Annotated in this window: 57 protein-coding genes (1 of these 57 running past the window's edge); 23 read left to right on the top strand and 34 right to left on the bottom strand. The window is 70.9% G+C overall.

The genetic code is table 11. The features are described from left to right. A protein-coding gene (locus tag MZC64_RS33815) for a mechanosensitive ion channel family protein (protein ID WP_247763622.1) crosses the window boundary here: on the bottom strand, positions 1-155 show its 5' end (the start). It extends 994 nt beyond the left edge of the window; the window shows 155 of its 1,149 coding nt (coding positions 1-155); its start codon is at positions 153-155; its stop codon lies off the left edge, out of view. A gap of 181 nt (positions 156-336) precedes the next feature. Between MZC64_RS33815 and MZC64_RS33810 the strand changes: the two genes are divergently transcribed. Beyond that, the gene (locus MZC64_RS33810; RefSeq protein ID WP_247763621.1) at positions 337-1,305 is read left to right on the top strand and encodes a hypothetical protein; all 969 of its coding nucleotides are present in this window, start codon (positions 337-339) and stop codon (positions 1,303-1,305) included. A 146-nt stretch (positions 1,306-1,451) separates the two neighbouring features. Further along, a complete protein-coding gene (locus MZC64_RS33805) occupies positions 1,452-1,727 on the top strand; it encodes a nuclear transport factor 2 family protein (protein ID WP_247763620.1) in 276 nt (91 codons plus the stop codon). Here the strand turns inward: MZC64_RS33805 and MZC64_RS33800 are convergent. Next, entirely contained in the window at positions 1,714-2,352 is a 639-nt protein-coding gene (locus tag MZC64_RS33800; RefSeq protein ID WP_247763619.1) for a maleylpyruvate isomerase N-terminal domain-containing protein, read from the bottom strand. The two genes, MZC64_RS33805 and MZC64_RS33800, sit on opposite strands and share 14 nt — an antisense overlap. A 74-nt stretch (positions 2,353-2,426) precedes the next feature. On the opposite strand from MZC64_RS33800, the gene MZC64_RS33795 reads away from it, so the two are divergent. From MZC64_RS33795 to MZC64_RS33780, 4 genes are read left to right on the top strand one after another with little or no spacing between them, the layout of a single operon-like run. Then, a complete protein-coding gene (locus MZC64_RS33795; RefSeq protein WP_247797771.1) occupies positions 2,427-3,641 on the top strand; it encodes an efflux RND transporter periplasmic adaptor subunit in 1,215 nt (404 codons plus the stop codon). Then, complete coding sequence (locus MZC64_RS33790; RefSeq protein ID WP_247763617.1) at positions 3,638-4,342, top strand: ABC transporter ATP-binding protein; 705 nt, start codon at positions 3,638-3,640, stop codon at positions 4,340-4,342. Before MZC64_RS33795 ends, MZC64_RS33790 begins: the two co-directional genes overlap by 4 nt. Continuing rightward, positions 4,339-5,526: an ABC transporter permease gene (locus MZC64_RS33785; RefSeq protein ID WP_247763616.1), complete on the top strand. Its 1,188-nt coding sequence runs from the start codon at positions 4,339-4,341 to the stop codon at positions 5,524-5,526. Before MZC64_RS33790 ends, MZC64_RS33785 begins: the two co-directional genes overlap by 4 nt. Before the next feature lie 10 nt (positions 5,527-5,536). After that, complete coding sequence (locus MZC64_RS33780) at positions 5,537-6,037, top strand: DUF5666 domain-containing protein (protein ID WP_247763615.1); 501 nt, start codon at positions 5,537-5,539, stop codon at positions 6,035-6,037. On the opposite strand, the gene MZC64_RS33775 is transcribed toward MZC64_RS33780, so the two are convergent. The 6 genes from MZC64_RS33775 to MZC64_RS33750 form a co-directional block, all read right to left on the bottom strand. Further along, entirely contained in the window at positions 6,015-8,126 is a 2,112-nt protein-coding gene (locus MZC64_RS33775; RefSeq protein ID WP_247763614.1) for a bifunctional diguanylate cyclase/phosphodiesterase, read from the bottom strand. The two genes, MZC64_RS33780 and MZC64_RS33775, sit on opposite strands and share 23 nt — an antisense overlap. Positions 8,127-8,279: 153 nt before the next feature. Next, positions 8,280-9,428 (bottom strand): WXG100 family type VII secretion target, encoded by a 1,149-nt coding sequence (locus tag MZC64_RS33770; RefSeq protein ID WP_247763613.1) that lies wholly within the window; start codon positions 9,426-9,428, stop codon positions 8,280-8,282. Next, positions 9,415-9,744 carry a hypothetical protein gene (locus MZC64_RS33765; protein ID WP_247763612.1) on the bottom strand — a complete coding sequence of 110 codons (330 nt, stop codon included), beginning with the start codon at positions 9,742-9,744 and terminating at the stop codon, positions 9,415-9,417. Before MZC64_RS33765 ends, MZC64_RS33770 begins: the two co-directional genes overlap by 14 nt. Then, a complete protein-coding gene (locus MZC64_RS33760) occupies positions 9,741-10,046 on the bottom strand; it encodes a YbaB/EbfC family nucleoid-associated protein (RefSeq protein ID WP_247763611.1) in 306 nt (101 codons plus the stop codon). The genes MZC64_RS33765 and MZC64_RS33760 overlap by 4 nt, the downstream gene beginning before the upstream one ends. A 4-nt stretch (positions 10,047-10,050) precedes the next feature. Next, positions 10,051-10,347 carry a YbaB/EbfC family nucleoid-associated protein gene (locus tag MZC64_RS33755; protein ID WP_247763610.1) on the bottom strand — a complete coding sequence of 99 codons (297 nt, stop codon included), beginning with the start codon at positions 10,345-10,347 and terminating at the stop codon, positions 10,051-10,053. Between the two features lie 54 nt (positions 10,348-10,401). Beyond that, complete coding sequence (locus tag MZC64_RS33750; protein ID WP_247763609.1) at positions 10,402-11,577, bottom strand: DUF1015 family protein; 1,176 nt, start codon at positions 11,575-11,577, stop codon at positions 10,402-10,404. A gap of 99 nt (positions 11,578-11,676) precedes the next feature. Between MZC64_RS33750 and MZC64_RS33745 the strand changes: the two genes are divergently transcribed. From MZC64_RS33745 to MZC64_RS33725, 5 genes are all read left to right on the top strand, one after another. Further along, a complete protein-coding gene (locus MZC64_RS33745; RefSeq protein ID WP_247763608.1) occupies positions 11,677-12,564 on the top strand; it encodes an AraC family transcriptional regulator in 888 nt (295 codons plus the stop codon). Positions 12,565-12,639: 75 nt separating this feature from the next. After that, entirely contained in the window at positions 12,640-13,362 is a 723-nt protein-coding gene (locus MZC64_RS33740; RefSeq protein ID WP_247763607.1) for a hypothetical protein, read from the top strand. A 2-nt stretch (positions 13,363-13,364) separates the two neighbouring features. After that, on the top strand, positions 13,365-13,706 hold the full coding sequence (locus tag MZC64_RS33735) for a hypothetical protein (RefSeq protein ID WP_247763606.1): 342 nt from the start codon (positions 13,365-13,367) through the stop codon (positions 13,704-13,706). 15 nt (positions 13,707-13,721) lie between these two features. Continuing rightward, complete coding sequence (locus MZC64_RS33730; RefSeq protein ID WP_247763605.1) at positions 13,722-14,444, top strand: hypothetical protein; 723 nt, start codon at positions 13,722-13,724, stop codon at positions 14,442-14,444. Positions 14,445-14,467: 23 nt separating this feature from the next. After that, a complete protein-coding gene (locus MZC64_RS33725) occupies positions 14,468-15,094 on the top strand; it encodes a hypothetical protein (RefSeq protein WP_247763604.1) in 627 nt (208 codons plus the stop codon). A gap of 59 nt (positions 15,095-15,153) precedes the next feature. Here MZC64_RS33725 and MZC64_RS33720 read toward each other — a convergent pair whose 3' ends face one another. Beyond that, the gene (locus MZC64_RS33720) at positions 15,154-15,702 is read right to left on the bottom strand and encodes a hypothetical protein (RefSeq protein WP_247763603.1); all 549 of its coding nucleotides are present in this window, start codon (positions 15,700-15,702) and stop codon (positions 15,154-15,156) included. A gap of 351 nt (positions 15,703-16,053) precedes the next feature. Here MZC64_RS33720 and MZC64_RS33715 point away from each other — a divergent pair, with 351 nt between their 5' ends. Next, entirely contained in the window at positions 16,054-16,506 is a 453-nt protein-coding gene (locus tag MZC64_RS33715; RefSeq protein ID WP_247763602.1) for a hypothetical protein, read from the top strand. After that, positions 16,503-18,242 carry a hypothetical protein gene (locus MZC64_RS33710; RefSeq protein ID WP_247763601.1) on the top strand — a complete coding sequence of 580 codons (1,740 nt, stop codon included), beginning with the start codon at positions 16,503-16,505 and terminating at the stop codon, positions 18,240-18,242. The genes MZC64_RS33715 and MZC64_RS33710 overlap by 4 nt, the downstream gene beginning before the upstream one ends. A 50-nt stretch (positions 18,243-18,292) precedes the next feature. Here the strand turns inward: MZC64_RS33710 and MZC64_RS33705 are convergent, their stop codons facing one another. Beyond that, positions 18,293-19,678 (bottom strand): PLP-dependent aminotransferase family protein, encoded by a 1,386-nt coding sequence (locus tag MZC64_RS33705; RefSeq protein ID WP_247763600.1) that lies wholly within the window; start codon positions 19,676-19,678, stop codon positions 18,293-18,295. Between MZC64_RS33705 and MZC64_RS33700 the strand changes: the two genes are divergently transcribed. Beyond that, a complete protein-coding gene (locus MZC64_RS33700) occupies positions 19,677-20,885 on the top strand; it encodes an aminotransferase class V-fold PLP-dependent enzyme (RefSeq protein WP_247763599.1) in 1,209 nt (402 codons plus the stop codon). The genes MZC64_RS33705 and MZC64_RS33700 overlap by 2 nt on opposite strands. Before the next feature lie 53 nt (positions 20,886-20,938). Here the strand turns inward: MZC64_RS33700 and MZC64_RS33695 are convergent, their stop codons facing one another. Further along, a complete protein-coding gene (locus MZC64_RS33695) occupies positions 20,939-21,562 on the bottom strand; it encodes a superoxide dismutase (RefSeq protein ID WP_185003805.1) in 624 nt (207 codons plus the stop codon). Positions 21,563-21,686: 124 nt separating this feature from the next. Between MZC64_RS33695 and MZC64_RS33690 the strand changes: the two genes are divergently transcribed. Beyond that, positions 21,687-22,454, top strand: a complete 768-nt coding sequence (locus tag MZC64_RS33690; protein WP_247763598.1) for an SDR family oxidoreductase — start codon at positions 21,687-21,689, stop codon at positions 22,452-22,454. Between the two features lie 86 nt (positions 22,455-22,540). Here the strand turns inward: MZC64_RS33690 and MZC64_RS33685 are convergent, their stop codons facing one another. From MZC64_RS33685 to MZC64_RS33590, 20 genes are all read right to left on the bottom strand, one after another. Continuing rightward, positions 22,541-23,986, bottom strand: coding sequence for a DUF6519 domain-containing protein (locus MZC64_RS33685; protein WP_247763597.1), 1,446 nt, complete (start codon positions 23,984-23,986; stop codon positions 22,541-22,543). Between the two features lie 11 nt (positions 23,987-23,997). Further along, on the bottom strand, positions 23,998-26,190 hold the full coding sequence (locus MZC64_RS33680; protein ID WP_247763596.1) for a hypothetical protein: 2,193 nt from the start codon (positions 26,188-26,190) through the stop codon (positions 23,998-24,000). Further along, on the bottom strand, positions 26,187-29,384 hold the full coding sequence (locus tag MZC64_RS33675) for a putative baseplate assembly protein (RefSeq protein WP_247763595.1): 3,198 nt from the start codon (positions 29,382-29,384) through the stop codon (positions 26,187-26,189). The genes MZC64_RS33680 and MZC64_RS33675 overlap by 4 nt, the downstream gene beginning before the upstream one ends. After that, positions 29,381-32,098: a putative baseplate assembly protein gene (locus MZC64_RS33670; RefSeq protein WP_247763594.1), complete on the bottom strand. Its 2,718-nt coding sequence runs from the start codon at positions 32,096-32,098 to the stop codon at positions 29,381-29,383. Before MZC64_RS33670 ends, MZC64_RS33675 begins: the two co-directional genes overlap by 4 nt. Then, the gene (locus MZC64_RS33665; RefSeq protein ID WP_247763593.1) at positions 32,095-32,457 is read right to left on the bottom strand and encodes a GPW/gp25 family protein; all 363 of its coding nucleotides are present in this window, start codon (positions 32,455-32,457) and stop codon (positions 32,095-32,097) included. Before MZC64_RS33665 ends, MZC64_RS33670 begins: the two co-directional genes overlap by 4 nt. After that, positions 32,457-32,792 (bottom strand): hypothetical protein, encoded by a 336-nt coding sequence (locus MZC64_RS33660; protein ID WP_247763592.1) that lies wholly within the window; start codon positions 32,790-32,792, stop codon positions 32,457-32,459. The genes MZC64_RS33665 and MZC64_RS33660 overlap by 1 nt, the downstream gene beginning before the upstream one ends. 13 nt (positions 32,793-32,805) lie before the next feature. Further along, positions 32,806-33,318, bottom strand: a complete 513-nt coding sequence (locus tag MZC64_RS33655) for a phage baseplate assembly protein V (protein WP_247763591.1) — start codon at positions 33,316-33,318, stop codon at positions 32,806-32,808. Continuing rightward, entirely contained in the window at positions 33,315-34,442 is a 1,128-nt protein-coding gene (locus MZC64_RS33650; RefSeq protein WP_247763590.1) for a hypothetical protein, read from the bottom strand. Before MZC64_RS33650 ends, MZC64_RS33655 begins: the two co-directional genes overlap by 4 nt. Continuing rightward, entirely contained in the window at positions 34,432-34,737 is a 306-nt protein-coding gene (locus MZC64_RS33645; RefSeq protein WP_247763681.1) for a LysM domain-containing protein, read from the bottom strand. Before MZC64_RS33645 ends, MZC64_RS33650 begins: the two co-directional genes overlap by 11 nt. Positions 34,738-34,749: 12 nt before the next feature. Continuing rightward, positions 34,750-35,406 (bottom strand): hypothetical protein, encoded by a 657-nt coding sequence (locus tag MZC64_RS33640; RefSeq protein WP_247763589.1) that lies wholly within the window; start codon positions 35,404-35,406, stop codon positions 34,750-34,752. After that, positions 35,403-36,482 (bottom strand): hypothetical protein, encoded by a 1,080-nt coding sequence (locus MZC64_RS33635; protein ID WP_247763588.1) that lies wholly within the window; start codon positions 36,480-36,482, stop codon positions 35,403-35,405. Before MZC64_RS33635 ends, MZC64_RS33640 begins: the two co-directional genes overlap by 4 nt. 1 nt (position 36,483) lies before the next feature. Continuing rightward, complete coding sequence (locus tag MZC64_RS33630) at positions 36,484-37,848, bottom strand: DUF4157 domain-containing protein (RefSeq protein WP_247763587.1); 1,365 nt, start codon at positions 37,846-37,848, stop codon at positions 36,484-36,486. Further along, a complete protein-coding gene (locus MZC64_RS33625; RefSeq protein ID WP_247763586.1) occupies positions 37,845-38,099 on the bottom strand; it encodes a hypothetical protein in 255 nt (84 codons plus the stop codon). The genes MZC64_RS33630 and MZC64_RS33625 overlap by 4 nt, the downstream gene beginning before the upstream one ends. Then, positions 38,092-40,194 (bottom strand): ATP-binding protein, encoded by a 2,103-nt coding sequence (locus tag MZC64_RS48925; protein ID WP_247763585.1) that lies wholly within the window; start codon positions 40,192-40,194, stop codon positions 38,092-38,094. Before MZC64_RS48925 ends, MZC64_RS33625 begins: the two co-directional genes overlap by 8 nt. Beyond that, entirely contained in the window at positions 40,191-41,414 is a 1,224-nt protein-coding gene (locus MZC64_RS33615; RefSeq protein ID WP_247763584.1) for a DUF4255 domain-containing protein, read from the bottom strand. Before MZC64_RS33615 ends, MZC64_RS48925 begins: the two co-directional genes overlap by 4 nt. Before the next feature lie 2 nt (positions 41,415-41,416). Then, positions 41,417-41,668 (bottom strand): hypothetical protein, encoded by a 252-nt coding sequence (locus MZC64_RS33610; RefSeq protein WP_247763583.1) that lies wholly within the window; start codon positions 41,666-41,668, stop codon positions 41,417-41,419. 563 nt (positions 41,669-42,231) lie between these two features. Then, positions 42,232-42,849 carry a hypothetical protein gene (locus MZC64_RS33605; protein WP_247763582.1) on the bottom strand — a complete coding sequence of 206 codons (618 nt, stop codon included), beginning with the start codon at positions 42,847-42,849 and terminating at the stop codon, positions 42,232-42,234. A 92-nt stretch (positions 42,850-42,941) separates the two neighbouring features. Then, positions 42,942-43,475, bottom strand: coding sequence for a phage tail protein (locus tag MZC64_RS33600; protein WP_247763581.1), 534 nt, complete (start codon positions 43,473-43,475; stop codon positions 42,942-42,944). 14 nt (positions 43,476-43,489) lie between these two features. Continuing rightward, a complete protein-coding gene (locus MZC64_RS33595) occupies positions 43,490-45,082 on the bottom strand; it encodes a phage tail sheath subtilisin-like domain-containing protein (RefSeq protein WP_247763580.1) in 1,593 nt (530 codons plus the stop codon). 4 nt (positions 45,083-45,086) lie between these two features. Continuing rightward, complete coding sequence (locus MZC64_RS33590; RefSeq protein WP_247763579.1) at positions 45,087-45,902, bottom strand: N-acetylmuramoyl-L-alanine amidase; 816 nt, start codon at positions 45,900-45,902, stop codon at positions 45,087-45,089. Positions 45,903-46,152: 250 nt separating this feature from the next. Between MZC64_RS33590 and MZC64_RS33585 the strand changes: the two genes are divergently transcribed. Together MZC64_RS33585 and MZC64_RS33580 are read left to right on the top strand one after the other, a co-directional pair. After that, positions 46,153-46,833 (top strand): maleylpyruvate isomerase family mycothiol-dependent enzyme, encoded by a 681-nt coding sequence (locus MZC64_RS33585; RefSeq protein ID WP_247763578.1) that lies wholly within the window; start codon positions 46,153-46,155, stop codon positions 46,831-46,833. 84 nt (positions 46,834-46,917) lie between these two features. Beyond that, on the top strand, positions 46,918-47,406 hold the full coding sequence (locus MZC64_RS33580) for a GNAT family N-acetyltransferase (protein WP_247763577.1): 489 nt from the start codon (positions 46,918-46,920) through the stop codon (positions 47,404-47,406). On the opposite strand, the gene MZC64_RS33575 is transcribed toward MZC64_RS33580, so the two are convergent. Both MZC64_RS33575 and MZC64_RS33570 read right to left on the bottom strand, forming a co-directional pair. Next, complete coding sequence (locus MZC64_RS33575; RefSeq protein ID WP_247763576.1) at positions 47,394-47,951, bottom strand: dihydrofolate reductase family protein; 558 nt, start codon at positions 47,949-47,951, stop codon at positions 47,394-47,396. The genes MZC64_RS33580 and MZC64_RS33575 overlap by 13 nt on opposite strands. Continuing rightward, complete coding sequence (locus MZC64_RS33570) at positions 47,948-49,375, bottom strand: amino acid permease (RefSeq protein WP_247763680.1); 1,428 nt, start codon at positions 49,373-49,375, stop codon at positions 47,948-47,950. Before MZC64_RS33570 ends, MZC64_RS33575 begins: the two co-directional genes overlap by 4 nt. A gap of 226 nt (positions 49,376-49,601) precedes the next feature. Here MZC64_RS33570 and MZC64_RS33565 point away from each other — a divergent pair, with 226 nt between their 5' ends. Next, positions 49,602-49,805, top strand: coding sequence for a cold-shock protein (locus tag MZC64_RS33565; protein WP_185003781.1), 204 nt, complete (start codon positions 49,602-49,604; stop codon positions 49,803-49,805). Between the two features lie 139 nt (positions 49,806-49,944). Next, positions 49,945-50,100 (top strand): hypothetical protein, encoded by a 156-nt coding sequence (locus MZC64_RS33560; RefSeq protein ID WP_247763575.1) that lies wholly within the window; start codon positions 49,945-49,947, stop codon positions 50,098-50,100. Between the two features lie 58 nt (positions 50,101-50,158). Here MZC64_RS33560 and MZC64_RS33555 read toward each other — a convergent pair whose 3' ends face one another. Further along, positions 50,159-51,133 carry an ornithine cyclodeaminase family protein gene (locus MZC64_RS33555; protein ID WP_247763574.1) on the bottom strand — a complete coding sequence of 325 codons (975 nt, stop codon included), beginning with the start codon at positions 51,131-51,133 and terminating at the stop codon, positions 50,159-50,161. Between the two features lie 152 nt (positions 51,134-51,285). On the opposite strand from MZC64_RS33555, the gene MZC64_RS33550 reads away from it, so the two are divergent. From MZC64_RS33550 to arsC, 4 genes are read left to right on the top strand one after another with little or no spacing between them, the layout of a single operon-like run. Continuing rightward, positions 51,286-52,863 (top strand): aldehyde dehydrogenase family protein, encoded by a 1,578-nt coding sequence (locus MZC64_RS33550; protein ID WP_247763573.1) that lies wholly within the window; start codon positions 51,286-51,288, stop codon positions 52,861-52,863. Next, positions 52,860-54,020: an FAD-binding oxidoreductase gene (locus MZC64_RS33545; RefSeq protein WP_308301100.1), complete on the top strand. Its 1,161-nt coding sequence runs from the start codon at positions 52,860-52,862 to the stop codon at positions 54,018-54,020. The genes MZC64_RS33550 and MZC64_RS33545 overlap by 4 nt, the downstream gene beginning before the upstream one ends. 12 nt (positions 54,021-54,032) lie before the next feature. Beyond that, complete coding sequence (locus MZC64_RS33540; protein WP_247763572.1) at positions 54,033-55,187, top strand: Glu/Leu/Phe/Val dehydrogenase; 1,155 nt, start codon at positions 54,033-54,035, stop codon at positions 55,185-55,187. Positions 55,188-55,192: 5 nt separating this feature from the next. After that, entirely contained in the window at positions 55,193-55,531 is a 339-nt protein-coding gene (arsC, locus tag MZC64_RS33535; RefSeq protein ID WP_247763571.1) for an arsenate reductase (glutaredoxin), read from the top strand. The last annotated feature ends 69 nt before the right edge of the window (positions 55,532-55,600 follow it).

The following is a 55,600-nucleotide window of genomic DNA, read 5'->3' as shown; positions in this document are numbered from 1 at the left end:
AGCTGGGCAGGCCGGTAGGCGCGGCGGGCCAGGCTGGCCAGTACCCTGGCGCGCCTGCCAAGCCTGCGGATCAGCCGGTGCAGCAGGTACACCCCGAGGATCGCGGCGGCGACCGCGGCCAGTGCGCCCACGCCGAGCAGCAGGTACCAGGGCACGATGCTCCTTTCGTTGTGGGACAACGTCTCCCTGTCCGTTACCCAGACCGGCGGCATCACACACCGTGATCCGCCGCACGACCGCCTGAGCGGGCGGGAACCGGTGCCCCTTGGTACCGGGATGACGATTTCCCGGACTGCGCTGCTGTGCTGGATTCCGGCACGCACAAGGGAGTCCGACATGCGCAGAGCGAGAATCCTGTTGGTGCTACTGGCTTTGCTGGCCACGGTCAGCCCGGCGGCGCAGGCCGCACCCGCCGCGCTGGCCTGGCAACAGCCGTGGCCGGTGGGCGCGGTGGCCGGTCACCGCCCGTCGGTGGCCACCTGCGGCAGCGGCACCTACCTGCTGTGGCGGGAGCCGAGTGGGCGGCTCGGCTTCGCCACCTGGGACCAGGTGCGCCGCTGGCTGCCCAGGGCGCTGACCATCACCACTCCGGACGCGCCCACGCTGGCCTGCGACAACGGGGTGCTCACCGTGCTGTGGCGGGACACCGCGACGCCGCCGAGGATCCAGGCCATCCGCAGCACCACGCACGGCCAGACCTGGTCGGCCCCGCAACCGGTCGGCCCGCCCAGCGCCGGTGTCGGCCTGGCCGCTTCCGGCGGGCCCAGCACCGGCGGCACGCACCCGTTCTACCTGGCCTGGCGGGGTGTGGGCGCGGACACCCAGCTCTACGTGGCGGCCAGGATCGGCCCGAACTGGCTGCCCGCGCGGGCGGTGCCCGGGGTGAGCAGCGAGGCGCCGCCGGACATCGACGCGTTCAGCGACCGGGTGCTGCTGAGCTACCTCGGCGCGCAGGGCTCGGTGCGGATGAGCGCCGCGGGGCTGAACCCGATCGCCTGGGGGCCGGTCCCGAATCCGTGGACCGGGCTCAGCTCGCACACTCCGGCCGCGACGCCTGCCCAGTCCAGCGGCGGTTTCCTGGCGCCGTTCGTGGCGTGGAAGGGCAGCGGCACCGACACCCGGCTGCACTACACGGCCAGGGTCGGCACCGCGTGGCAGCCGCTGACCACGCTCACCGGCGCGGCCACCGACCTGGACCCGGCCGTCGCCCCCGCGGTCTCCGGCGGATCAGCGCTGTGGCGCGGCGTGGTCCTGGTCTGGCGGACCCCGGGCACCGGCCAGCTGATGTCCAGCTTCGGCCACTGAGCACCCACCGCCGCCGAGTTGGCCCAAGTGGTACGCCCGGTTGGGCAAACTGGGCGTACGAGTTGGGCCAACTCGGCGGCGGGCGGGGTGGGGATCAGGCCGCGCCGGCCAGGACGGCGTGGGCGGGTGGCCGGGACCATCCGCACGTGGCGTTGATCCGCCGCTACTACGCCGCCTACGCCAAGGGCGATCTGCAGGCGCTGCGCGAGTTCTTCGCGCCGGAGATCCGCTGGACCATCCCGGGCCGCCATCCCTTGGCGGGCGCCAAGGTTGGCGTCCGCGAGGTGCTGGCCTACCGGATCCAGCGCGGCAAGATCGTCGAGGCGATCAACTTCGCCGCCGACCAGCACGCCGCGGACGCCTTCTTCTGGCAGCGCTACCCCTTGGCGCCACTGCCGGACCGGCTGCTCAGAACGCGGTGACGCTCGCGGGCGCGCGCTCGGCGCGGGTGAGCGCGCGCAGCACCGCGGGCGCGCCATGGCGGCGCAGGGCGAGGCGGCTGAGCAGGTCCACCACCGCCTCGACCGCGGCGGGCGGGAAGTCCGGGGTGGGCACGCCGAGGCTGACCGCCAGGTCGTCGCTGTGCACGGTCAGCTCCATCATGCGGGTGACCAGCATGTCCTCCAGGCTCAGCGACCACGGTCCCCAGAACTGGATGCGCACGGTGCGCTCCGGGAGGTCCGGCAGCGTCTCGGTCAGGGTGGTGAGCGCCGCGTCCACCGAGTCGGCCAGCGCGGCGGGTCCGTTGGCGGCGGCCGCCTCGCCGCTGTCCCGGATGCGCACGTTGAGTTCGTGGTCCAGGTCGGCGTCCACCCACTCGACCCGGTTGTAGTGCTCCGGCAGCGAGATGGGCAGTTCGGGCGGGATGGGCCCGGCCAGGATCGTGGGCAGCGCGGTGACCTGGAAGGCCAGGTGACCGGCCAGTCCGGCCACCGAGAACTCCGGCAGCGCGCTCGGCTTGTCCCAGGACCCGGCCAGCGCCGGGTGCCGCAACAACTGAGCGGCCACGCGCGCGGTGGCGAGGAAGTCGGACCGGGTGTTCAGCAACGGGTTCCCCTCTCCCAGGCATTTCCCAGGGAACGCCCAGCGCGCTCCCACCTCCGGCTTCGAGCATGCCGCCCATGACGAGGTCTCGGCGTGCCCTGGTGTTGAACCTATCGCTGGGCGCGGTGCTGGTGGCGGCCGCGGTGGCCGCGTACTTCGCGTTGCGCCCCGCCCCCGCGGCCACCAGCTCGCCGAGTCGCACCGTGGCCGCGAGCCGGGCGACGGTGACCGCCACGGTGACCGCGGCCGGGTCGGTGCAGAGCGCGAACACGGTGGGCGCGAACTTCGGCGCCGCGGGCACGGTCAAGCAGATCCTGGTCAAGGTCGGCGCGAAGGTGACCAAGGGCCAGGCCCTGGCCAGGCTGGACACCGTGCCGTTGCAGGCCAAGGTGGACGAGGCGAACGCGAGTCTGGAGGCCGCCCAGCAGAGCCTGACCGCGGCCCAGACCACGACCAATCCCACCGGCCCCGACCCGGCCACCGTGGCCCAGCGCCGCAGCCAGCTCACCCAGGCGAAAACCGCGGTGACCGAGGCGAAGACCAACCTGACCGCGGCCACCCTCACCGCGCCCTCCGACGGCACGGTCATCTCGATCTCCGGCACGGTCGGCGCGCAGGCGGGCACTGGTAGTGGCGGCGGTACGAGCAGCGGGTCCAGCGGCACCGGGAGCAGCAGCACGGCCGCGAACACCAGTAGCGCCACCGGGTTCGTGGTGCTGTCGGACCTGAGCGACTTCCAGGTGCGGGCGACCATCGCCGAGATCGACGTGGCCAAGGTGAAGCCCGACCAGTTGGCCAACGTCACGGTGAACGCGTTGCCGGACCAGCAGTTCGCGGCCAAGGTGACCCAGGTCGACCTGACGCCGTCCAGCACCGGGAACGTGGTGCAGTACGGGGCCACCCTGGTGCTGGACGGGGCCCCGGAGGGGTTGAAGCCGGGGCAGTCGGCGAGTGTGCGGATCGTGGTGGCGCGCGCGGAGAACGCGCTGTCGGTGCCCACGTTCACCGTGCAGGGCTCCGGCGCGACCAGCCGGGTGACTGTCCTGGAAAACGGGCAGCCGGTGACCCGGACGGTGCAGGTCGGGATCAAGGGCGAGGCGCTGACCGAGATCACCGGCGGGCTCACCGAGGGCGCGCAGGTGGTGGTGCCGACCGCACAGGGCAGCACGCAACCGGGCGGCGGCACGGGCGGCTTCGGCGGCGGACGAGGCGGCGGAGTGGTACCCGGCGGTGGTGGCGCGGGTGGCGCTGGAACCGGTGGCGGCGCCGGCGCCGGGACGGGTGCCCGGTGACCACTGTGGACAGTCCGCCGGTGATCCAGATCAACCGGCTCACCAAGACCTACGGCGCGGGGGCGACCGCCGTGGCCGCGCTGCGCGGGGTCGACCTGACCGTGCGCCGCGGCGACTACCTGGCCATCATGGGCGCCTCCGGCTCCGGCAAGTCGACCATGCTGAACATCCTGGGCTGCCTGGACATCCCCACCGCCGGGCGCTATCGCCTGGACGGCATCGACATCGGCGCGTTCACCGAGGCCCAGCTGGCGCTGCTGCGCAACCGGCGGATCGGCTTCGTCTTCCAGTCCTTCCACCTGGTCCCCCGGGTCTCCGCACTGTCCAATGTGGAGCTTCCGATGATCTACGCCGGGCTCGGCCGCAAACACCGCCGCGAGCGCGCGCTGGCCGCGCTGGAACTGGTCGGGTTGCAGGACCGCGGGCACCACCTGCCCACCGAACTCTCCGGCGGCCAGCAGCAACGGGTCGCGGTGGCCAGGGCGCTGGTCAACGCGCCCGCCCTGCTGCTGGCCGACGAACCCACCGGCAACCTGGACAGCCAGAGCAGCGCCGAACTGCTCGGCGTGCTGGACCGGCTCAACGCGCTCGGCCGCACCATCGTGATCATCACCCACGAGAACGAGGTGGCCGCGCACGCGAACCGGGTGATCCGCCTGGTGGACGGGCGGATCGTGGCCGACACCGGGAGCCGACGATGAGCCTCTGGGAGATCCTGCGGGTCGCGGTGCGCGGGCTGCTGGCCAACAAACTCCGCTCGGTGCTGACCACGCTGGGCATCACCATCGGGGTGGCCGCGGTGATCCTGCTGACCGCGGTCGGCAACGGGGCCTCGGCCGCGGTGGAGCGCAGCATCGCCGGTCTGGGCACCAACCTGCTCACCGTCTCCCCCGCCCGCGGCACCGCCCGCCCACTCACCACCGAAGACGCGGAAGCCTTGGCGGACAAGCTGATCGCGCCCGATGTCGGCGCGGTGGCGCCGATCGTGACCGCGCAGGCCACCGCGACCTACCGCGGGGTGAGCCAGCAGGTCGGCCAGCTGATCGGCACCCGGCCCGGCTACTTCGAGATCACCAACTCCCCGGTCGGTTCGGGCGCGGCCTTCACCGAGGCCGATGTGACCGAGGCGCGCAAGGTGGTGGTGATCGGCCAGACCGTGGCCCAGGAGGTCTTCGGCGGCACTGATCCGCTCGGCTTGTCCTTGCAGCTCAACAACATCCCGTTCACCGTGGTCGGCGTGCTGGCACCCAAGGGCGCCACCGGGTTGCAGAACGCCGACGACACGGTGATCGCCCCGCTGAGCACCACCCAGTACGCGCTGTCCGGAGTCGGTTCGCTCAACCAGATCGTGGTCCAGGCGTCCTCGGCGGACACCCTGTCCGCGGCGCAGGCGCAGGTGACCGCGGTGCTGAACCAGCGGCACGGCATCACCGGCGAGGCGGTCTCCGACTTCCGGATCGCCAATCAGCAGCAGCTGCTCACCGCGCGCACCCAGACCACCGAGACCTTCACCGTGCTACTGGCCGCGGTGGCCGCGTTGTCCTTGCTGGTGGGCGGGATCGGCATCACCAACATCATGCTGGTCACGGTCACCGAGCGGATCAGGGAGATCGGCATCCGCAAGGCCATCGGCGCGCCCCGGCTGGCCATCTCCGGGCAGTTCGTCATCGAGGCCACCGTGCTGAGCATGGTCGGCGGCGGCCTGGGCGCGCTGATCGGCGTGCTCGCCGCCCAGTTCACCATCGCCGGGATCCAGCCGGTGGTGCAGCCCTCCGCGGTGGCCCTGGCCTTTGGCGTGTCTGTCCTCATTGGACTGTTCTTCGGCAGCTATCCGGCCGCCAGGGCCGCCCGGCTGCGCCCCATCGAAGCACTGCGCCACGAATAGGAGATTTCCCATGACCACACCCGATCCCGAACAGGTGCTGGCCACCCCGGTGGACGAGAAGGACCTGGGCGAGCAGCTCGCCGAGGCGGGCAAGGGCCCGTCGAAGCTGACCATCGGGCTGGCCGCGGCGGCGCTCACCGCGGTCGCCTTCGCCGGTGGCCTGTGGGCCGCAACGGCTTTCGGCTCCGACTTGGCCAACGCCGCCCCCGGCCAGCGCGGCGCGGGCGGCGTCCGGCCCAGCGGCGCACCTCAGGCGCCCGGCGGCGCGGCTCCCGGCGGACGCGGTGGCGCGGTCGGCACGGTGGACCGGATCGAGGGCGACACGCTGTATCTCAAGGGCGCCAACGGAACCGAGGTCAAGGTCAAGCTCGGCACGGACACCACCGTGCACCTCACCCAGCCCGGCAAGGTCAGTGATCTGGCCCCCGGCGACGCGGTCACGGTGACCGGCGAGCGGGCCGCGGACGGGTCGGTCACCGCCCGTCAGGTCACAGAGCAGCCCCCGCGCTGATCCCGCTGAACGCCTCCGCCGGGCGGGGCAGCCCGAGCTGCCTGCCCTGACCGGCGTCCACGCCGATCGCGGTCAGCCAGTCCAGTTTGGCCTTGCTGTCCACCCCGGAGGCGATCACCTTGAACCCGACCTGGTGCGCCAGTTCGGTCAGCGTGGCCACCGCGCGGGCCACCGGTGAACCGGGGTCGGGTTCCTCGCCGAGGCGGTCCACCAGCGCCCGGTCGAACCGCGCGGCGTAGACGGGCAGGTCGGGCAGCCGGACGAAATCGGTGACATCGCGGCCGAACTCGTCCAGCCCGATCACCACGCCCATGTCGGCGAGCACCCGCAGGTTCTCCGCGGCGTCGCTGTCCTCCCTGGCCGCGGTGCGCAGCGGCAGGCGCAACCGCAGCCGTTGCGGCGGCAGTCCGGCCTCGGCGAGGGCCTTGCGCACGGTGTCCACCAGGTCCGGGTCCTGGGACTGGTGCGGGGTCAGGGTGGCCAGCACGATCGGCGGCTCGCCCTCGGACGGCCGCCATTCCGCCGCGTCCCGGCAGGCCCGTTTGAGCACCCAGCGGCCCAGCGCCAGGATCAGCCCGGTGCTCTCGGCCAGCTCCACGCAGCGGTCGTGCGGCAGCGGCCCCAGCTCCGGATGCGCCCACTCCACCAGCACCTCGGTGGCCACCAGCTCACCCCCGGCAAGCCAGCGCACCGGCTCGTAACGCAGGCTGAACTCGCCGTTCTCCACCGCGCCCGGCATCGAGGCGGCCAGCTTGAACCGGGCCCGATCGCGGGCCTCCCGGGCCGGGTCGAACAGGCCCCACTGCGCCTTGCCACTGGCCTTGACCCGGTGCAGGGTCAGGTCAGCCTGGCGCAGCAGCTCGGCGGCCACCATGCCCTTGGCCGGGCGCTGCACGATGCCGATGCTGGCCGAGACCGCCACCCCGTAGCCGTCCAGGTAGGTGGGTTCGGCCAGTTCCTCGCTGATCCGGGCGGCCAGCGCGGCCACATCCGGCGGGGTCGGTGAATCCTCGATCAGGATGGCGAACTCGTCACTGCCGAAACGGGCGACCATCGCGTTGTGCCCGGCCACCGCGGCCCGCAGCCGCTGCGCGGTGGTCTTGAGCAGCTCGTCGCCGATGTGGTGGCCCAGCCCGTCGTTGATCACGGTGAAGCTGTCCAGGTCCAGGTGGCAGAGGGTGATGATCTGGCCGTCCTCGACCCGGCCGAGCACGCTCTGCAATCGGGAATGGAGGTACTGCCGGTTGGGCAGGCCGGTGAGCTGGTCGTGCAGGGTCTGGTGGCTGAACCGGCCCTGCAGCAGGTGCAGGTTGGTCAGGTCCTCGACCATGGTGACGTGCCCGTTGGGCTGGCCGTCGGCGTCGTGCAGCAGGGAGACGGCCAGGTAGGCGAACACGCTGTCCGCCTCCTTGCTGACCAGCCGGGTGCGGCAGCGGAACCGGTCCACCGGCTCGTCCACCAGGTGCCGGTAGAGCACCGCGAGATCGGCGGTCTCCTCCGGCGCGAACAGGTCGGGCACGGTCAGGAAGCCCAGTTCGCCGCCGGTGTAGCCGAGGATCTCGGTGAAGGCCTGGTTGACCTCGATGAAGTTGCCGTCCAGATCGCTGATCGCGATGCCCATCGCGGAGGCGGTGAACAGTTCGCGGAACCGGCTCTCGCTGACCCGCAGTTCCCGTTCGGCATCGCGTTTGGCGTGCAGCAGGGCCTTTTTCAGTTCTTCCTGCTGGTTGAAGGTCAACTGCCGGACCCCTTCGCTGTACCCGGCGGCGAACTCGGCGAGCAGCGCGGTGACCCGCTGCTCATCCGGCGCGCCGCGGTGCTCGCTCAGCTCGCGGCGGCAGGCCGCGCCGAGGATCTCGATGCTGCGACGTAAAGCCAGTCTGCTGGTGATGTTGCCAACGACGAGCTGGGCGCCCGCGCGGCCGGCGGGCCTGGCGTCGAACGGGTCAGCCAGGACCAGGTCGAGGAGTTCATCGACCAGGTCGTGCAGCTGCTGCTCAAGTTGTTCCCTGGACAGCGGGACATAGGCGGCCGTGGCGACCGCCGTAGCCCACTGCCGGGCCAGCTCGGTGCGACCCGTGGCGCTCAATCCCACCTCTCCTGGCAGCGTGCACCAGAGGCCCGGCTGTATCGACCATGGCAATACTCACCAGAGCCAGGCAATTACCGCCCGTAGCATATCGCGTCCGGTCACGATCACGACACGTCAGCACCCGCCGTCCCTCCATCGAGTCTGGGCAGCTCAGCCGCCAGGCCGCCCCACCTGACCTGGGTCCCGGCCCGGCAGCACCCGTTTCTCGTCGGCCAGGCGGTGTTCCCCGTCGCGGACGGTGTCGCTGTAGGCCAGATTTCCGGCCCGGTCGTGCACCACGATCGGCGCGGAGTGGGTGACACCGGCCGCGTCGGTGTAGGAACCGGTCCGCACGGCCTCCCGCACGTACCCGGCCAGCTGGTCGACCGGGGCGTCCGGATGCCGGAGCCCGATGGTCCGGCCGACATCGTTGTTGTGCAGGTCCATCGCCTCCCGGGTGGCCGGGGTGCCGGGTCCGCGCTCGTGCGCGATGCCGAGGTCCCTGGTCCACTCGTCGCCGATCTCCCTGGCCAGCCTGGCGTTGAGGTAGACGTGCCGGAACGCGTCCCGGTGCCCGTCGCCGAGCCCGGTCGGATCGGTGAACTCCGTCTCCGATCGCTTCTCCACCTCCAAGGTGATCGCGCCCGCGCGAATCTGGTCGGCGAGGGTGAGCCGTTCGAGTACCGCCACCTCGCTGGGCAGCAGGTCCCGCGGCTCGACGTGCAGGCTCAGCGGGAAGCCCGGCCACTTCACCTTGGGGTTCGGATCGTCGACCACCTGGTAGTCGCGGAGGACGTCGTCCAGTGGCCTGCGCTCATCCAGCGGCACGATGGGGACGAGTGCGCTCGCGGCGATACTGCTCGCCATCGCGTCCTGGTGGCTGTTGATCGTGCCGGCCAGGGCGCTGACGAAGAACTGTTGCAGCGGCACGCCGAGCCAGCCGGGCAACTGCGCGAGCTGGCCGTACAGCGGGATGTTGGTCTCGATCAGCGCGGCGATGTCGGTCTTGGTCTTGCCGACCGCCTCGGCGAAGTGCGCGGTCTTGGCGGAGAGGCCGCTCATCCCGGCGCTGACCTCTTCGAGTCGCTGGGTCTGACCCAGTTTGGTGCCGAACTGCTCGCCAGCCTGGTCCAGCCAGACCGAGTGCACGTCCTGTCCGGTGGTCTTGAACCCGGTGACGGTCTGGTCCATGCCGGTGCCCGCGCCCGCCCATTCCTCGGCGAGTCGGCCCATGGCCACCTCGTCGGTGTCCGGCCATCCGGTGTGCGCCTTGACCTTCGTCCACAGTCCGTGGGTGTCCGCCGGTTCAGCGATCGCCATCTCGGCCTCCCCCGGCCTGGCTGAATCGGCGCGCGGCGTCCTGGTCCTGCCCGGCGTAGTCCTGCGCTGAGCGCGTTCCGGTGCTCGCGCACGCGGCGCAGATCGCGGACATCACCGCCGCCGACTGCCGCAGTGGTTCGCCTGCTTCCCGGTAGTTCGGCAGGAACGCGGCCGCGAGCCGGTCGCCGCCGATCCCCGATTCGTGCGCGGCGATGTTCCCCTGCTGCCTGCCCCAGCTGTCGGCGAATTCCCGGCCCACCTCGGTGAGCCGGGTCATCACGTCGGTCAGCAGCATGTTCAGGTGCGCTTCGCTCATCCCGTCCTCCTGAGCATCTCGTCGAGTTTGACGGCGACTCTGGCGCGTGCCCGCCGGGCGGCTTCCCGCACCGTGCCGGTGATCTGGACGGCCAGCCGGGCGGAGTCGGACGTCCGGTAGATCCGCTGATCCAGCCACAGATCGAGGAGTTCGCCGCGAGCGCTGACGGTGGCGGTGATCAGGCCGTCGGCGGAGTCGGCCGCGCCGGTGACGGTGTCGGCCAGTTCGCGCAGGGCGAGCAGCACCCGCCGCCACTCCCGGAGGTCCGGGCCCGCGCCGATGACGGGTAAGTGGTGAGCCATGTCCTCACCCCGTGCCCAGGCGGCGGTCGAGTTCGCGCAGCAGCGGTCCGAACAGCGGGTCAGCCAGCGCCGGATCGGCGGCTGGGGGCACCGGCCCGGTGGCCTCCCGGCGGGCCGTGGCGGTGGCGGCGCGCACGGTGGCCAGGATGGTGGCGGCCAGCGCGGCGGCGTCCCTGGTGCGCTGGTGGCGTGGGTCCAGCCACAGCTCGTGCAGGTCGCCGCAGGGCCCGGCGGTGACTTCGACCAGGCCGTCCGGCGACTCGGCGGTCGCGGTCGGACCCGGCGAGTCGGTGCTGTGCATGGCTTCCAGCGTGGAAGCGCCTGCCCCGGTGTGGGGTGGGGTGACAGGAAGCGGTCAGCCGTTCAGCTCCGCCAGCAGCAATCCGCTGCGTGGTTTGGGGGTGAAGTAGGTGCTCTTGCGCGGCATCCGGCGGCCGTCCGCGTGCACGGCCAGGACATCGTCGAGGGGCACCGGCGCGATCAGCAACTCGATGTCCCCGGCCTCGCGCGGCGCGGGACGGCGTCCGCCGGGCACGGCCAGCACCCGCGGTCCTGCCGGGTCCAGGCCGAGCGCGGCGGCGATCAGCGTCTCCTCCACCGCGCTGTGGTCGATGCGCGGCAACGGTTCCCCGGCCGCGGGCGGCGGCAGCTCGACCCGCACGGCGCAGCCCTCGGCCCTGGCCAGCACACTGCCCTGGCACGGTTCCTCGTTCGGCTCGGCCTCGGTCACGGTGAGTCCGTGCGCCCGCCAGGCGTCGGCGACCTGGGTGAGGGTGAGCCCAGTACCCGCGAGCACCCGGTGGATCGGGCCGACCCGCAGCAGCGGCCCCGCGGTGATCAGGGCCAGCAGGCCGCCCAGTCCGGCGGTCTCGGCGGCGGCGACCCGGTGGTTGCCGTCGGCCACCAGCAGCGGATGCCGCCCGGCCAGGGCGAGCAGTTCGTCGCGTTGCGGGCCGGGACCCAGCAGCCACAGGCGATGCCGGTTGCCGAGTACGTCCACAATGGACACCTCCGGCGCGCCGAGCCCGGCGACCGTGGCGCGCAGCAGCGTGGTCAGTTCTTCGCCGCCGGAGACCGGGACGAGCAGCGCGGAGCTGGTGAGGCAGCCCAGTTCGGCCAGCACCGCGGCGCGTTCGGCCACGATGTCCGGGTAGACCTCCTCGGTGCGCCGCACCGAACGGCCGTGCGCCGGGTCCACCGCGGCCGGATCGGCCAGGCAGAGCAGGCCCAGGGTGCTGCCGTCGGGACCGTCCACCTGGTAGGGCGCGACCACATCGGCGACCCGGCGGTAGGACTCGCGTTGCAGCCGGCGCAGCCTGGCGCGGGCGTCCGGGAGCAGCTGGCTCAGGCCGCGGCGGTGCGCCAGCGAGTCGGGGGTGCGGTGCGGGTGCTGCACGGCGAGCAGGGTGACCCGGCCCGCGGACTGCGCCGACAGCGCGGCCCGGATCTGGCGCGGATCGGTGAACTCGTCCACATCGGGTCCTGGCACGGCCTCCCGCACCACCCACGCCGTTTCCAGTGCTCGCAGCATCCCGCCACCGTCCCACCCGGTGAAAAAATGGTCAATCAGACCCAGGTCGTGGTGTCGCGACTGTCACAGTCGTTAGCGGGGAAGGTAATCTAGCTGGGTATGGGGGTTGTTTTCGGACAGCACCGGCCAGGACGGGGAGCCAGCGCGGCGGAGAACCCGCAGCTCCCCGGACTCGGCATGGCCAGCGGTACCCTCGCCGAACTGCGCGCGGGCGCCGACGGCGAGGCTACGCTGCACGCCCCGCAGCGGATCGACTTCCACCTGATCGCCCTGGTCACCGCGGGTTCCGGCACGCACACGGTGGACTTCGTGCCGCACGAATGCCGTCCGGGCACGCTGCTGTGGGTGCGGCCGGGCCAGGTGCAGCAGTTCACCGCGGACACCGGGTTGCAGGCCGCGCTGGTGTTCTTCGCACCCGCCTTCCCGCCCCGGCTGCGCGCCGCGGACTACCTGCTGACCCGGCGCGGCGGTCCGGTGCGCTGGCAGCTGAGCGGGGCCGAGCTGGCCGCGATCACCGCGAACCTGGAGCTGCTGGCCGCGGACTACCAGCGCACCGACACCGGCGACTACACCGCGTGGACCGAACTGCTCCGGCATCTGCTGGCCACCCTGCTGCTGCGGATCGCCCAGTTGCCCCGGCCGAGTGAGACCGAGCGCAACGGGAACAATCCGACCTTCGCCCAGTTCCAGCGCGAACTCGAGCGCTTCTTCGCCCAGACCCGGCAGGTCGAGGACTACGCGGACCGGCTCGGCTGCTCCAGCAAGACCCTCACCAGGGCCTGCCGCTCGGCCACCGGCCAGGCCGCCAAACAGCTGATCGACGCCAGGGTGGCCCTGGAGGCCAAACGTCTGCTCGCCTACACCAACCTGCCGGTGGCCAACATCAGCCGCAGGCTCGGTTTCAGCGAGCCGACCAACTTCGGCAAGTTCTTCCAGCGCGAGACCGGCCAGTCCCCCTCGACCTTCCGGGCCGGGCTGCTGCGTTAGCGCCGCAGCCAGCGACGTTCGCCCGGTCCGGCTAGGGTCGGCCGATGCGCAGCCAGAAGTTCAGGGGGTGGTGTCATGGCGCTTGACGAGGTTGAGCTGGCCACACTGAACGTGCCCGATGATCCGCGGATGCGGGCCCGGCTTGCTGAACTCACCCACCCGGGTGGTGTGGAGCTGCAGCCCGCGGACACCTACGAGGCCCGCGACCCGAGCGGGTTCGTCATCGTCACGGTCACCAGGTCCGCGAAGGTCACGAAGGTCCGGATCCGGCCCAGGTGGACCGACCACATCAGCCCTGAGTCCTTCCCCACCACGCTCTACAACACCTATGTGACCGCGCTCCAGCGGGCGCTCGCGGTGGAGCTGGCCCACCGTCCGCGGACCCCGCCGCGCACCCCGGCCCCGGAGGCCGATCTCCTGGACCCGGCGGAGCTGTCCGTGGATGAGTTCCTGTCCAGGACCCGGGCCCGGCTCGACGCCGTCAATGCGCGGTATGACGAGATCCGCCGCGGGCAGCAGGCCCCGCCCGCGGACTTCCACGAGGTCCGCAGCCCGCTGGGCTACCTCACGCTGCGCATGCGCGGCGGCGGCCCGATAGCGCTCAACGGCGACCCACACGCCCTGGACAACCCGGCCGAGGAGGTGCTGGCCGAGGACGCGCTGCAACTGTTCGTGCGGGCAGGGCTCGGCGTGGCCGGCGAGGCCCGGCCGACCCCGGAGCGGGCGACGCGCGGCAGCTCCACCCAGGCCGATGACGAGTACTTCTCGGAGTTCAACGTGTTGAAGGACGAGGACTGACGATGACCGACAACTACAAGGTGGTCACCGAATCGCTGCGGAGCGAGGCCAAGCTCTGGCAGCAGAAGGCGGACCAGACCCAGCCGATCGTGCAAGCCGTCAAGGAGACCTACCTGGGCTGGACCTCGTTCTTCGTCGGCGACCTCGCCATCTTCCCCGGGATCGCCAACGCCCAGATCCAGGCCAAGCAGTACGCGGAGTTCCGCGACTTCATGGAGAAGGTGCTCCAGGGCGCGGTCACCGAGTTCAACCAGATCGATGTCGCGCTGCGGCGGATCGCCGACGAGTACGACCGCACCGAGAGCATCAACGAGATCGACATCGGCAAGTTCTACAAGGCCTAGGGTGTGGTGATCGACATGTCCGTTTCCGCCGACATGGTCAACGAGTTCAACAATCACTTCAACGGCCTTGAGACCAAGGTGAACGACTGCAGCAAGAAGTACAACGAGGCGGTCGACAACATCAACGACTGGCGGTTCCTGCTCGGTCCGGCGATGCTGCTCATCAAGCCCGCGATGGACGAGATCCGGGAACACCTGGCCAAGGTGCGCCAGCTGGTCCAGACCGCACTCGCGCACCACACGCCCGTGGTGTCGCTGATCGTCCAGTCCTTCAACTGGGTGGAGAAGGTCCAGGGCCCGGTGAACGGGCTCTCCCAGCGCAAGACCGACCTGACGATCCAGTGGAAGGGCGACGCGGCAGACAAGTACCAGATCAAGCGGGACGAGCAGAACGAGGCGATCAAGGCCTACTCGACCAAGTCCGACAGCGTCAGCAAGTGGCTGATGGACATCGCCATGTACAACATCCAGTACATGACCAAGCTCGCCGAGATCGCCACCAACTTCCTGGGTGAACTGGTCGCGGTCGCGATCGAGGCGGCCACGGTGGTCGAGATCCCGTTCGCCGTGGACAAGCTCGCGGGCGCGATCGGCCAGCTCGTCACCGGCGTGCTGAACAACATGGTGGGCATCGTCGAGCGGTTCGTCGCGGCGATGGCCAAGGTCAGGGACATCATGAGCTTGATGACCGACACCGCGCTGCCCGACAAGGCATGGCCGCAGGCCATCGAGGGCTGACCCGCACCGACGGAGAAGGAGCCATGGGCCACAACTCCCACCGCGACTGGTCCCGGCCGGTCCTCGGCCTGGTGGCCGCGGCGACGGCGTTCGTCAGCGGCTGCGTCGGCCCCAGCGGTTCGCCGACGCCGACGCCCACGGCCGGCCCGGCTACCACGTCGGCCACACCGGTCCCGGCGGCGCTGAAGTACACCTTCGCGCGGCTGCCTGGCTGCGTGGCGCTCCAGGAGGCGGTGCGCGGGCTGCCGCGCGGTGAGCGCAAGGAGGACTCGACCGGGGGCAACTCACCCGATCGCAGTTGCACCTTCCGGGGCGCGAACGGCGATCAGTCCTGGGTGGACCTCAACATCCGGGTCTGGGAGTCCTCGGAGAACGCCACCGGGCCCCAGCCTGGGAGCAAGCGCGCCAAGGACGACTTCGTCCGGAACGCCACGCCGCGTGATGAGCAGGCGAGCGGACCCGGGGCGGAGGCCCGCTGGCTGGATCCCGACAGCAGCAAGATCGGCTGCCGGCTGGAGGTCCTGGACGAGAACGCGGTGCTCACCGTGTTCTACGTCTCCGGCCGGAACGATCCGCCGCGTGGCGAGCAGTGCCGGGGGCGGGCGACTGAGCTGGCCGGGCAGCTTTACGCCGCCGTGCAGCCGCGGTGATCCGCTGAGGTGTGTTTCAGCCGGGCCGGGCTACTTCGTTAGGTCGCCCTAATTCGATGTCACCAATGCGACACCGGCAGATACATGACGAAGAATCCGAGGAACAGCCCCAGGATCGCCCAGCGGCGCGGCGCGTTGCTGCGATTGAGAAACGAGACCGCGGCGGTCACGAATAGCGCGGCGCCGACCGACAACCCCAGCAGGGCCACGGTGAAGTAGGGCGCGGGCCACGGGTCGGCCAGGTGGTTGGCGGCCAGCGCGAACCGGGCCGTCTTGTACAGCGGGAAGGCCAGGCTGCCGCCGGCCGCGGCCCAGGCCAGCAGCAACATCAGCCCGTCCGGCACGGTGAAACGCCAGGACCGCATGGTGGCCAGGATCAGGATGCCGGAGACCGCGCGTAGCACCGAGTCGGCCAGCACCGCGGCCAGCATGGACTCGACCATGTAGTCGCCGCTGAGCACGTGGCCGGCGATGTCCAGGAACACCCACACCACGTAGGTGACCACCCAGATCGCGGCCGCGTACGCCGGCCAGACGGGAATCCAGCGTGCCTCCGCCGGCCGCGGCGGCCGGACGAGGGTGCTGACCCCAGAGTTACCTCCCCGCATATGACAACGGTGGAGCCAAACTCGCCGGAACGGAAGCACCCCGGGGCGGAGAAAATTGAAATCACGGAAAGTAGGTGCGCACTCTACCAACGTGGCGTTGGCTTTCGCGGTTCACATGTCAAGTCGAACTGAAATCTCGAACAAGAACCGCCTTCGGTCGGGTCAACTCCAGCAAATCGGCCCCTACCAGGGAGTTTGCCCGTTTCGTACGGTCCGTGAGATCCCGGCTCCCCTGAGCCACCGGATAAGCGTTCCAGTACCGGCGGGAGACCTCTTTTGCCCAGAAGAACTCGAACCACCTGGTTCACCCGGGTGGCGGTGTTGGCGGCTTTCGCCGCCTCGATTGTGACGGTGACCACGTTGTACGCACAGTCACCGTCCGCGGATGAGACCGGGGCGGCCCAGCCCGTCCCGCACGCGCCCGTCGCACCGGGCGCCGGAGCAGGCGACCCGCTGCCGCCCGCTCCGGAAGCCCCGGTCGCGGCCTCGGTGCAGACCGCGCCGGCCGGCAAGGTGCTCGCCCACGGCAAGGGCCTCCTCATCGACGAGGTCGCGGTCGCCGAGCGGGCCAAGCCGGTGCGCAGGCTGACCGTGTCCGGTTCCTTCCAGGTCGGCGCGCTGGACTACGTGGTGCTGCTGGACGGCAAACCGCTCGGCCGCGGTCTGCTGGCCGAGCACCTGGACGCGGCCAAGGTCGCGCTGCCCGCCGAGGTCGAGTTGAAGCAGGGCGCCACCGTGTCCTACCAGTACGGCCACGAAGCGCCGGTCACCGTCGGCACGCTGACCCTGGGAGGCCCGCGATGAGGCGTCTGCTCGCCGCGGCCCTGCTCGCCCCGCTGGCCGCCACCCTGCTCGTCACCGGCACCGCCCAGGCCGCGCCGGCCGACGTGCCGGATCCACTGGTGAACGGCACGCACGAGGTCAGCGAGGCGCCCTACAACCTGGGCGACACCGCCTACACCCCGCCCGGGTTCGCCAAGCCGGTGGAACTGGCCGGACAGGTCTACTACCCGAAGGACGCGGCCAAGGGCCCGTATCCGCTGGTGGTGTTCCTGCACGGGCGGCATTCCACCTGCATGTCCGCGCCTGCCGGCGGCAATCCCTCGCTGGCCTGGCCGTGCACGGACGGCAGGCTGCCGATCCCCAGCCACCTCGGCTACGCCTACGCCGCCCGCTCGCTGGCCAGCCACGGCTACGCGGTGATCTCCATCAGCGCCAACGGGATCAACGCGGCGGACAACTCCGACGCGCAGTACGGCATGGTCGCCCGGGGGCACCTGACCCTCAAGCACCTGGACCTGTGGCGGGACTGGCGGGACCAGGCCGGCGCCCCGATCCCCCAGGAATCGGTGCGCTCCTTCGACTTCGGCAAGGTGGGGTTGATGGGGCACTCGCGCGGCGGTGAGGGCATCGTGCGCGCGGTGGAACTGAACTCGCAGCGGCCCGCGCCGTACGCGATCAAGGCGATCCTGCCGCTGGCCCCGACCGACTTCCACCGGCGGATCCCGCTGAACCTGCCGGTGGGCACGCTGATCCCGACCTGTGACGGCGACCTGTCCGACCTGCAGGGCGTGCACTACTACGACGACGCCCGCTACACCGACGCCAACGACATCGGCGTGCACTCGATCTTCACCGTGATCGGCGCCAACCACAACTACTTCAACACCAACTGGACGCCCAGCAGCGGGCTGGCCGGGGCCTGGGACGATTGGCGTTCCTCCAACACTTCCTCGCAGTGCCACCCCTCGCAGTCCACCCGGCTCTCCGAGGAGAAGCAGCGCGACGCGGGCAACGGCTACCTGGGCAGCTTCTTCCGGCACTACCTCGGTGGCGAGGCGGCGTTCGCACCGCTGTGGCGCGGCGAGGTCACCACCCCGGCCTCGATCGGTGCGACCGTGCTGGTCAGCTACCACTCGCCGAGTGTGAACAACCGGCGGTTGGACGTGAACCGGTTCGCCGCCGCGGATTCGCACCAGGTGAACCAGCTGGGCGGCCAGGTGACGCTGGGCGGCACGCTGACCACAAAGCTGTGCGGCGGCACACCGTCCACAACGGACGCTTCCTGCCTGAACACCAAGCAGGCCAACCGGCAACGCGAACCACACCGCGGATACGGCACCCTGGGCGTGTCCGCGCAACGGCTCGCGTGGGGCCACATCTCGGACACGTTGAGCAACACGATTCCGGTGGCGCACCAGGACATCCGCAAGTTCGCCGCGGTGCGGTTCCGGGCCGCGGTGGACTTCACCGACCCGGCCAACCCGGCGGGGGTGGCGCAGGACCTCCAGGTCGTGGTCACCGACCGGGCGGGCGGCAAGATGTCGGTGCCGGTGGCGCAGTTCGGCAAGCAGCTGGACTACCCGCACGTGCCGCCGGGCACCGCGGATGTCATCCCGCACTTCCTGTTCCACCAGGTGCGGGTGCCGCTGAGCGCGTTCACCGGCGTTGATCTGTCCCGTGTGGACAGTGTGTACCTGGCGTTCAACAAGACGCCCAAGGGCGCGATCGCGGTGGCGGACCTGACCTTCTCCGACTGAGTCGCGGTTTCCTTCTCGCTGACGGCCCCCGGTTCCTGTGCCGGGGGCCGTCAGTCTGTCGCCGCCCGGCCGAGCCTGCGGGCGGCTTCGGTGAGTTCGGCGAGGTCGGCCGCTGCCGCGAAACTCAGCCGCAGATGCGGGGCCGGCGGCTCGGCGGCGAAGTGACCGCGGCCGGAGACCACGGTGACGCCCTGGGCTCGGGCGGTGTTGACGATGCCGGCCTCTTCGGTGTCCAGCCGCAGCCACAGGTGCAGACCGCCGACCGGGGCCCGGACTGTCCACTGTGGAGCTTCGTGGGCCAGTGCGGCGGCCAGGGTGGCACAGCGTTCCTTGAGCGCGGCGGCCAGTGCGCGGCGGTGCCGGTCCCAGGCCGGGTTGCTGAGCAGGTCCAGGGCGGCTTCCTGGAGTGGGCGGGCCAGGAAGAAGTCGTCCACCAAGCGGGTGGCGCGCAGCCGGGCCAGGGCCGGACCGCGGGCGATCAGCGCGCCCACCCGCAGGCTGGGCGCGGCGGGTTTGGTCAGCGAGGTCAGGTGGACCACGGTGCCGTCCGGGTCCTCGGCGACCAGCGGCGGCGGGGGTGGCGTGCCGTGGCCGAGGTGGCGGGCGAAATCATCCTCGATGACGAAGGCCCTGGCCGCGCGGGCCAGTTCCAGGACCTGGCGGCGGCGCTCGGCGGACAGCACCGCGCCGGTGGGGTTGTGGCAGCCGGGCTGGAGGTAGATCAGCCGGGCGCCGGTGCCGCGCAGGGCCTCGGCGAGCAGGTCGGGGCGGATGCCGTCGGCGTCCAGGGGAACCGGGACCGGGGTGAGTCCGGCGGCGCGGGCCGCGGCGAGCGCGCCCTGGTAGGTCGGGGATTCCACCAGCACCGGACTGCCCGGGGTGGCGAGCGCCCGGCAGGCCATGGCCAGGGCGCCCTGACCGCCGCCGGTGATCAGCACGTCGTCCGGGCCAAGATCGCCGCCGGCCATCCGGGCGAACAGGGTGCGCAGCGGAGCGAGGCCGTTGGAGGGCGCGCGGTCCCAGGCGTCGGGGCGGCGGGCGGCGCGGGTCAGCGCGGCGGCGAGCGCGCGGGTGGGTTGCAGGGACTGGTGCAGGTAGCCGCCCGCCATGGTGATCGTGCCATCCGGAGGTGCGCTGAGCAGGTCGGTGGCGGTGAGCGGGTCGGCCGGGCGGCTGGGCAGCACCACGGTCTGCCAGGAGGTGTCACCCCGAACCGGCGCGGCGCGGCGGGGTGCGACAAAGGTGCCAGTGCCGGGCCGGGTGACCACCGCGCCCTCGGCCGCCAGTAGCGCTACCGCCCTGCTCACGCTCACCGGGCTGACCCCGAGCCGCTGCACCAGGTCACGGCTGCTGGGCAGGCGATCCCCTGGCGCGAGCCCGGCGATCTCGGTACGCAACCGGGCGGCCAACCGGTCGACAGTGCTACTCTCGGACATGAGAGACCACGATAGCGCTATCGCCCTGGATCTGGCAGCGCTACGCGCGGACACCCCGGGCTGCGAGTCTGTCGTCCACTTCAACAACGCGGGCTGCGGACTGCTGGCCCGGCCGGTCCTGGCCGCCATGCAGGAACACCTGGACCTGGAAGCGCGGATCGGCGGCTACGAGGCGTCGGCGGCCCAGGCCGGGCAGGTGCGGGACTTCTACGCCGCGCTCGCCGAGCTGATCAACTGCAAACCGGAGAACATCGCGTTCGCCGGTAGCGCTACGCACGCCTACACCAAGGCACTGTCCGCGATCCCGTTCGAGCGCGGCGACGTCATCCTGACCACCCGCAACGACTTCATCTCCAACCAGATCGCGTTCCTGGCCCTGCGCAAGCGATTCGGCGTCGAGGTGGTGCACGCCCCGGATCACGCTGACGGCACCGGCGTGGACGTCGAGGCGATGGCGGCGCTGATGCGCACCCGGCGGCCGCGCCTGGTCGCGGTGACGCACGTGCCGACCAACTCCGGCCTGGTGCAGCCGATCGCCGAGATCGGGCGGCACTGCCGGGAGCTGGGGTTGCTGTACCTGGTGGACGCCTGTCAGACGGTCGGCCAGTTCGAGATCGACGTCGAGGAGATCGGCTGCGATCTGCTGTCCTCGACCTGCCGCAAATACCTGCGCGGGCCGCGTGGCTCCGGGTTCCTCTACGTCTCCGACCGGGTCCTGCGCGAGGGCTACGAGCCGCTGTTCATCGACATGTACGGCGCCCGCTGGGTGGAGCCGGGCCGGTATCAGCCGGTGGCTTCGGCGGCGCGGTTCGAGGAGTGGGAGTTCCCGTACTCGACGCTGCTGGGCTGCGCTGCGGCGGCCCGGTACGCGCTGAAGGTCGGCATGGCTGAAGTGGAGCGCTACTCCCCCGCGCTCGGCGCGGACCTGCGGGCGCGACTGGCCGAGGTGCCCGGGGTGCGGGTGCTGGATCGCGGGCCGCGGTTGTCCGCGATGGTGACCTTCGCGATCGCCGGCTGGGATTCGGCCGCGTTCAAGACAGCCCTGGACCAGCGCGGGATCAACTCGGCGCTGAGCTTCCGCGAGCTGGCCCAGTTCGACTTCGCCGACAAGCAGGTCGACTGGGCACTGCGGTTGTCGCCGCACTACTACAACACCCAGGACGAGGTGGCCCAGGTGGCCGCCGCCGTGGCCGAACTGGCCGCGTGAGCCGGTGGTGACCCGGGCGCGTACTTGGGGGTCGCGCCCGGGTCACCCCGTGCTCAGGGCAGCAGCAGGCCGTTGCGGCCCGCGCGGGCGTCCTCGAAGCGCTTGCCGACCTCGGCCCAGTCCACGATGTTCCACAGGGCGTTGATGTAGTCGGCCTTCACGTTGCGGTACTGCAGGTAGTACGCGTGCTCCCACACATCGAAGACCACCAGGGGGGTGGTGGCGATCGAGAGGTTGGAGTGGTGGTCCTTGAGCTGCTGGGTGATCAGCCGCTGACCGATCGGGTCCCAGGCCAGCACGCCCCAGCCGGAGCCCTGGATGGTGGTGGAGACGGCGTTGAGCTGGGCGCGCAGCTTGTCGAAGGAGCCGAACTCCTCATCGATCGCGGCGGCGAGTTCGCCGGTGGGCTTGTCCCCACCGTTGGGCGAGAGGATCTTCCACCACACCACGTGCATGGCGTGTCCGGCCAGGTTGAAGGCCAGGGTGTGCTCCAGGCCGACGATCGAGCCGAAGTCGCCCTTGTCCCGGGCTTCGGCGATCTTGTCCAGGGTGTCGTTGGTGCCCTTGACGTAGGCCGCGTGGTGCTTGCTGTGGTGCAGCTCGTTGATCTCGCCGCTGATCGCCGGCGCGAGCGCGGAGTAGTCGTAGTCCAGCTCCGGCAGCACGTACTGAGCCATGGGTGCGTCTCTTCCCTTGAAGCCGTCAGGTTGTGATCACCACAGAACTACCTCCAGATAGCTGGAGGTCAACCCGATGTGACGGCGGTCATGCGCGGTTTCAAGAGATCGATATGCTGGCCTGGTGGGCACCGATGAGCGGGGACGTTTCGCGGGCAAGGTCGCGCTGATCACCGGCGGCACCAGTGGAATCGGGCTGGCCACGGCCGAGTTGCTGGTGCGCGAGGGGGCCAGGGTGGTGGTCACCGGCCGCAGCGAGGAGCGGCTGGCCGCGGCCCGGCGGCACCTGGGCAGTGTGGACCGGGTGCTGGCGATCCGCGCCGATTCGGCGGTGCTGCCGGATCTGGACGCGTTGATGGCGCAGGTCCGCACCCAGTTCCGCGGGGTGGATGTGCTCTTCGCCAACGCGGGCACCGGGGTGTTCAAGCGGACCGAGGAGTTCACCGAGGAGGACTTCGACTGCGTGGTCGACGTCAACTTCAAGGGCGTGTTCTTCACCATCCAGAAGGCGTTGCCGCTGTTCCGCAACGGCGGCTCGATCGTGATCAACTGCGCGGCTTCCGTGCACCGGGGCAAGCCGGAGACCAGCCTGTACAGCGCCACCAAGGCCGCGGTGCACAACCTGGCCCGCACCCTGGCCGCGGACTTGGCCGAGCGGCAGATCCGGGTCAACTCGGTCAGCCCCGGCTACATCAACACCGACATGCTCAACGAGGCCAGCCTCGGCCCGGCGATCTCCGCGGTGCTGCGCAGCGAGACAGTGGCCCGCCGCTTCGGCCGCGCCGAGGAGGTCGCCGAGGCGGTGGCCTTCCTGGCCTCACCGGCCGCGAGCTACGTCAACGGCCAGGACCTCCTCGTCGACGGCGGCCTGGTCCGCTCGATCAGCAACTGACCACCCAGCTCCACCCACTTGGCCCAACTGGTACGCCAACTTGGGCCAACTTGGCGTACCAGTTGGGCCAACTCGCCGGGGTGGGGTCAGGTTCGGGGGCGGCGGGTTGCCTTCTCGGGGGTGTCGAGCGGGAACGGGGTGGCACCGGCGGTGAAGCGCCTGCGGGTGTTGTGGATGGTGTGGTCCGGGGCGATGAAGGCCAGTGGTGCCAGGTGGTGTTCCGGGCCGTGCGGGCGCTGGGCCACCGGCTGGCGGCCTTCCTCCGGCCATTCGACGTCGCCGGTGATGGCCCGCGCCGGGATCAGCCAGTAGTCCCCGGTTTCGTACCGGCCGTCCTCGGTGAACTCGATCTCGACGCCGTCCTCCAGTGCGATCCAGGTCTTCTCCACCAGGGTGATCGCGTTGTCGGTGGCGCGGTGCGGTTTGGGCGTGGCCGGGGTGAGGGGGTCGGTGGCCGGGGGTTCGGCGGGGCGCTGGTCCCAGCGGCGCAGGTAGGGGTGCCGGGCCTGGTTGAGGCCGGTGGTGGTGAGCTGCCCAGAGAGGGTGAGGCCCTGGCGGTCCGGATCGACCGCGGTGACCTGGAGCAGCGGGGCCGGGGTGTTGCGGGCGGCGTAGGCGTCGTCGACGACCTCCACCCAGTCGCCGATGTCCAGGGCCAGCTTGTGGTCGCGGCCCGGACGGGTGAGCTGGACCCGGTTGCCGGCGGCGCGGGCGATCGGGAAGGTGACCGAGCCGTTTTCCCTGGACCACTTGAAGGTGGCGGGCAAGTCGGGTCCGGCGACGCCAGTGCGGTGGATCTCGACCCGGTAGAGCTGGTTCTCCAGGCCCCGGTAGCGCGATTCCGGGTCGGCGGTGCACGGGTTCTCGTGCGCGTCGGCAGGCCGCTGGGCCCTGGCGCGTAAACCGACCGGGCGGTTGGCGCGGGCGCTCTGCCAGGCCGTCCACTTGTCCTCGAGCTTGTCGGCGATCTCCTGCGGGGTGCCGGTGACGTCGGTGAGCGGGATGAGGGTGCTGCCCGCCCGGAGTTCGCGGACGGCGTGCACCTGCCAGCTCAGCCTGCTGCGCACGCTGGTGTCCGGCGCGAGATCACCGAGGGCCACCTCCCGCAGGGCCGGGTCCTGGATCGCGGTGACCAGGAGTTCCTGTGCGTCCAGGTAGACCAGGTAGGGCGGGTCCGGGAGTTTGGTGCGGTCGGCGACCTGGTCCAGGTAGGCGTCCGGCTGGGTCCAGAAGGTGCTGCCGGGGCTGGTGGCGGGCAGGCCGTTGACGTAGTAGCGGCCGGGGCCGATGGTCAGGTCGTCGTGCCGGGGCTGCCCGGTGGGATCCAGCGGGAAGCTGATGGCGAAGCCGCAGTTGTCCACCGGGCCGCCGTGCGGGCCCAGCAGGTCAGCCAGGAGTTCGCGTAGCTGTTGCTGGACGATGGTGGTCTGTTCGTTGAGGTCGGCGTCCAGGGTGACTCGGCCCTGCTGGGCGAGAACGGCCGTGTAGTGCTTGGCCCCGTGGAAGGTGACCCGTGAGAAGTCGCCGTGCATGGTCAGTCCCCTTAGCTCACAAGGATGATTCCGGCCTCGCAGCCGGCCGGGAGGTGTTCGTTGATCCGGGTGCGCAGGTTGTCCTGGCGCTGCGGTTGGAACAGGTCGTGGAAGACGCCGGGTTCGCCGGCGTCGTCGGCGCAGCGGCGGGTGGCCTCGGCACAGTCCAGGGCGAGCTGGGCGTAGCCGGGTTCGCCGTAGCGCAGGCTGGTGAAGCGCGGGCGGATCCGGGCGGTCACCAGGTCCGCCTCCGGTGGGTTGTCGGCCAGGGCCACGTCGGGCTGGCATTGGTGGCGGCGCGGGGTGCGTGCGCCGGGCTCGATCCAGCTGAACCGCAGGCAGCCTTCGGCCAGGCGGTCCACGCAGGTCTCGCCGAGCAGGATCGAGTTCTCCACCAGGCCCAGCTGGTGCACCCGGGTGCGGCCGATGACGGTGCTGCGCACGGCGGAGAACACGGCGTGCGCGGGCCGGCAGTCCGGCCCGGTGACCGCGTCCACTGTGGACGATGTGGCGTCGATGACGCTGTCGGTGCTGTGGATGCGCAGTGGTTCGGTGCGGGTTTCGCTTTGGCTGACCCGGATGGTGCCGACGATGCAGTGGTCCAGGTGCAGTTCGGCGGTGGTGTCGATGAGTTCGAGGCTGGGTTCCTCCTCGAAGGCCGGGCGGCAGTGCTCGTCCAGGGACCAGCCGGGCACCAGGGTGCAGTGCCGGAACCGCACCGGGCCCATCGGGCCGGAGATGCGCACACTGCGGCCGGTGATCAGCAGACCGTCCACGGTGAACTCGGGTGGCGGCGGGCAGCAGCCGTCGGCGTCGGCCATGGGCGCGGTGCCGACGATGCGCAACGCGTCCGGGCGGTTACTGTACCAGTCCAGCAGCCGGACCACCGGGCGGCGGCCCTCGGCGGCGCGGATGGTGAGCCTCTCCCCCGGCAGCAACGGAATGTCGATTTGTTCCTGGTACGCGCCGTTGTCGGTGATCTCGATGATCGCCCGCGGGTGTGTGGCGCGTTCCTGTTGCCACTGGCCGACCGCGTCCATGATCCGTTCGGCGCCGCCGGGGCCGACCGGGTAGCGCTTGATCTCCTTGGGTGGCTTGGTGATGCCGCGGTGGTACTCGCCGCCGCCCAGGTCCGCGGAGAAGCCGTGGTGGTAGGTGACCCAGACTCCGGATTCGGGGGCGCCGCGGCTGGCGAAGGCGATCCGGCCCAGTACCGGGTCGATGGCCACCTGGCCGCGTTGCGGACGGTACTTCCACCCGGACAGGTCCGCGGCCACCACATCGGCCAGGGGGACCGGGTTGTCCGGGGAATCCCGGTACACGCACAGGCTTTTGCCGGGTCCGTAGTAGTCGGCCAGGCGTTCGGCGAAGGCGCGGCGGCGGATGAACGCGGGCACGTTCTCCTCCTCGGCGATGTGCGTGCCGCTGGGTTCCGGGACCGGTTTGGCGATCAGTGGCAGGTCGTTGCCCAGGATGGAGAAGGTGTAGTGGTGGTAGGCACGTTCGATGCAGTACGCGGGGGCCTTGGTCACCGGGTACGGGCGCAGCCGCCAGACGAACAGGCCGACGTCGGGGATGTTGGGGCCACCACGGCGATAACGCGAGTCGGGGCGGGAGACGCGCACGGTGTGACTGAGGGTGTCGAAGGGGCCGGGCAGTCCGGCCGCCCGCACGGCGGGGTCGTTGCCGTGCCGGTCCAGGGCATCGCCGTGCCGGAGATCGGCCAGGCGGCCGCGGCGACGTCGACCGCGATTGGCACGTTCGTCCACTGTGTACAGTCGAACCGGGGTGGATCCGTGCAGCAGGGCGGAGAACTGGACCGCGCGGGCCGGCCAATCGGCGACGTCGGCGGCGAGTTGTTCCAGCAGGGCGAGGTTGCCCTTGCGGCGGCGGTTGCGGATGGTGTCGGCCACGTCGCGGCGTGGGGCCAGGGCGGCCAGCAGCGCGGCGGCGCGCTCTGGCGGGAGTTCCTCGCCGGGGCTGCGCAACGGCTGGTAGCCGACCAGGTCGCCGAGGTAGGGCACCGCCCATTCCTGGCTGGTTTCGATGAACCAGTTGCGGTAGAGCAGGTCCAGGTCGGCGTCGAGCAGGTCGGCCTGTTCGGTGATCACGTCCAGCAGCGCGCGCAGCTGGCCGCCGCGTTCGGCGTCCCGGCGCCGGTAGACGCCGGGCAGGAGCTGGAACAACCGGTCGTTGCTCGTCATCGAATCCTCCGCAGGATCAGCGTGTCCGGCACGCCGGGGGTGAACACGGCGAGCTGGGCGGGCCGGATTTCCTGGCGCACCAGCACCTTCGAGCCGGTGACCAGGTCGATGCCGGTCAGCTCGGGGTTGAGCGCGGCCAGGGCGTCCAGGGACAGCGACCAGAACTCGGCGATGGAGGTGAGCGATTCGCCGTAGCGGACCTCGTGCTCGTAGTGCTCCAGCTTGGCCGGGTCGGCGGGCACGGTGTCCTGGACCTGGTTGAGGTACCGGGCGATCTGGCCGATCTGGCGCGGCCCGATCTGGTGCGGCACTCCGCTGAAGGCGTCCACGTCGACGTGGTCGACGCCGGCCACCGCCTGCATGGTCGCCACCACCTCGCTCAGGTGCGCGGGCTGACCCAGTTCCCTTGCCGCGAAACCGAATCGGTCGAGCAGCCGGGTCCGCAGCCTGCCTTCCACCTCGGGCCACTCGTACTCCGGCCGGACCTTGACCCCGGCGGAGAGCACCAGCACGGTGAGTTCCCGGACCGCGAGGACCACCGGCAGGTTCAGTTCGCCGAAGCGGGTGAGCGAGGCGGCCAGGGTGCGGAACAGGCCGCTGTGCGGGGCGATCGGCGCGTCCCGGACTCCGGCGATGGTCACGTGCGCGACTTCGCGGCGGCCGTCGGAGAGCGCGGTGGCGCTGGCCTTGCCGATCCCGGCGCGGGCCTGGGTGAAGTCTCGGTAGTCCGCGACCGAGACCAGGCGGTCCAACGCCTTGGTGCGCAACGGGGTCACCCGGCGGGTGTCCTCCGGTCCGTCCGCGGCCGCGCCGCCGGTGGCCTGGATCGGGTTGACCACCTGATCGACACCGGCCGGTCGGGTGGCGGGCTGGTCGATCTTCCCGGCCGGCACGTTGCCGGCCTCGCCGGCGCCGATCCGGTAGCCCGCGGTGACGTTCTCCGCGCCGGTGGGCAGCCTGGCGCCGTGGTGGCCGTCGCCGAAGAGCACCGCGGTGGCTCCGTCGGCGGCGGGTTTGGTGACGTAACCCAGGTCGGTGGGGCCGAGGTCACCGAGCAGAACCCTTTCCTGCCACCGGACTCCGCCCACCCGCACGGCGAGGGTGTTGCTCGCGCCGAGCGGGGTTTCGCTGGGCAGCCAGGTGATCGGCTTGCCGCGCACGGTGAATCGCTGGTTGGGCACGGTCGCGTCGCCGCTGCCGAGCACCTCGGATCTGGTCTCGCCCTGGGTGGCCTCGACCACATTGCCATGCACCCGCACGGTCGAGCGGTGGTACTTGTAGGCCAGTGGTACCGCGAGGATGACTGTCGTGTGTGGACGTTCGCCGGGGATGTCCACGTCGGCGCCCTGTTGCACGCCGCCGATCATGACTAGTTCGGCGGCGGTGACCCCGCGCATCCCGTTGGGCAGGTCGGCGCGTTCGCCGGCGACGATCAGCCAGCGGCCGGTGGTCAGATCCCGGTGCAGCCGGTCGAGTTCGAGCTTCTCGCCACCCACCGCGCCGAGGATCGGATTGCCGATCACGGTCAGCGGTTCGGCCTGGAAACGCACGGCGGTGAGCCGGACCTGGGCCACGGTGCTGTCGTCGGTGCGCCACGCCCGGTCCAGGGTGAGCACGGTGACGGTGGCCGAGTAGTCCTGGAGGCTGACCACCCGCTTCTCCACCTTGCGCACCTTGACCACCAGTTCGGCCGGTCCCACCGGTGGGCGTTCCAGTACCAGCCAGCTGTCCGGGGCGATGGTGTCGTACTGGGCATCGAGGGCGAGTTCGGTGGGTTCCCCTGCCCCGACCGGGTCGTACTTGGGTTCGGCGGCCAGGTGGACATCGCCGCCGCTCGGCGGGGTGGGCAGGGTGAGGCCGAACGGGGAGCAGCTGGACCGGAACACCCAGAGTCGTTCCACTGTGGACGGTGGGGTGAGGTCGAGTTCGGACCAGGCCTGGTACAGCACGGCGGTCAGGCTCGGGTCGGCGGCGGTGAGCACCCGGACCCCGGTGTCCGAGGCGGGTTTGAACGCGGCGGTGACGGCGCGGTCGAGTTCCGCGGAACCGGGTGGCGGCTGGGACGGCGGGGTGCGCAGCGCGGGCAGCAGTTTCACCAGGCCCTCCACCGTTTCCGGGCGGTCCTCCGGCGGGATCGGGGGTGGGCATTCGTCCGTGGGGCACTCGTCCGCGGATTGGGTCGCCGCGCGCAGCGCGAATTCGGCGGGCGGGTAGCGGTCGCCGAGCACGATCGCGGCCAGCCGGAGTGCGTTGTGCCCGGCCAGCAGCACCGCTTCCAGCCGGTCCAGCCAGTAGCGCGGGGCGAGCACGTTGGCCCGGCCGACCGCCAGGATCTCCGGGATCCGGTACATCGCGCTGCGCAGCACGGTGCGCAGGGCCTGCTCGGCGGTGCCGGGGAGCGCGGTGCCCAAGGGCTCCAGGAGGTCCTTGGTGACGGCGGTGGTGAACTTGTTGCGCGGGTCCTTTGCGGTGCTGACCGCGTTGATCAGTGCGGTCAGCCCGTTCTGGTAGTCGCGGCGCGGATCCGGTGGCTGGAAGTCGACGATGGTGTAGCCGAGTTCGGGCTGCGGGCGGGCGCCGATGGCGGTGCGCAGGATCGGCGGGTTCTTGGCGCCGAAGTCGAACAGCAGCCGGTTGCCGCCGCTGATGCCGGCATCGACGCCGTCGATCTCGATCAGCGGCAGGGCCGGGATTTCCTGGACTGTCAGGTCCCTCGGCTGGAATCGGCGGATGCCCAGGTCGTTCCAGTCGGCCTTGGCGCGCAGGTCCACGCTGGTCTCGAAGCTCTGCGGCGGGGTGCCGGCGGCGCTGCTGGTGGCCCGGTTCCCGGCGTCCAGGACGGTGTCCGCGCCGTCGGCCAGGGTGTAGGACAGGTAGGCGCTGGCGCCCACCGAGGGCCGCGGCTGGTGGCCGACCAGGCGGCCGAGCAACCGGATCGACTCGGGGTCGGTGGCGGTGCGCAGGTAGCCCTCGTTGGCCAGGCGTTCGGTGTAGAAGCTGAGCACCTCGCCGAGGCAGGCCCAGCCGTCGAGCAGCGCGATGCTGACATCGTCGGTGTCCCTGGCGGTCAACGGATCCAGCGCCGGGTGTGCGGACAGCTTCTTCTTTGCCGCGTCGAGAAGGCTGCGGTGGGTGCCGATCCGGTGGGCGATGGCGGCCAGGCCGGTCCGGTTGTGGATGGGGTTGCCGGTCATCGTCCACCTCGGACAGTCACGGTCAGGCGGCCGTGCTCCGGCCGGGCGGGGTCGTTGTCGAGCTGGGCCACCTCCAGTGCGGCCAGCGGCAGCAGCCCGCGGTCCAGTTCTCCCGCGGGTGGCGCGAACAGGCGTTGCAGCTTGGTGAGGCGGACGCTGCGCACTCCGGGCACGGCCGCGGCGGTGGCGATGATCACGCTGGCCCGCACGGGTTCGCCGAAGGTCTGGTTATCCGGATGGAATAATCCGTTGCCGCCCAATGCTTTCCGCAGGGCCGCCCGGACGTGCGCGTTGACTTGGCCGGCTTCCGCGCACACCTCCAGTCCGACGTCCAGGGGCACCAGCTGGGCGGCGCACACCTGGAGGTCGTGGCCGATCTTGCGGTAGTGCCGGAGCGTGTCCCGCACGGTGTCCAGCAGCGCGGGCGGCGGTTCGCTCAGACCGAGTGGGTCCACCGCCACCTGGGCCTCGTACCAGCTGCCGTTCCAGCGCAACGCGGCCGCGGCCCGCTGCACGCCGCGGACCTGTCCGGCCAGGGTGGCGTAGTCCTCGGCGGTGACCGCGCGCAGCAGCCGGGTGGTCGGTTCGATCGGGGCCCGGTCGCGGACCTGGCTGACCGGTTCGGGGTCGGTGCCGCCCTTGCCGGGCAAGGGGTTGCGGACCTGGCTGATGCCGGCGATGGTGCGCTGGCGGGTGAGCAGGCGGGTGATGGTGTCGCGGCCGACGTTTCCGGCAGCAGGCCGGCTGATCCGGTACTCGGCGGTGAGGTTGTCCTCGGCGCGGGGTGTGCGGCCATGCCGGTTGTCGCCGAAGCGCAGGTGCAGGCGGCCTTCGTCGTCGAGTTCGCCGACGAAGTGCCGGTCGGTCGGCCCGCTGTCCAGGAGATCCCGTTGCGGCGTCCAGGTGTTGCCGTCCTCATCGCGCAGGAGGACGGCGGGCAGGGCGGTGCGCGGGTCGGTGGGCAGGTTGCGGGCGACCGGGCCGAGGAACTCGGGGCGGCGCGGATCGAGTTCGCAGCCCTCGCCCCAGCTCTGTTCCAGTTCCCAGGCAATGCCCTGGTCCAGCACCATGCCGCGGCGGGCCCGGCGGGTGAGCACGCTGATCCGGCGGAGTTTGGCGGCGAGGAACTCGTCGAAGTCGGACAGCAGCCGCACCAGCGTGCCCAGTGGGTCGCGGGCGAGCCTGGCCAGGGGTTTCCGTCCGAAAAGGACGGTGATTCGGGTGGTCTCCGGTTCGGTGAGGGTGCCGCCGTCGCGGACCTTGGCCCACAGTTCACGGACGAATGCCCTGGCCCAGGAAGGAATGCGGGCGACCAGCGTGGCTTGCTGCTCAGCCACGATTTCGGGTGCGCCGAAGGCGGCGTGCTGGGTGACCGGGCCGCGGCTGAGCACCGGTGCGGGCAGGGTGATCGGTTCGCGGGGCAGCAACCGGCCGTGTTCGACCAGGACCAGGTTGCCGCGAGCCACACTGATCTCCAGGGGCGGGCAGCCGGGTTCCCGGTCGGTGGTGATCAGCAGTGGGAAGGTCAGCGCGTCGGCGCGGTCCCAGCTGACTTCCAGGAGCGGTTCGTTGTCGTAGAGCGGATCGACGGCCGGAGTGACACCGGTGAGCCGGACCACCTGGCGGTGTGCCGGGTCGGCGTCGGCGGGACGACCGGTGGCCGGGCCCACGATCTCCTCGAACAGCAGGAGATCACCGGGTTTGAGCTGGAGATCGCAGTCGCGCAGGGTCGCCGAGGTGGTGCCGGTGGGCAGCAGGGTTTCCTCGCCGCCCCAGGTCCACAGCGAGATCCGGTTGTGCGGCTCGCGCAGGCGCAGGCCGTCCGGGGTGAGCGGCTCGAAGATCTCGTAGCTGCCGTCGGGCACGTGCGCGGCCCGCAGCTGGGCCTCGGTGAGTGCGGCCTGGCCGGGCAGGATCCCGGGTTTCAGGGTGATGAACCGGAATTCGCCGGGGTTGAGCTGGACCGGGCGGTCGACGGTGAGCTGCACGGCGGTGCGGGCGGCGCAGCCGTCGTGCATCGGGTAGTCGACCAGCCGGACGTGCCTGCGGACTGAGATGCGTTCGCGGGCGGTGTCCAGGTATGCCTCGCCCGCGACCGCGTCCTGCTTGTAGCTGAGCCGGTCGCCGGTGTAGGCGAGCAGTTCGGCCAGTGCGATGCCGAGGTCGGGGACGCGGCGTTCCTGCCAGTCCGGCACGGTCAGGCTGAGCCGGTCCAGGAGTAGTTGCCGGAAGCTGGAATAATCCTTGGCCAGGTAGTCGATCGCGGGCGGCAGGTCCGTCCCTTGTGGACTTTCCCCCGGCTTGCAGTCCGCGTCGGTCGGGCAGTGCTGTTTGAACGAGAAGTCCAGGCTGGCGTAGCGCGGGTCGAAGCCGGGGTGCGGTTGTTCGGTGGGCACGCCGTCGGGTCCGGCGGTGACCGCGTGCAGGGTGTAGGTGGAAAAGTCCCCGGCCCGGTCCACGCCGAGCCGCACTCGATCTTCCAGGTCGGGGTCCTCGGGTGAGAGCAGTTCGGCGGTGCGGACCCGGATGCCGGTGATCCGCCTGCCGCCGGTGATCCGGAAGTGCTCCGGGCCGAGATCCTCGGGGGCCTTGCCGTAGAGCAGCACGGTGAGCACCAGACCGGACTCGTCGACCTCGATCGCGTCCAGGCCGCAACGACCGGAGGCGCGCAGCCTGGCTCGCCATGTCTGTCCATAGTGGAGTGTCTCGGTCATGGGGTCACGCTCCCCTCGATGGTCTCGGTGTGGATCTCGCCGGTGCTGAGCAGCCGGTACCGCAGGGTGACGCTGAGCGTGGACTCCTCGGCGAGCACGGTCAGCTCGATCACGGTGAGCACGTCGCCGAGGTAACGCTGCAACGCGGCCTGGGTACTGGCTTGCAAGGTGGCGGCCAGTTCGGGGCTGTTGGGCGCGAACACCAATTCGAGGAGGCCGCAACCGAAGTCCGGCCGGTTGACCCGCTCCCCCGGCGTGGTGAACAGCAACTGCTCGACGAGGTCCCGCACGTGGTCGGGATGCGTGGTCTCGGCGGTGCGGCCGCGGTGGTCGATCTGGTACGGGAAGTCGATGTGCATCACAGCCCCCGGACCCGCGGTTGCACGGACACCACGATCGGCACCGGCGGCGGTGGCCCGGCGCAGATCCCGTTGCCCGGCCCGGACACGGTGGCCTGCACCAGCACCGGTGAGCCCGTCGCGCGCACCCGGCTCGCCAGTCCGGTCCACTGGACCTTGGTGCAGGGCGGGGCGGGCGGCACACCGGGGCAGCCGGTGACGAGGATCTGCGCGGTCGCGGTGGCCACCGGCTGACCGCCGACCAGCACCCGGCTCTGGCCCGGTGTGACCACCTTGGCCTGACCGGCATGCCCGCAGGTCATCACCGCGCCGACGTGGAACAGGAATCCTGGCATGGTTTTCTCCCCCTCAGGTCACTTGCAGCGCGGGGCCGTTGACGCTGACCGTGTTGCCGGCCAGGGTGATCGTCGCGCCCTTGCCGTTGGACAGCAGGATTCCGGCGTCGGTGATGGAGATCAGCGCGGTGCCGTGCCGCAGGGTGAGGCCGCCGCCGGGACTGTCGTTGAGCACGATGGAGTTCTGCGCCGAGGTGGCCAGCACCATCACCGGCACCCCGGGCAGCGCGGCGTTGGCCTCGGCGGGCACCTCGTGCTTTCCGCCACGCCAGAATCCCAGCCACACCGCGCGTTCCGGGTCGCCCTCCTCGAACCCGATCCACACCCCGGCCATCGGCAGCGGCCGCACGTAGATGCCGCCACCGCCGGGGGTTGCTAGGGGGGTGGCCGGTTCGGCCCAGATCGCGGGCAGGTCGCCGAGCACGTCGGAAACCTTGACCAGCAACCGGCCCCGGTCCAGGGGGTCGATGGCGGAGACCACCACGCCGCGGTAGAGGCCGGTGAACTTCGTGCTCTGCTCGATCATGTCGGCACCTGCTGGGTGAGAGAGACGAGTCCGTCCCTGCTGAGGCTGAAGGTCTGCTTGTACTGGCCGCGCTGGAGGTCGTGGGTGACGCTGGTGACGTAGTAGAGGCCGTCGTAGGCGAGTCCGGCGCCGCGCACCCCGACCAGTTCCCGGGAACGCAGAATGTGCCCGTACCGCAACACATCCAGGCTGCCTTCGGCGGTGACCGCGTCGGCTTCCTTGGCGGTGGCGGCCAGGCCGAGCAGGCTCACCTCGGCGAAGGATTTGTTGGCGGTGCTGGGCAACGGGGCTTCTTTGAGCTGCGGGGCGGGTCGCAGGGCCAGCGGTGGGCGCAGCAGGCTGAGGTCGGGCACCGCGACGGATCGGGTCAGTTTGGTGAACGGGATGGTGATGTCCATCGTCCACCGGGTGCGGGCCAGGCCGTTCATGGTGAAGCTCAACGATTCCACGTTGGTCGCGGTGCCGGAGTCCACGGTCAGCGCGGGCTGCGGCACGCCGATCCGGATTTCCGGGCCCCAGTAGGCGACGCTGGTGCCGGGCAGCCGGTTGGGGATGAGGTAGAAGGTGTACCCGGCCTTGCGGGCCAGCGATTCGAGGTAGTCCAGGTCGGTGTCGGTCTGCACCGCGCCCTGCCCGGCGAGGTCGGGGATTTCCGGGATCACCGTGGGCACCGCGCCGGGCAGGATGCCGTACTTAAAGTACTTCTCCTTGGCCAGGATCTTGGCGACCCGCAGGTCCGGTGGCAGGAAAAGGTGGTTGTCCCGTTCCTTGACCAGGTCCAGCAGCACCAGTAGGTCCTCGCCGGTGATGGTCAGGGTGGCGGTGCCGGGTTCGGTGCCGGGGCTCATCGACTGGGTGGTGATCACGCCGTCCACCAGCACCTGTGGCAGGCCGCGGACCAGTGCCACCAGGATGATCCGGGTTTCCGGGTCGAGTGCGCCGGCGGGCAGCAGGGTGGTGGTGATCGGCGAGTTCCGGCTGACCGCGAAGGTGAGCTGGAATCCGGTGCGGTCGCGGGCGCTGCTGATCACCTTGGCCGACTGCAACGCGTCGGTGAGCAAGGCCGGAGCGGGTTGCACCGCGACCTTGCCGATATAGAGCTGGAGCTGGAACTCACCCGCCATCGCCGGTCCCGGGCACGCCGTAGGGCAGGGTGATCCGCAGCCGGCGGCCGGGGGTCGCGGTCAGCTCGTCTGGGTCGACCGCGCCGTTGGCGTCGGCGATCCGCCAGGCCGCTTCGGCGTCGCCGAGCACCTGGAAGGCAATCACGTCCAGGCGTTCCCCCGGGGCGACCACGTGGTCGGCGATCTGGCTGAGGTCCTCGGGTTTGGGCATCGGGCGACGGCGCAGGTGGGTGATCACCCGGCCGTCGGGCAGGGTGTGCTGGGTGGTCGGCACGCCGTGGTAGCGGCTGGACATCGGGATCACGGCTCACACTCCGGGAAGGCTGGGCAGGCCGACCGCGCCGAGCGAGTCGGTGACGAGATCGGCGAACAACTCGCGGCGGGTCTGGTGCCGCAGGTAGAGCTGGCCGCCCCGGTGGTCGAAGCCGAGGTCGTCCACGGACAGCACCTGCGCGCCCACGCTGACCTTGGCGCGGATCGGGTTGAGCGCGGTGTCGAAGGCTTCCTCGGTCACGCTGAACTCGGTGATCCGCACCGGCAGCACCCGTTTGGTGCCGAGTACCAACAGGGTCAGTGGGGCTTCCACCGGGGCGATGTCGATCAGTCCGATCCGGGCGTCGTCGTTCTCCCCGGTGAGCTGTTTCACCGTGGGCGAGAAGGACATCTCCAGTGCGGCCAGGATCGGGTGCAGTCCGTGTTCGGCCACGATCCGGTAGCGGTCGGGCTGGTCGAGCTGGTCGGCGGCGTCGAACTCGGCGTCGAACTTGTAGGTCTCCTGCGCGGGTCCCTTGAGCCGCAACGACTCCAGCCGGTCACCCGGGTTGTCGGCGGTCTGCGGGCGCAGGGTGCGGGTGAGCGTGTCCGGGTTGTACTGGAAGGTGATGACCTTTTTCTCCTGGCCCATTTTGGGCTCCACCAGGACAAAACCGCCCCGCGCGGTCTTCGGCGTGATCCGTGCGGTCATCGCGGCGCTCCTGTCGAACGGGGGGTGAGGTCGATCTCCAGGGTGAACCCGATGGTGAAGTCCACCGCGCGGTCCTTGCCGGGTTCGAGGCTGCCGTTGAACTTCAGCCGGAACGGGTCGCCGAGCTTGCCCAGGGCCGGGATGGCCGAGCCGAGATCCAGGCCGAGGTCGAGTTTCTGCGGTCCCGCGGTGACCGAAACCCCGTTGGGCAGCCATTTCGACGGCAGGTCGATGGTCAGGTCGAGCAGCTTGGGCAGCAGGAACTCGCGCAGATCCTTGTTCTGCGTCATGCCGTACCCGGTGATCCCGGCCATCGTGCCGCCGACCACCCCGACCGCGACCCAACCATCCGGCCGAAGCCCTTTGAGCACCTCGTCCTTGCGCTGGTCGGCGATGCTCTTGAGCTGGTTGACCTGGTTGGCGATCTCGGGCAGTTTCAGTGTCGCCTTGAGCGCGGTCTTGCCGGCCTCGGCATAGCTGTCGCTGGTGCTGGCCTCGCCTTCGGCGGGCACCGGGGACCGGCCGGACTGGTTCGCTTTGGTCACCAGCGGCGGCTTGATCGGCGGCGGTGTGCTGGGCGGCAAGGGTTTCTGCGGGGCGAGCTGGGTGAGGAAGGTCAGCGGGTCGATGCCGACCCGCACCGAGCTGTCCCCGGCGGTGGTCTCGGTCCGCACCCGCAGGATGTGCTCGGCGAGTCCGAAGGACACCAGCATCGCGCGCACAGCCTGGGCGCGTTGGGCGGCAAGGGGATCGCCCCGGCTGGTGATGACCAGGCGCAGGTTCGGCACCCGGATCAGGTGCCGGGTGATCACCCCGGCCAGCCAGCGGCCGGAGCGCTGGTGTTCGGCGGTGACCGCGGTGTTCTCCCGGCCGAAACCGGTGTAGTGCCCGGCCACGTCCAGGGTGGCGTTGATCTGCTTGAGCGCCTCGTCGCGGTCCTTGTCACCGGTCAGCGGGACCGCGCCGAGGCCGTCGACCGCGATCGGCCCGAGCGGGGTCCACGCCCTGGCCAGGCCGGGTGCGGGGGCGGGCGCCGGGGTGGCGGGCCGGGTTTGCTGGACTCGTTCTCCTGGCATGTCAGCTCCAGTTCCCGGGTCCGCGGTACTCGGCCGAGTGGTTGGCGTCGTCGATGTGCATCATGTCGCCGCTCTCCGCGCCGAAATCGGTGCCGCCCCAGCGCAATCCGCGGGCCCTGGCGGCGTTGACCAGCTCGCGGGGCAGGTCCAGGAATCCGCCGTGCGGGGTGCGGTCGACCTGCTTGCCGCCGGTCTTGTCCTGGAACGGGTAGTCCTTGTCGCCGAACACCGGTTGGCCGACACCGCGCAGGATGTCGAAGTCCTGCCGGATCTGTTCGATGCCCGGATCATCCGGGGTGAGCGGGGTGGTGAGCACGGTCCGGGACACCCTGCGGGCCGGGATCCTCGGGTCCTCGGTGCGGATCGCCGCGAAGTAGTCGATCATCGCGTCGTTCTCCTGGGCGATCAGCTCGAACTCCTGGTCCCGGCTGGGCGCCTTGCCGGGTGCGACCAGCCCGGTGTCGACGGCGATCTTCTTCGTGCCGTGCACCAGCGCGGAGTCGCGGTGGAGCATGCGGCGGGCGATGCGGTCGTAGACCGGGTCGACCAGCGCGGAAATGCCCTGCTCGCCGTCGGAGTGGGTGACGTAGACGTTGCGGCCCAGGTTGAGGTCCACCGCCCGGCCCCAGGCGTGCAGTCCGCCCGGGTAGTAGCCGAGCACACCGCGCACGCCGAGGTCGGCCCCGCCGTTGGCGGCCAGCGCGTCCGCCTCGACCTGCTTGAGCTTGCGCAGGAAGCGCGGGTGCACCGGTCCACGCGCGGCGATGGCCACGCCGAAGACGGTGCCGCCGACCAGGTTGGCCTTGTAGTCGGCGTAGTCTGCCGCGCCGAACTCGCGGGCCTTGGCGTCCAGGGCTTCCCGCTTGGCCGTGGCCTCGGCCGCCAGTTCCTCCGCGGTTTTCTTCTTGGGCACCGGTTTGGGCTTCTCGCCCTTGGTCTGCCGGGCCAGTACCGGTTGCTGTCCACTTCGGACAATCGGCCTGCGGCCGTCGGTGACGGCCTCGACCGCGGCCCTGGCCTCGCCCTCGGCGTGGTCGGACACCCGGCTCACCGGGAGTCCGGGGCGGGGCTGGGCGTTGCCCTGTTGCAGGGTGTGCGCCAGCTCGTGCGCGAGCAGGCCCCGACCGGCCATTGTGGACGGTTGGTAGTCCTCGGCGCCGAAGACGATGTGCTGTCCGACGGTGTAGGCGCGGGCGTCCAGGGCGTTGGCGTCGGCCGCGGCCTCGGGACCGGTATGCACGCGGACCTGGCTGAAGTCGGCGTGGAACCGGGCCTCCAGGTCGTGCCGCACCACGGGTTCCAGGGCCTGGCCCTGGCCCGCGGTGGCCGGGGTGCCGGGGTTGCGGGTCTGGTGCTGTCGAGTCATTCGACACCTCCGCGGACGGCCTGGTGCACGGACTGGGCGATGGTGGTGGCGAGTTGGCCGGGCCGTCCCGTGACGACGGCCCGGCCAACCGCCCGGCGGCGCCGCGCCGGGGCCCAGCGCCCGGCGGGGGCCGCGGTCAGCAGGCGGGTCAGTTCCGCGTGCACCGCCTCGGTGATCTCGGTGACCTGGTGGGGCTCTGCCACGCCATCGAGCACCAGGTGGTCGATGCGCAGTTCGATCCGGTCAGCCATGGCGGTTCACCAGCTCGAAATCGCGGTCCTGCACCGGCAGGTCGAGTTTGCGGAACTCGGTGCGGGCGGCGGCCAGCACCACCGGCATGGTGATCACGCCGTCGCCGCTGGCGGCCAGGAAGGCGGCGTTGAGCGCGATGTTGCGCGCCATGCCGCCGCTGACCTGCAGGGTGGCCAGCCGGTCGAAGTCCAGTTCGGCGATCGGGGCCTGCGGCGGGAATGCCTTGCGCCAGATGGCTTTGCGTTGCTCCACGCCCGGGAAGGGGAAGCCGACGATGAAGCGCAGGCGGCGCAGGAACGCGTTGTCCAGGGCGTTGCGCAGGTTGGTGGCCAGCACGGCCAGGCCGCTGTAGGACTCCATCCGCTGCAGCAGGTAGTTGATCTCGATGTTGGCGTAGCGGTCGTGACTGTCCTTGACCTCGCTGCGTTTGCCGAACAACGCGTCGGCCTCGTCGAAGAACAGGATCGCGCCCCCGGTCTCGGCCGCGTCGAACAGGCGCCGCAGATTCTTCTCGGTCTCGCCGATGTACTTGCTGACCACCGCGGACAGGTCGATCCGGTACAGGTCCAGGCCGAGTTCGGCGGCCAGCACCTCCGCGGCCATGGTCTTGCCGGTGCCGCTGGGTCCGCTGAACAACGCGGTGACGCCCAGCCCGCGGGTGATCCGATCACCAAAGCCCCAGTCGCTGTGCACCCGGGTGCGGTGCGCGACCTGCTCGGCGATCCGGTGCAGCAGGGTCAGTTCCTCCGGCGGCAGCACGATGTCGTCCCAGCCGACCTTGGGTTCCAGCCGCTGAGCGAGGGCGTCCATCCGTGGCCGGGTCCTGGCCAGGCAGCCCCGCCACAGCGCGCGTTCCCCGCCGCCGGCCAGCGCGCCGAGTTCGCTGATCGCCGCGGTGTCCATGGCGAACTGCGCGGCCAGCCCGGTGATCACGTGCTCGGGCGCCTGGGGCCCAAGGGCTTGTCGCCAGGCGGCGACGCGCTCGGTGGCGGTGGGCGGGGCGACGTCCACCACCACCGAGCGACGTCCCAGCTCGGGCCGGCTCTCCCTGGTGCCCAACAGCACCGGGCCGCCGATCCTGGACACGAACCGGCCCACCGGGGACACCGTTGGGGTCTCGGCGGTTCCCGCGGGGTCATCGCCGATGTCCAGGTACAGCGCGAGTGGCAGGAGCGCGGACTCCCGCTGCCACAGTCGAGCCAGCTCGTCGAGCTGTTTCGGTTGGTCCGGCAGCAACGCGGCGGGCATCCGGTAGAGCACCAGCCCCACCTCGGCCGCGGCCCGTTGCGCGATCAGCAGTTTGCTGGGCTCATCGGCCCCGGCCAGCTGCACCACGGCGCCGCCGCCGGACACCCATTCCGCGCTGACCTGTTCCTGCGCGGCCCGCTGCGAGGGCGGCAGCTCGACCCGTCTGGCTTCCTCCACAATGGACACCAGTGGGTCCAGTCGGTCGTCGAGGTGGTTGAGTCCCTTCAGGTAGCTGACCACCCGCTCGTCGGTGCGCAGCGCACTGGTGACCAGCGGCTGGCCCGGCAGCTGGTTGATCTCGATGAACTGCCAGCGGCGCAGTCCGCGATGCGGTGCGACCACGTCCCAGGCCGGCTCGGGCAGCACGCTGAGCGCGAGCCCGAAACTGGGGAAGCCCATGCGTTCGTTGCCGTGCGCGAGCGCGCACAGGCTGGTGATGGACGGATCCAGTTCGGCGGCCGCGCACAGCAGCAGCGTGTCCCGCTCGAACTCGGAGAGCCCGAACAGCTCGGCCACGGTCAGCAACGCGGGCCGGTGCTCCCCGGTCGCGGCCTCGGCCCGCACCCGGCTGACCACCTCCAGCTCGCGGGTGAGCGCGGCCAGCGCGTTCGGCGGCGCGGGCGGCGGTGGCGGCAGTGGGACCGGGGCCTCGGGTTCGGGGTCCGCGGCGAACCAGCGGGCCCGGCGCACCTGGGCGGGCGGCTGCGATGGTTGCGGCGGGGGCGGTGGCTGCGCAGGCGCACCGCGGCGGAGTTCGATGTGGTGGCGCAGTTTCAGCCGCAGCCAGGCCAGGGAGGCCCCCAGGTAGCGGTCGTTGGCGAGCTGCCAGCCCGGATCGGCGTTCACCGGACGGTCACCCGCTGGGTGTCGTCGAAGACCGGGATGACCGGCTCGCGGTTGACCAGGCGGGTGTCCACCCCGTCCACCCGGACCCGGGTCAGGTGGCTGCCTTCCTCGGCGAAGGGCACCCGGAACTCCAGGGATCCGGTGGCCTCGCGGAACTCCCGCGGCGGCACGGCCCGCGAGCCGAGCAGCAGGAACACCCGCTGCCCCGGCCGCACCTCGGGCTCCAAGGTGAGGTTGACCTCCACCGAGCCCTCGGCGTCCCGCAGCCGGTGCACCTCCATCGGCATCCGGCTGGTGATCCGCGGCCCGATGCCGACCGGGATCGCGTTGCTGTGCAAGCGATCCCCCTCGGTGCTGGTGAGCGAGACGGTCGCGGTCCAGAACCCGGCAGGTGTGCGCTCGACGTCGGCGGGCACCCGGAACCCGAGGTGGGTGGCGGATTTCTCGGTGATCGCCGGCTTGACCGGCGCGCCCAGCAGCGGGTGGCTCAGGCTGACTTCGAGGTCCGCTCCGGCCAGATTGGTGCCCCGCAACACGATCGCCTCACCGAGCAGTGCGGCCGGGTGCTCGTCCTCGACCTCCACCGTGTCCAGGGTCGGGAACCCGGTGCCCACCTCGGGCACCGCGATCGGTCCGCGGTCGTCCTCACCACGGCGCAGCACCGGCACCGGCGCCCGGGACTCGCGTTCGCTCTCGATCAGCACCACCCTGGCCTCATAGGCCATCGACATCCGGTACGGCGTCTGGAAGGCCGACCACAGGTTGGTCAGCTCATCGGTCCCGGCGGGCAGCGGCGTCACGCTGACCGACTCGACCTCCTCGGCCACCCTGGCGTACGGGGCCTTGCTGTTCAGCTCCGCGCCGCTGAGCACGGGATGGTCATGCAGGGCGCGCAACGCGCCGCCGAGCACCCGGTGCGCGACGATCTCGTCCCCGTCCCGGACCACCGGCGTGACCAGGTAGTGCAACACCAGCGGCAGCGGCGGGAACCCGGACTCGCCGCGCCGGGTGGCGTTGGCCGGGAACGGGTCGTTGCGCCAGGCACTGTCCACAGTGGTCTGATACAGGAACAGATTGAGCTGCACCTCGTGCCCGGTGTCGCCGACCTTGTCCGGCGGCATGGTGGTGGCGCGCACCCCGTCGTAGACCCGGTCCACACCGGACTGGAGGATGCCCTTGAGGATCTGGGTCACGGCCTCGATCACTCTGGCGTTGCTCATGGTCAGCCTCCCTTCCGGGTTCGCAGGTAGTCGTCGAGTTCCAGGACGTTGCGGCGGGAACCAGTGGTGCGCTGAGGTTTCGGTGATTCTGCTTGCTGGGCGCGGATCTCGATCCGGCCGATGGAGATGTGCACGGTGGGACGGCGGGGCTGGCGCGGCGGGTTGGCGGGCGGAACCGGGCTGGGCGGTACGGGCGACGGACCGGAGACCTCGGCGACGGGATATCCCGGCGCGGTCGGACGCGGCGATACCACCGGCGCAGCCGATTCCCGGGGGCCGTCGACCGGTCCAGGGCGATCCAGCACTGCCGCATGCCCCGGCGGGTCGAGCGCGACCGGGTCGCCGCGGTGCTCCGCCGCTAGGCGCGGTGACCTGAGCGGACCGGGTCGACCAGGCGGCACCGGTTGATCCGCGACTTCGGGCTTTTCGTTACGCACCAGGGATTCGTTCCACCTCGGCGCCGCGACCGGGTGCACGGGCCACGACAGCTCCGGCGTCCCACCGGACTCCGGCCGCGGCGCCCGAGGTTGGGTACCCGGCGTCGCCGACGGTTGCGGCGACGCCGGGCCAACCGGATGGCCCGGTTCTACTGGGAAGGCCGGACCACCCGGAGCACTGTGCTGATGACGGGCGGGCACAACAGACCCCGGGTGCTCGGCCGGTCGACCCGGCGCCCGCCCGCCATCATCGGTCCGGGCCAGGCCCGGCCGTTCTTCCGGTTCGTGCCGCAGCGCCACCGGTGTCTCGAACACCGACGGCAGCAGCGGCCGCACCGTCAGGCTGTCCCCGCCGACCAGCCTGCCCGCCAGATCCCCGCTCACCACGCCCCCGCCTCCAGGTAGAACCGCCTGCGCGCCGGGCTCACCGACAGCACCTCGGCCTCGGTCCAGCCGTAGGCCGAGGCCAGGGCGTGGATGTCGAACAACAACCGGTGCGCGCAAGCCTCGATCTCGGCCCACAGGTAGCCGCCGACGTCGAAGGGCGCCAGCCAGGCGTGACCGCACCCGGAGCAGTCCAGCGCCAGGGAGATGTCGGCCTGCGGGTCGACCTCGGGCAGTGCGCCCGCGATCGCCTCCAGTACCGAATCTCCCAGCGCCGCAACCGGAATCTCCTCCGTGTCACGCCGGGCCGCGACCACCGTGCGCCGCAGCAACGCCAGCCGGGCGTCACCGGTTTCCGCCGACACGGCAAGGAGGTCCGCGCACTGCACCGGGCGGAACTCCACCTCCACCCCGTCGGCCAGCAGCGTGGCCGACTCCCGGGGTGGCGCGTCGGCGCGCAACTCGGTCACGTCCACGGTCAGTGCCAACTGCTCACCACAGGCCGGACAGGCCACCTGGCAGGGCAGCGCACCGCCGAAGCCCTTCTCGTGCAAGGACAACAGCAGTCCCTCGCGCTGTCCCACGGTCAGTTCGTCCGGCCGGTCCCGCGCCACCGGCGACGGCCAGCGCGAGCGACCGGCGCACGGGTGGCTGGCCGAGCCCCGCCTCCCACAGCGAGAGCACCTCGGCCTCGGTGAGCATCGGCTCAGCCCGTCGGGTCGTCGAAGCTGTTGTCCGCGGCCACGACCACCGAATCGTCGCGCACCCAGCCCTCGTGCTCCAGCTTGATCGACTGGATCAGCACCGCGTTCGCGTTACCGTCCAAATCGGACAGTGGCTTGTACTCCGAGACCCACGCCTTGTGCAGTTCGTAGGAGAGCACCTTGCGGCCGCCGTCGTCGAAGACGTCGATCAGCAGGTCCCGGCGGAAGTCCTTCAGCGAGGTCTCCACCCCGCCTGCGGCGTTGCGGAAGCTCCAGACCTTGTTGGCCCACTTCTCGAACTCCGGGTCGAGGGTCACCCCGCGTTCCAGGGTGATGGCCTCGTAGTCGGTGCGGCCGGGCAGTTTGTAGCTCAGCGACGGGTCACCGCCGGAGCGGTGCTTGACCACCTCGGTGGTCCGGGTGAAGCCGGTGACCTTGGAGATCCCGGCGATGTAGTCGCCGTCGCCGAACTTCACCCGGAACCGGAAGTTCTTGTACGGGTCGACCCGCGTGGTCTTGGGGTTCGCCTGTGGCATGGCCGTGTTCCTTCCTACACCTGGACCTGGCCGGCGAGCTGCTGAATGTTGATCAGCACGAACTCGGCCGGTTTGAGAGGGGCGAACCCGACGAGGATGTTGAGGATCCCGCGGTCGATGTCGTTCTGCGGGTTGTTCTCCCGGTCGCACTTGACCAGGTACGCCTGCTGCGGCGTCTGGCCCTGGAACGCGCCCTGGCGGAACAGGGTGTTCATGAACGCGCCCACGTTGAGCCGCACCGAGGACCACAGCGGCTCGTCGTTGGGCTCGAAGACCACCCACTGGGTGCCACGGAACAGGCTCTCCTCCAGGAACAGCGCGAGCCGCCGCACCGGCAGGTACTTCCACTGGTCGGCCAGCCGGTCCGCGCCGGCCAGGGTGCGCGCGCCCCAGACCACGTTGCCGGTCACCGGGAACTGGCGCAAACAGTTGAGCCCCAACGGGTTCAGCCTGCCGTGCTCGGTGTCGGTGAGGTTCGCGGTCAGCTCCTGCACGCCGTTGAGGCTGGCCTCGGTGCCGGCCGGGGCCTTCCAGACGCCGCGCTGGGCGTCGGTGCGGGCCCAGATCCCGGCGACCACGCCGCCGGGCGGGAACTCGCGCACGCCGCCCTCCTCGGCCGGGTCGGCCAGGTTGACCCACGGGAAGTAGCCGGCCACGTTCTTGCGCTGTTCGCTACCGATGCCGAACGGGTTTCCGGTGGCGGCGGTAACCGCGTCACTCACCGTCTTGACCGACTTCGTGGTCTCCACGATGAACATCGCCCGGCGCTTCTGGCAGTAGTCGGCGGCAACGGGATAGACCGCGCCGCCCAGGCTCCCGTCCTCGCTGATGCCGGGCAGGTAGAGCATGTTGAAGATGTCGGCGCGGTCCAGTGCCCAGAGCCCCGTCTTGGTGTTCTGGTCCCCGGTGTAGCTGGCCGCGGTGAGCGCGCCACCCGGTTGTCCGCCGCCGAGCGGGGTCGAGTACACCGGCGGCGCTTCCTGCTCCGGCGTCGCCGGCGGGGGCGCCGGGGTCGGGTCGGCGAGCGGGTCGACGCCCTCGGGCGGGTCAGGGTGCTCCTGGGGCCGGGTGGTGGGTCCCTCGGTGCCGGTGGGCAGCTGCACCAGCGCCGAGGCCCGCAGCACCTTGTGCAGGGCGCGCGGATCGGCCGCGTTGGTCGAGACGTTGAGGTAGCGCTCCTCGGCTCCGGTGCCGTTGTCCCGGACGGTGAGGTTGTAGAGGGTGGCCGCGCCGGTGGCGGTGTCGTGGTCGACCCGGAAGCGGATCCGGTCGCCCCAGGCGCCCGCGCCCGCGGCGTTGAGCGTCAGGGTGTCGAAGGTGGCCGTTGACCTGGCCGCGCCGGTGCCGACCAGCCGGACGATTTCCGCCTCGCTGCCGCCGTTGAGGTAGAACTGGTAGACCGCGTGGCTCAGCGGAACGGTGGCGTGCAGGGCGCCGAAGGTGGCGGTGTAGTCGGCGAAGCTGGTGATGTGCACCGGTTTGTTGTCCGGGCCGCGCAGCGCCGCCCCGACGAAGGCCGCGACCGAGGTCGGCACGCCGGTGATGGTGCGGACCGCGCTCGGCAGCTCGTTGATGTAGACGCCCGGATAGGTCGGCTGGACCGGCATCACGTCACCCCTGGCCCTGGCCAAGGGCCTGGCGGGCCCCGGCCTCGGCTGCCTGGGTGATCGCGGCGACGTCGACCTGGCGGCCCTGGGCGAGCTGGCCGACCGCCTCGGTCAGGCCGGCGATGCGGCCGGTGAGCTGGCTGATGGTGTAGTCAGTGCGCCAGTCGCTGTGCGAGATCTGGGCGCGAAGATTGGTTTTCCTGCCGCTGTTGTTCGGGTTGTCGAACTCCTCGTTGAGGATGTCGCGCACGGCCCGATAGGCGTCGTCGTAGCTCACATCGTCTCCTTGGTTGTTCAGCCAGCGAGCCACACTCGCCCTGAATCCCGAAATGTCACCTGGCCAGCCTGCCGGATCGATCTTCTTTCTCTCGACCCTATTCCGAGCCCATTCCTTGTGCGCGATGGCCCATTCCGAACCACGTCCGATATGCCGCAGCAACGCGGCCACCCCACGCGGATACGCCTCGATCTGGGCCGCGGTCCAGTCATACGGCCGCTCGCCCGCCGACTCTGCCTCCACCCCGATCATGTACGGGTTCGCGTTGCTCTTCGGCAGCCCCGGCCAGTCGCCTTCGCCGGCATGGTTGGCCAGGCCGGATGCGATGACGAGCCACGTCCCGTCGCGACCGAGTCCCAGCTGCGCCAATGGTCCTGGCGTGTAGGAGTTGCCGTTCAACACGGTGCCCAGCGACGGATAGTTCCCTGCGCGCGGCCCGGCGGTGTGGTGCAACAGGACACCGCGCAGGTCGCGCATTCCGTCCGCGCCCCTGGTGCGCCAGCCGTTGACCTCGGAAACCTTCAGCCCGGCGCCGCGAAGCACATCGGGCAGCCAAAGCAGTCTTGCCATGTCACAACCCCCATCCCCTCGCGCACCGGACGTTGTGCGTCCAATTCACTCGTAGCGCGGCTTGACACCGAGGGTCGGGGAGAAAACCGGACCCGACAAGGAATTGCGGGAACGGCTGCCCCATCGGGAAGTCGGCCGAGCCTGAAAAGGCGTGCGAGCAGGAATTCCGCTAGGGGTTGTACGTAAATGTACGTAGCGATCGCCACCCGATAGAGTGCGCCGCATGCGCGTCGATCACCACGACGGCCAGACGGCCTTCCTCGAAGCGCTCTCCGCGCTGCTGGCGGTCTGCGACACCCTGGACGACACCAGGATGCTGGCCGCCAGCCGGTGTCACGGGTGGACGGTCGGCGACGTGATCGCGCACGTGCACCTGGGCCTGCAGGAGATGTTGCTGGGCCTGGTCTCCCCCACCGAGGCGGAGCCGGACACCGACGCGGCCGGCTACTGGCAGGGCAGGCTGCCCGGCAACGACAACGAGGCGGACCGGATCGGGCAGATCCAGTACGTGCGCAGGCTCACCTCGGCCTACCGCCGCCCCACCGGCCTGCTCGGCCACCTGCGCCCGACCGCGGACGCGGTGTCCAGGATGGTCAGCGCGCTGCCGCCGGCCACCGTCCGGTTCCAGGGCAAGGTGCTGGCCTCCGGGGACTTCCTGGCCACCTGGGCGGTCGAGGTGGCCGTGCACCACCTGGACCTCAAGCACGAGCTGACCCTGCCGCCGCCCGCGCCCGCCGCGCTGAAGCTGGCCCGCACCACGGTGGAATCCCTGGCGGGCGCGCCGATCCTGCCCGCGCTCGACGACGAGGTGGTGGTGCTGGCCGGCACCGGCCGGGTGCCGCTGACCGACTTCCAGCGCCGCACCGCCGGCCGCTTCGCCGCCCGGCTGCCGGTCTTCGGGTAGTTCCCCGCACGATCACCCCGATCCGGCTCGGGCGGCCGCGAAATCTCGTTGCGTGGTCATCCCGGGCCGCTGAGACTCCCGGCCATGGACACCAGAGCGAGCGGGCCACGACCGGAGCTGGCCGCCGGCTGGGCGCTGCGTGCCGCCGAGCCCGCCGATGTCGAGGCGATCGCGGAGCTGCGGGCGAGTGTCCTGCGCCCGGACCTGGAACGGCTGGGCATCTTCGACGAGCACCGGGTCCGGCAGCGGCTGCGGGATTCCTTCCACCCGCGGCACACCTCGATCATCGAGGTCGACGGCGCGTTCGCGGGCAGCGTCACGGTGCGCCCGGACGGGGACGCGCGGTGGCTGGAGCACTTCTACCTCGCGCCGGGCCTGCAGGGCCGGGGGATCGGCTCGGCCGTGCTGCGCACGCTGCTGGCCCGAGCCGACGCCGAGGGCGTGCTGGTCCGGCTGAACGTGTTGCGCGGCAGTGCCGCCCACCGGTTGTACGAACGCCACGGGTTCACCGTCGACACACAGGACCCGATCGACCTGTACCTGGTGCGCCGCCCGGCCGCTCAGCGTTCGTAGCGCAGCAGCACCACCCCGTTGCCGAAGCTGCGGCTCTCGGCCAGCCGCAGGTCCGTGCTCAGGTCCAGTTCCGGGAACAGCGGGCGGCCCCGGCCGAGCAGCACCGGGTGCACGTAGACCCGGTACTCGTCGATCAGGTCGTGCTGCCGGAACGCGCGGGCCAGGTTCGGGCCGCCGACGCAGATGTCGCCGCCGGGCTGTTCCTTGAGCGCGCGGATCTCGGCCGGGTCGACCTCGCGTTTGACCGTGGTGTTCCACTCCGTGCTGACCGGGCTGCTGCTGTAGACCCACTTCGGCATGTCCCGCCAGATCCCGGCGAACTCGGTCTCCGCCGGGCCGGCCTCCGGGTTGGTGTCGGCGGTGGGCCAGTGGGCGGCCATCAGCTCGTGCGTGACCCGGCCGTGCAGGAACATGCCCCACTGCCGGATCTGCTCGTTCATGTGCAGGTGCAGTTCCTCGTCGACCCGGTGCCAGTCGATCTCCCGGTCCGGGCCCTCGTAGCAGCCGTCCACGGACATGCCCATCGAAAAGAGGAGCCTTCTCATCGCTCCAGTATGCCGAGATCGACCGAGCCGCCGGGGACGACTTTCCGGGTGGCGCGGTAACTGTAGGCGAGGTAGACGACAAGGCCGATCAACAGCCACAGCCCGAACCGCCACCAGGTCTCGGCCTTGAGGAAGGTCATCAGCCACACCGAGAAACCCACGCCCAGCAACGGGATCACCGGCATGCCGGGGCAGCGGAACCCGCGCGGCAGGTCCGGCCTGCGGTAGCGCATGACCACCACCGCCAGGCACACCAGCACGAAGGCGAACAGCACGCCGATGTTGGTCAGCTCGGCCGCCTCGCGCACCGGCAGCAGCCCGGCCAGCACCGCGGCCACCCCGCCGATGATCCAGGTCGCCCGGTGCGGCACCTGGCGGCGCGGGTGCAGCGCGCCGAACCAGCGCGGCATCAGGCCGTCCCGGCTCATCGCGTACCACAGCCGGGAGGCGCCCATCATGAAGGAGAAGCTCACCGTGACGATGCCCAGCACCGCGCCGACCGCGATCACCGTGCCGACCCCGCCGAGCCCGACCGCCTCGAACGCCGCGGAGAACCCGCGCGCCGGGTCGACCTGGGTGTAGTGCACCATCCCGGTCAGCACGATGCAGGCCAGCGCGTAGAGCACCATGCAGATGCCCAGCGACAGCAGCATCGCCTTGGGCAGATGCCGTTGCGCCTGCTTGGATTCCTCTGCCGCGGTGCTCAGCGCGTCGTAGCCGAACACGGCGAAGAACACCGTGGCCGCACCCGCCACCGCACCGCCGAAACCGAAGGGCGCGAACGGTTCCAGGTTCGCACTGTCCACTTGGGTCAGTCCGACCACGATGACCAGCAGCACCACCGCGATCTTGACCACGGTGAGCACCACATCCACCCGCGCCGAGGTCCGGGTGCCCCGGTTCAGCAACCAGGCCACGCCAAGGCAGATCAGCATCGCGACCAGGTCCACCCGGTGTCCCTCGCCGGTGCCCGGTGCGCCCATCATCCACACCGGCAGCTCGATTCCCATGCGCTCCACCAGGAATCCGACGTAGCCGGACATGCCGATGGAGACCGCGGCCACGATCGCGGTGTACTCCAGCAACAGGTCCCAGCCGATGATCCAGCCCACCACCTCGCCCAGCACCGCCGAGGCGTAGGTGTAGGAGGACCCGGCGCGCGGCACCATGCCGGCGAACTCGGCGTAGGCGAAGGCCGCGCACACCGAGGCCGCGCCCGCGATCAGGAACGAGATCAGCACCGCCGGCCCGGCCACATCGCGGGCCACCGCACCGGCCAGGCTGAAGATCCCGGCCCCGATGATCGCGCCGACCCCGATCAGGGTGAGCTGTCCGAGCCCGAGCACCTTGGCCATCCGCGGCTGCCCGGTGTCTTCCAGGGGAGGCAGCGTGCGCCGGAAGATCCCGCGCGGCCCCGTGCCCAGCAATCCGTCGCCCACGCGATCACTCACCCTTCGTGTGCCAGGTCACACCGTGCCCCGGAGCTTGGCCGCCGGGCGGGCCTCGGGGGAAGGCGACTGAGCGCGACGAACCCTCACGCTCAGGCACAGCAGCGCTCGCGCAAGCACACAATCCGGTGGTGGAATATCCGAAATCGCTCCGGCGGGGTATGGTTCGGTCGTTAGCTTGATTTTTAGCGTCGGAGGATTTGTGGCAACCGGTAGTGTGAAGTGGTTTAACGGCGAAAAGGGTTTCGGTTTCATCGCTCAGGACGAGGGCGGCCCTGACGTCTTTGTGCACTTCTCGGCGATCAACGGGACCGGGTTCAAGGAGCTCCAGGAGGGCCAGAAGGTCACGTTCGACGTGACCCAGGGCCCGAAGGGCCCGCAGGCTGAAAACGTCACCGGACACTGATTTCGGTGGTCTGACTGACGTCAGGCAAGCCGGGCTGTCGCAGTTTTTGACAGTCCGGCTTTTTCGTCCGGAGAAAACGGGGTACCCCTCCGCATCTCCTCACAGGAAGCGGAGATCACCTCCGGTTAGAGGAGTGTGCATGCGCCGCCGGGGCCTGGCCGATGCGGTCCGGGCCGCTCCGGCAGCGCTGGGCCGCGCACCCGGCCGCGCACCCAGCCGCCCGCCGCCGACCGCGGCTGCCGGGTCCCGAGGCGGCCGGAGCACCCCGATCGGGGGACTTTCCCGGCCGGTGTGACCCACGCCTCACCCGGGTCTCCGAGCGGTTCGAGCTGGTCACGGGGGTGGGCCCGCTGCTAGCGCTTGGCCGCGTGATGCCGCGACAACACCAGCGCCGCGGCCGCCGCGTCCTGCACCCCAAGCCCCACGCTGTTGTAAACCACCACGTCACTCGGCCGCCGCCGCCCAGGCCGGGTCCCGCACAGCACCTCCCCCAGCGAGGTCAGGTCCCCCTCCCGCAGCACCCCGTCCGCCACCGCCCGGATGATCGGCCCGGCATGCCCGGTCGCCGTCCGCACGTGGTCGACCACCACGTTGTCCGCCCGGTCCAGCAACGCCTGATCCAGCTCATGCCGGTCCGGCGCGAAGGACCCGACGCTGACCACTGTCGCGCCCCTGGCCACCTCGGCGGTCGGCACCACCGGTGTGTGGCTGAGCGTCCCGGCGATCACCAGGTCCGCGTCGCCGACCGCGGCCGCCGCATCGCGCACCGGGATGACCTCGATGCCCAGCTCCGCCGACAGCTCCTCGGCCGTGGTGGCGCAGCGTTCCCGGTTCGGGCTCCACATCCGGATCCGGCGCAGCTTCCGCACCCGGGCCAGCGCGCGCACGTGCCAGCGGCCCTGCACCCCGGAGCCCAGGATGGCCAGGTCGCCCGCGGTGGGTTGGGTGAGGGCGTCCACCGCCACCGCGGAGGCGGCGGCGGTGCGGACCGCGGTCAGGCCGCCGCCGGCCAGGACCGCGAGGACCTCGCCGGTGAGGGGGTGCAGGACGACCAGGGTCGCGGTGATGACGGGCAGGCCACGGGCGGGGTTGTCGGGCTGGACGCTGACGACCTTGTTCACCACGCCGTGCGCGGTGGAGACCCGGCCCAGGTAGCTGAGCACGGTGGAACCGTCGGGGCTGTCCAGCACCGCCTTCTCCGCGACCAGGCCGCTGCCGTCGCCCAGTGCGGTGAACGCCTGGCGCTGGCTGTCGATCACCCCGTCGAGGTCGAGCAGGGCCGACACCTCGGCCTCGTTCAGCACCACGGGTCCCGCGCTCAACGTCATGTCCTCCAGTCTGGCCACAAGCCGAGCCGCTCGGCCACGTGGTTACTACCTGTGTCCAGGGTCCGCGAGGCCAACTCTCCGTGACGCTGAGCCCGAGCAAGAGTGCGCGTTGAGCGGCTTGCCCGCCCCGGCCCGGCCCCTACGGTGATCTGGTGGACACGACGACGTTGGCCTCGGTGGCATCGGTGATCGACGGCAAGACCCCGACGAGCGGAACCGAATATCTCTCCCGCAACCCCGCCGACCTGGCCGAGGTGGTCGCCGCGGTCCGGCTCGGCACCGCCCAGGACCTGGTCGAAGCGGCCAGGGTGGCCCGCAGCGCGCAGGCCGAGTGGGCGCAGGTGCCCGCGCCGGTGCGCGGCCGGGTGATCGCCAACCTGGGCCGGCTGGTCGAGGCGAACCAGGAGACCCTGGCCAGGCTGGTCACCAGGGAGATCGGCAAGCCCTACGCCGAGGCCCTCGGCGAGGTGCAGGAGATCGTGGACACCTGCGACTTCTTCCTGGGCGAGGGCCGCCGCCTCTACGGGCAGACCGTGCCCAGCGAGATGCCGGACAAGCAGCTGTTCACCTTCCGGGCGCCGGTCGGGGTGGCCGCGATCATCACCGCGGGCAACTTCCCGGTCGCGGTGCCCTCCTGGTACCTGGTGCCCGCGCTGCTGTGCGGCAACGCGGTGGTGTGGAAGCCCGCCGAGTACGCCGCGGCCAGCGCCGCCGCCTTCGCCGAACTCGCTTGGCGCGCCGGGGTTCCGGCCGGGGTGCTCGGTCTGGTGATCGCCGACGGACCGTCCACTTTCGACGGTCTCACGCTGGCCCTGGAAGAGCGGCTGGTGGACAAGGTCGGTTTCACCGGGTCCAGCGCGGTCGGGGAGAAGATCGGCGAGCTGTGCGGCCGGCACCTCCAGTCCCCCTGCCTGGAACTGGGCGGCAAGAACCCGATGGTGATCACCGAGGACGCTGACCTGGACCTGGCCGTGGAGGGCGCGTTGTTCTCCGGCTTCGGTTCGGCCGGACAGCGCTGCACCTCGCTGGGCACGGTGATCGTGCACGAGGACGTGCGGGCGGAGTTCACCCGCTGCTTCGACGCGGCCGTGCGCGCCGCGGTGGTAGGCGAACCGCACGGCCCGATCCTCTACGGACCGTTGCTGGACCAGAAGTTCGCCGACTCGTATGAGTCCACATTGGACTGGATTCAGCCGCATCACACCGTGCTCGGCTCCACCGCCACCGGCCGGATCAGCGCCGAGAACCCGCGCGCGGGCTTCCACGGCGAGGCCGAGGCCGGTCTGTACTACCACCCGGTGATCGTGGACGGGGTGCGCCCGGACGACCGGATCTTCCTGGAGGAGACCTTCGGGCCGATCGTCGGCATCATCGGCTACCGCGACTTCGAGCAGGCCGTCGAGCTGGCCAACGCGCCCGGCTATGGTCTGTCCTCTTCCATCTACACCACCGATCCGACCAAGGCGTTCCGGTTCCGGCAGCGGATCGGCGCGGGCATGGTCAGCGTCAACAACTCCACCTCCGGCGCCGAGGCGCACCTGCCGTTTGGCGGCAATGGCCGCTCCGGCAACGGTTCCCGGCAGTCCGGCATCTGGGTGCTGGACCAGTTCACCCGCTGGCAGTCGATGAACTGGGACTTCTCCGGCAAGCTGCAGAAGGCGCAGATGGACGTGGCGACCGTGGAGCCGGAGCTGGGCTACCGGCTGCCCGAGCACTGGGCCGGGCGGTGACCGGCCGCGCCCCGCTGCCCGCGGCCGCCGATGTGGTGGTCGTCGGCGGTGGGGTGATGGGGGTCAGCGCGGCCTTCCACCTGGCCGAGGCCGGGGCAGAAGTCCTGCTGCTGGAACGGGATGAGCTGGGTTCGGGCAGCACCTGCCGGGCCGCGGGCGGGGTGCGCGCGCAGTTCTCCGACCCGGTCAACATCGCACTGGGCCTGCGCAGCCTGGCCGCGTTCGAGAACTTCGCCGAGCGGCCGGGCGGGGAGATCGATCTGGCCCAGCACGGTTACCTGTTCCTGCTGGACGATCCGGCCGACGTGGCCGCGTTCGAGGCCAGCGTGACCCTCCAAAATGGACTCGGCGTGCCCAGCCGGATGCTCGATGTGGCTGAGGCGAAACGGCTGTCGCCGCTGATCGACACCGAGGGTCTGCTGGCCGCCGCCTACTCCCCCACCGACGGCCACTGCACCCCGGAGGCCGTGGTGCAGGGCTACGCGCGGGCCGCCCGCGGGCTCGGCGCGACCATCCGGCGGCAGTGCGCGGTCACCGGGATCGACACCGTGGACGGGGAAATCCGCGCGGTGCGCACGGACGAGGGGGCCGTGCGCACCACGACGGTGATCTGCGTGGCCGGGGCCTGGTCGGCCGCGGTCGGCGCGATGGCCGGGGTGGACCTGCCGGTGCGCCCGTTGCGCAGGCAGATCCTGGTCACCGAGGCGATCCCGGACCTGCCGCCGGAGCTGCCGATGACCATCGACTTCGGCAGCAGCTTCTACTTCCACGGCGAGGGCGCCGGGCTGCTGATGGGTATGTCCGATCCGGACGAGCAGTTCGGTTTCCACCTGTCCCGCACCGATTCCTGGCTGCCCCGGCTCGGCGCGGCGGTGTCCCGGCGGGCGCCCGCGCTGACCGAGGTGGGCATCGCGCACGGCTGGGCCGGGCTCTACGAGATCACCCCGGACCACAACGCGGTGGTCGGCGAGGCCGACGGGGTGAGCCGGTTCCTGTACGCCACCGGCTTCTCCGGCCACGGTTTCCTGCAGGGCCCCGCGATCGGCGAGGTGCTGCGCGACCTTGTGCTGCACCGGGATCCGGTGGTGGATGTGTCCGCTTTGGACGTTCGCCGGTTCGCCGAGGCCGCGGTCCGGCCCGAACACAACTGCGTCTGAGAGGAACCCTGGGTGGACCTGCACGAGTTCGACGAGTGGGGCCCGGAGAAGATCGTCAGCGTCTCCGACTCGCGCACCGGGATGCGTGGCGTGCTGGTCATCGACAACACCGCCCGCGGCTCCGGCAAGGGCGGCACCCGGATGGCCCCGGGGGTCACCGTCGCCGAGATCGCCCGGCTGGCGCGGGTGATGACCTGGAAGTGGGCCGCGGTCGACCTGTTCCACGGCGGCGCCAAGGCCGGGATCCGCTGGGATCCCAGCAGTCCGGACAAGGAAGTGGTGCTGCGGGCCTTCGTCCGGCGGCTGGCCGACCAGATCCCGTCCAGCTATGTGGCCGGGCTGGACATGGGCATGACCGAGGCGGACGCGGCGATCATCCAGGACGAGCTGGGCGACCGGGGCGCCGCGGTCGGCGTGCCCGAGGAACTCGGCGGCGTGGCCTACGACAAGATCGGCGTCACCGGGCACGGCGTGGCCGAATCGGTGGACGCGGCACTGCGCCTGCTGGAGCGCCCCACCGCGGGCAGCCGGATCTCGGTGCAGGGCTTCGGCGCGGTCGGCCTGGCCGCCGCCCGCCGCCTGCACGAACTCGGCGCGATCGTCGTCGCCCTGTCCACCACCGAGGGCGCGGTGCACGACCCGAACGGCCTGGACGTGCCGCACTGGCTGGCCCAGCGGGCCGAACACGGCGACGCCTGCGTCAAACTCGCCCCAGCCGCGCAGCGGATCGCCGCGGGCGAGGAACTCCTGGTCGACTGCGAGGTGCTGATCCCGGCCGCCATCCAGGACGTGATCGACGAGCGGCTGGCCGGTCGGATCAAGGCGAACCTGGTGGTGGAGGGCGCGAACCTGCCCACCAGCCCCGCCGCCGAGCAGCTGCTCGCCGACCGCGGCATCGCGGTGGTCCCGGACTTCATCGCCAACGCAGGCGGCGTGGTCGCGGCCGCCTTCGCCATGGACGCCCGCTACTCCCCGTTCCGCCCCGACCCGGCCGCGATCATGGCCACGGTGGCGGCCAAGATGCGCGCGAACACCGAGCTGGTGCTCACCGAGTCCCGCCGCACCGGCACCCTGCCCCGGGCGGCGGCGATGCGGCTGGCCCAGGACCGGGTGCGCACCGCCATGGCGTTGCGCGGCCGCCTGCCACGGGTCCGCTCGGCAGAATGACCGGCATGGCGACGATCTACCACAACCCCCGGTGCGGCACCTCCCGCAACACCCTCGCGCTGCTCCGCGAGTCCGGCGCCGAGCCGACCGTGATCGACTACCTCAAGACCCCGCCGACCCGCGCGGAACTGGCCAAGCTGATCGCGGCCGCGGGCCTCACCCCCGGTCAAGCGGTGCGGCGCAAGGAGAAGCTGTTCACCGAGCTGGGCCTGGCCGAGGCGGACGACGAGGCGCTGCTGGACGCGATGGCCGAGCACCCGATCCTGATCGAGCGCCCATTCGTGGTCACCGACAAGGGCACCCGCCTGGCCCGCCCAATCCAGCAAATCGAGGAGATCCTCTAACCCAGCCCCCACCCACACCGTGTTGGCCGTTGTCGTACGGCGAGTTGGCCGTTCTGGACGGCGAGTTGG

This window comes from Crossiella sp. S99.2 (assembly GCF_023094165.1).
Taxonomy (GTDB): Bacteria; Actinomycetota; Actinomycetes; order Mycobacteriales; family Pseudonocardiaceae; genus Crossiella.
The sequence above is the reverse complement of the archived record's forward strand: the minus strand, read 5'-3'. Positions and strand labels throughout refer to the sequence as shown.

Bases quoted from the DNA above. Each gene is read 5' to 3' on its own strand.
- MZC64_RS33650 (WP_247763590.1), bottom strand. From the start codon at position 34,442: ATGGCGGGTGAGTTCCAGCTCCAGCTCTATATCGGCAAGGTCGCGGTG.
- MZC64_RS33615 (WP_247763584.1), bottom strand. From the start codon at position 41,414: ATGAGCAACGCCAGAGTGATCGAGGCCGTGACCCAGATCCTCAAGGGC.
- MZC64_RS33760 (WP_247763611.1), bottom strand. From the start codon at position 10,046: ATGGCTCACCACTTACCCGTCATCGGCGCGGGCCCGGACCTCCGGGAG.
- MZC64_RS33810 (WP_247763621.1), top strand. From the start codon at position 337: ATGCGCAGAGCGAGAATCCTGTTGGTGCTACTGGCTTTGCTGGCCACG.
- MZC64_RS33665 (WP_247763593.1), bottom strand. From the start codon at position 32,457: ATGCACATCGACTTCCCGTACCAGATCGACCACCGCGGCCGCACCGCC.
- MZC64_RS33645 (WP_247763681.1), bottom strand. From the start codon at position 34,737: ATGTCCAGCCGCTACCACGGCGTGCCGACCACCCAGCACACCCTGCCC.
- MZC64_RS33745 (WP_247763608.1), top strand. From the start codon at position 11,677: ATGGGGGTTGTTTTCGGACAGCACCGGCCAGGACGGGGAGCCAGCGCG.
- MZC64_RS33785 (WP_247763616.1), top strand. From the start codon at position 4,339: ATGAGCCTCTGGGAGATCCTGCGGGTCGCGGTGCGCGGGCTGCTGGCC.
- MZC64_RS33755 (WP_247763610.1), bottom strand. From the start codon at position 10,347: ATGCACAGCACCGACTCGCCGGGTCCGACCGCGACCGCCGAGTCGCCG.
- MZC64_RS33595 (WP_247763580.1), bottom strand. From the start codon at position 45,082: ATGCCGGTCCAGCCGACCTATCCGGGCGTCTACATCAACGAGCTGCCG.
- MZC64_RS33625 (WP_247763586.1), bottom strand. From the start codon at position 38,099: ATGGCTGACCGGATCGAACTGCGCATCGACCACCTGGTGCTCGATGGC.
- MZC64_RS33695 (WP_185003805.1), bottom strand. From the start codon at position 21,562: ATGGCTCAGTACGTGCTGCCGGAGCTGGACTACGACTACTCCGCGCTC.
- MZC64_RS33725 (WP_247763604.1), top strand. From the start codon at position 14,468: ATGGGCCACAACTCCCACCGCGACTGGTCCCGGCCGGTCCTCGGCCTG.
- arsC (WP_247763571.1), top strand. From the start codon at position 55,193: ATGGCGACGATCTACCACAACCCCCGGTGCGGCACCTCCCGCAACACC.
- MZC64_RS33635 (WP_247763588.1), bottom strand. From the start codon at position 36,482: ATGCCAGGAGAACGAGTCCAGCAAACCCGGCCCGCCACCCCGGCGCCC.
- MZC64_RS33710 (WP_247763601.1), top strand. From the start codon at position 16,503: ATGAGGCGTCTGCTCGCCGCGGCCCTGCTCGCCCCGCTGGCCGCCACC.
- MZC64_RS33630 (WP_247763587.1), bottom strand. From the start codon at position 37,848: ATGACTCGACAGCACCAGACCCGCAACCCCGGCACCCCGGCCACCGCG.
- MZC64_RS33780 (WP_247763615.1), top strand. From the start codon at position 5,537: ATGACCACACCCGATCCCGAACAGGTGCTGGCCACCCCGGTGGACGAG.
- MZC64_RS33675 (WP_247763595.1), bottom strand. From the start codon at position 29,384: ATGACCGGCAACCCCATCCACAACCGGACCGGCCTGGCCGCCATCGCC.
- MZC64_RS33740 (WP_247763607.1), top strand. From the start codon at position 12,640: ATGGCGCTTGACGAGGTTGAGCTGGCCACACTGAACGTGCCCGATGAT.
- MZC64_RS33640 (WP_247763589.1), bottom strand. From the start codon at position 35,406: ATGACCGCACGGATCACGCCGAAGACCGCGCGGGGCGGTTTTGTCCTG.
- MZC64_RS33585 (WP_247763578.1), top strand. From the start codon at position 46,153: ATGCGCGTCGATCACCACGACGGCCAGACGGCCTTCCTCGAAGCGCTC.
- MZC64_RS33655 (WP_247763591.1), bottom strand. From the start codon at position 33,318: ATGATCGAGCAGAGCACGAAGTTCACCGGCCTCTACCGCGGCGTGGTG.
- MZC64_RS33660 (WP_247763592.1), bottom strand. From the start codon at position 32,792: ATGCCAGGATTCCTGTTCCACGTCGGCGCGGTGATGACCTGCGGGCAT.
- MZC64_RS33770 (WP_247763613.1), bottom strand. From the start codon at position 9,428: ATGGCGATCGCTGAACCGGCGGACACCCACGGACTGTGGACGAAGGTC.
- MZC64_RS33555 (WP_247763574.1), bottom strand. From the start codon at position 51,133: ATGACGTTGAGCGCGGGACCCGTGGTGCTGAACGAGGCCGAGGTGTCG.
- MZC64_RS33580 (WP_247763577.1), top strand. From the start codon at position 46,918: ATGGACACCAGAGCGAGCGGGCCACGACCGGAGCTGGCCGCCGGCTGG.
- MZC64_RS33600 (WP_247763581.1), bottom strand. From the start codon at position 43,475: ATGCCACAGGCGAACCCCAAGACCACGCGGGTCGACCCGTACAAGAAC.
- MZC64_RS33795 (WP_247797771.1), top strand. From the start codon at position 2,427: ATGACGAGGTCTCGGCGTGCCCTGGTGTTGAACCTATCGCTGGGCGCG.
- MZC64_RS33750 (WP_247763609.1), bottom strand. From the start codon at position 11,577: ATGCTGCGAGCACTGGAAACGGCGTGGGTGGTGCGGGAGGCCGTGCCA.
- MZC64_RS33720 (WP_247763603.1), bottom strand. From the start codon at position 15,702: ATGCGGGGAGGTAACTCTGGGGTCAGCACCCTCGTCCGGCCGCCGCGG.
- MZC64_RS33575 (WP_247763576.1), bottom strand. From the start codon at position 47,951: ATGAGAAGGCTCCTCTTTTCGATGGGCATGTCCGTGGACGGCTGCTAC.
- MZC64_RS33685 (WP_247763597.1), bottom strand. From the start codon at position 23,986: ATGCACGGCGACTTCTCACGGGTCACCTTCCACGGGGCCAAGCACTAC.
- MZC64_RS33730 (WP_247763605.1), top strand. From the start codon at position 13,722: ATGTCCGTTTCCGCCGACATGGTCAACGAGTTCAACAATCACTTCAAC.
- MZC64_RS33705 (WP_247763600.1), bottom strand. From the start codon at position 19,678: ATGTCCGAGAGTAGCACTGTCGACCGGTTGGCCGCCCGGTTGCGTACC.
- MZC64_RS33670 (WP_247763594.1), bottom strand. From the start codon at position 32,098: ATGACCGAGACACTCCACTATGGACAGACATGGCGAGCCAGGCTGCGC.
- MZC64_RS33560 (WP_247763575.1), top strand. From the start codon at position 49,945: ATGCGCCGCCGGGGCCTGGCCGATGCGGTCCGGGCCGCTCCGGCAGCG.
- MZC64_RS33680 (WP_247763596.1), bottom strand. From the start codon at position 26,190: ATGACGAGCAACGACCGGTTGTTCCAGCTCCTGCCCGGCGTCTACCGG.
- MZC64_RS33765 (WP_247763612.1), bottom strand. From the start codon at position 9,744: ATGAGCGAAGCGCACCTGAACATGCTGCTGACCGACGTGATGACCCGG.
- MZC64_RS33700 (WP_247763599.1), top strand. From the start codon at position 19,677: ATGAGAGACCACGATAGCGCTATCGCCCTGGATCTGGCAGCGCTACGC.
- MZC64_RS33735 (WP_247763606.1), top strand. From the start codon at position 13,365: ATGACCGACAACTACAAGGTGGTCACCGAATCGCTGCGGAGCGAGGCC.